53 protein-coding genes, 1 pseudogene and 1 riboswitch (2 of these 55 only partly in view) are annotated in these 57,671 nt (G+C 26.3%); of the genes and pseudogenes, 47 read left to right on the plus strand and 7 right to left on the minus strand.

All coding sequences use genetic code 4. From position 1 onward, the window contains the following. Together JXZ93_RS00690 and JXZ93_RS03595 are read left to right on the plus strand one after the other, a co-directional pair. Positions 1-1,772, plus strand: partial view of an MYPU_1760 family metalloprotease gene (locus tag JXZ93_RS00690; protein WP_205852443.1) — the 3' portion only. The gene continues 601 nt to the left of window position 1, outside the view; the window shows 1,772 of its 2,373 coding nt (coding positions 602-2,373); its start codon lies off the left edge, out of view; the stop codon is at positions 1,770-1,772. Beyond that, positions 1,772-2,422 (plus strand): DUF402 domain-containing protein, encoded by a 651-nt coding sequence (locus tag JXZ93_RS03595; RefSeq protein ID WP_205852288.1) that lies wholly within the window; start codon positions 1,772-1,774, stop codon positions 2,420-2,422. The genes JXZ93_RS00690 and JXZ93_RS03595 overlap by 1 nt, the downstream gene beginning before the upstream one ends. Before the next feature lie 26 nt (positions 2,423-2,448). Here JXZ93_RS03595 and recO read toward each other — a convergent pair whose 3' ends face one another. Continuing rightward, a complete protein-coding gene (recO, locus tag JXZ93_RS00700) occupies positions 2,449-3,120 on the minus strand; it encodes a DNA repair protein RecO (RefSeq protein WP_205852289.1) in 672 nt (223 codons plus the stop codon). 124 nt (positions 3,121-3,244) lie between these two features. Here recO and JXZ93_RS00705 point away from each other — a divergent pair, with 124 nt between their 5' ends. Genes JXZ93_RS00705 through JXZ93_RS00725 form a run of 5 tightly spaced genes read left to right on the plus strand, consistent with a single transcriptional unit; the run spans position 3,245 to position 9,958 of the window. Next, the gene (locus JXZ93_RS00705) at positions 3,245-3,559 is read left to right on the plus strand and encodes a hypothetical protein (protein WP_205852290.1); all 315 of its coding nucleotides are present in this window, start codon (positions 3,245-3,247) and stop codon (positions 3,557-3,559) included. Then, positions 3,559-5,208 carry a DAK2 domain-containing protein gene (locus JXZ93_RS00710; RefSeq protein ID WP_205852444.1) on the plus strand — a complete coding sequence of 550 codons (1,650 nt, stop codon included), beginning with the start codon at positions 3,559-3,561 and terminating at the stop codon, positions 5,206-5,208. Before JXZ93_RS00705 ends, JXZ93_RS00710 begins: the two co-directional genes overlap by 1 nt. Position 5,209: 1 nt before the next feature. Then, positions 5,210-6,181, plus strand: a complete 972-nt coding sequence (gene plsX, locus JXZ93_RS00715) for a phosphate acyltransferase PlsX (protein ID WP_205852292.1) — start codon at positions 5,210-5,212, stop codon at positions 6,179-6,181. A gap of 2 nt (positions 6,182-6,183) precedes the next feature. Beyond that, a complete protein-coding gene (rnc, locus tag JXZ93_RS00720; protein ID WP_205852445.1) occupies positions 6,184-7,014 on the plus strand; it encodes a ribonuclease III in 831 nt (276 codons plus the stop codon). Positions 7,015-7,021: 7 nt separating this feature from the next. Then, the gene (locus tag JXZ93_RS00725) at positions 7,022-9,958 is read left to right on the plus strand and encodes an AAA family ATPase (protein WP_205852446.1); all 2,937 of its coding nucleotides are present in this window, start codon (positions 7,022-7,024) and stop codon (positions 9,956-9,958) included. A 60-nt stretch (positions 9,959-10,018) separates the two neighbouring features. Here the strand turns inward: JXZ93_RS00725 and JXZ93_RS00730 are convergent, their stop codons facing one another. After that, positions 10,019-10,882: a hypothetical protein gene (locus tag JXZ93_RS00730; protein WP_205852295.1), complete on the minus strand. Its 864-nt coding sequence runs from the start codon at positions 10,880-10,882 to the stop codon at positions 10,019-10,021. Beyond that, a complete protein-coding gene (locus tag JXZ93_RS00735) occupies positions 10,882-11,808 on the minus strand; it encodes an RluA family pseudouridine synthase (RefSeq protein ID WP_205852296.1) in 927 nt (308 codons plus the stop codon). Before JXZ93_RS00735 ends, JXZ93_RS00730 begins: the two co-directional genes overlap by 1 nt. Before the next feature lie 292 nt (positions 11,809-12,100). Between JXZ93_RS00735 and ffh the strand changes: the two genes are divergently transcribed. From ffh to JXZ93_RS00925, 38 genes and pseudogenes are all read left to right on the plus strand, one after another. Further along, the gene (gene ffh / locus JXZ93_RS00740; protein ID WP_205852297.1) at positions 12,101-13,441 is read left to right on the plus strand and encodes a signal recognition particle protein; all 1,341 of its coding nucleotides are present in this window, start codon (positions 12,101-12,103) and stop codon (positions 13,439-13,441) included. 265 nt (positions 13,442-13,706) lie between these two features. After that, positions 13,707-13,873: riboswitch (Lysine riboswitch) on the plus strand. Between the two features lie 109 nt (positions 13,874-13,982). Next, positions 13,983-16,787: an OppA family ABC transporter substrate-binding lipoprotein gene (locus JXZ93_RS00745; protein WP_205852447.1), complete on the plus strand. Its 2,805-nt coding sequence runs from the start codon at positions 13,983-13,985 to the stop codon at positions 16,785-16,787. A 72-nt stretch (positions 16,788-16,859) separates the two neighbouring features. Then, the gene (locus JXZ93_RS00750; protein WP_205852448.1) at positions 16,860-18,026 is read left to right on the plus strand and encodes an ABC transporter permease; all 1,167 of its coding nucleotides are present in this window, start codon (positions 16,860-16,862) and stop codon (positions 18,024-18,026) included. Continuing rightward, a complete protein-coding gene (locus JXZ93_RS04080; RefSeq protein WP_205852449.1) occupies positions 18,016-19,326 on the plus strand; it encodes an ABC transporter permease in 1,311 nt (436 codons plus the stop codon). The genes JXZ93_RS00750 and JXZ93_RS04080 overlap by 11 nt, the downstream gene beginning before the upstream one ends. An 8-nt stretch (positions 19,327-19,334) precedes the next feature. Next, the gene (locus JXZ93_RS00760) at positions 19,335-20,390 is read left to right on the plus strand and encodes an ABC transporter ATP-binding protein (RefSeq protein ID WP_205852301.1); all 1,056 of its coding nucleotides are present in this window, start codon (positions 19,335-19,337) and stop codon (positions 20,388-20,390) included. Further along, on the plus strand, positions 20,377-22,815 hold the full coding sequence (locus JXZ93_RS04085) for an ATP-binding cassette domain-containing protein (protein ID WP_205852450.1): 2,439 nt from the start codon (positions 20,377-20,379) through the stop codon (positions 22,813-22,815). The genes JXZ93_RS00760 and JXZ93_RS04085 overlap by 14 nt, the downstream gene beginning before the upstream one ends. Positions 22,816-23,094: 279 nt before the next feature. Then, entirely contained in the window at positions 23,095-26,436 is a 3,342-nt protein-coding gene (locus JXZ93_RS00770; protein WP_205852451.1) for a hypothetical protein, read from the plus strand. Next, positions 26,405-27,145 (plus strand): GNAT family N-acetyltransferase, encoded by a 741-nt coding sequence (locus JXZ93_RS00775; protein ID WP_205852452.1) that lies wholly within the window; start codon positions 26,405-26,407, stop codon positions 27,143-27,145. Before JXZ93_RS00770 ends, JXZ93_RS00775 begins: the two co-directional genes overlap by 32 nt. Before the next feature lie 36 nt (positions 27,146-27,181). Next, positions 27,182-29,008 carry a M3 family metallopeptidase gene (locus JXZ93_RS04090; RefSeq protein ID WP_205852453.1) on the plus strand — a complete coding sequence of 609 codons (1,827 nt, stop codon included), beginning with the start codon at positions 27,182-27,184 and terminating at the stop codon, positions 29,006-29,008. 83 nt (positions 29,009-29,091) lie between these two features. After that, positions 29,092-29,472: a hypothetical protein gene (locus JXZ93_RS00785; RefSeq protein ID WP_205852454.1), complete on the plus strand. Its 381-nt coding sequence runs from the start codon at positions 29,092-29,094 to the stop codon at positions 29,470-29,472. A gap of 166 nt (positions 29,473-29,638) precedes the next feature. Continuing rightward, on the plus strand, positions 29,639-30,391 hold the full coding sequence (locus JXZ93_RS00790) for a GNAT family N-acetyltransferase (RefSeq protein WP_205852455.1): 753 nt from the start codon (positions 29,639-29,641) through the stop codon (positions 30,389-30,391). A gap of 98 nt (positions 30,392-30,489) precedes the next feature. Then, entirely contained in the window at positions 30,490-32,148 is a 1,659-nt protein-coding gene (locus tag JXZ93_RS00795; RefSeq protein ID WP_205852456.1) for a ribonuclease J, read from the plus strand. Between the two features lie 331 nt (positions 32,149-32,479). Continuing rightward, on the plus strand, positions 32,480-33,199 hold the full coding sequence (locus JXZ93_RS00800) for a hypothetical protein (protein WP_205852361.1): 720 nt from the start codon (positions 32,480-32,482) through the stop codon (positions 33,197-33,199). A 26-nt stretch (positions 33,200-33,225) separates the two neighbouring features. After that, positions 33,226-33,567 carry a co-chaperone YbbN gene (locus JXZ93_RS04095; protein WP_205852457.1) on the plus strand — a complete coding sequence of 114 codons (342 nt, stop codon included), beginning with the start codon at positions 33,226-33,228 and terminating at the stop codon, positions 33,565-33,567. 186 nt (positions 33,568-33,753) lie between these two features. Beyond that, on the plus strand, positions 33,754-34,059 hold the full coding sequence (gene rpsJ, locus JXZ93_RS00810; RefSeq protein ID WP_205852359.1) for a 30S ribosomal protein S10: 306 nt from the start codon (positions 33,754-33,756) through the stop codon (positions 34,057-34,059). Between the two features lie 28 nt (positions 34,060-34,087). Then, a pseudogene (rplC, locus tag JXZ93_RS00815) lies at positions 34,088-34,711 on the plus strand (50S ribosomal protein L3); the annotation flags it as partial. 182 nt (positions 34,712-34,893) lie between these two features. After that, positions 34,894-35,676 (plus strand): 50S ribosomal protein L4, encoded by a 783-nt coding sequence (gene rplD, locus JXZ93_RS00820; RefSeq protein ID WP_205852357.1) that lies wholly within the window; start codon positions 34,894-34,896, stop codon positions 35,674-35,676. 2 nt (positions 35,677-35,678) lie between these two features. Continuing rightward, entirely contained in the window at positions 35,679-36,146 is a 468-nt protein-coding gene (rplW, locus tag JXZ93_RS00825; protein WP_205852356.1) for a 50S ribosomal protein L23, read from the plus strand. 113 nt (positions 36,147-36,259) lie between these two features. Continuing rightward, entirely contained in the window at positions 36,260-37,105 is an 846-nt protein-coding gene (gene rplB / locus JXZ93_RS00830) for a 50S ribosomal protein L2 (protein WP_205852355.1), read from the plus strand. Next, a complete protein-coding gene (gene rpsS / locus JXZ93_RS00835) occupies positions 37,105-37,383 on the plus strand; it encodes a 30S ribosomal protein S19 (protein ID WP_205852354.1) in 279 nt (92 codons plus the stop codon). The genes rplB and rpsS overlap by 1 nt, the downstream gene beginning before the upstream one ends. After that, positions 37,383-37,724: a 50S ribosomal protein L22 gene (gene rplV, locus JXZ93_RS00840; RefSeq protein ID WP_241007012.1), complete on the plus strand. Its 342-nt coding sequence runs from the start codon at positions 37,383-37,385 to the stop codon at positions 37,722-37,724. Before rpsS ends, rplV begins: the two co-directional genes overlap by 1 nt. Further along, complete coding sequence (rpsC, locus tag JXZ93_RS00845) at positions 37,724-38,374, plus strand: 30S ribosomal protein S3 (RefSeq protein ID WP_205852353.1); 651 nt, start codon at positions 37,724-37,726, stop codon at positions 38,372-38,374. Before rplV ends, rpsC begins: the two co-directional genes overlap by 1 nt. Continuing rightward, on the plus strand, positions 38,374-38,793 hold the full coding sequence (gene rplP / locus JXZ93_RS00850; RefSeq protein WP_174893038.1) for a 50S ribosomal protein L16: 420 nt from the start codon (positions 38,374-38,376) through the stop codon (positions 38,791-38,793). Before rpsC ends, rplP begins: the two co-directional genes overlap by 1 nt. A gap of 2 nt (positions 38,794-38,795) precedes the next feature. Further along, the gene (gene rpmC / locus JXZ93_RS00855) at positions 38,796-38,990 is read left to right on the plus strand and encodes a 50S ribosomal protein L29 (RefSeq protein ID WP_174893037.1); all 195 of its coding nucleotides are present in this window, start codon (positions 38,796-38,798) and stop codon (positions 38,988-38,990) included. A gap of 2 nt (positions 38,991-38,992) precedes the next feature. Further along, positions 38,993-39,262, plus strand: coding sequence for a 30S ribosomal protein S17 (gene rpsQ / locus JXZ93_RS00860; RefSeq protein ID WP_241007011.1), 270 nt, complete (start codon positions 38,993-38,995; stop codon positions 39,260-39,262). Position 39,263: 1 nt separating this feature from the next. Next, the gene (gene rplN / locus JXZ93_RS00865) at positions 39,264-39,629 is read left to right on the plus strand and encodes a 50S ribosomal protein L14 (protein WP_205852352.1); all 366 of its coding nucleotides are present in this window, start codon (positions 39,264-39,266) and stop codon (positions 39,627-39,629) included. A gap of 29 nt (positions 39,630-39,658) precedes the next feature. Beyond that, entirely contained in the window at positions 39,659-39,982 is a 324-nt protein-coding gene (gene rplX, locus JXZ93_RS00870; protein ID WP_205852368.1) for a 50S ribosomal protein L24, read from the plus strand. A 3-nt stretch (positions 39,983-39,985) separates the two neighbouring features. Then, complete coding sequence (rplE, locus tag JXZ93_RS00875) at positions 39,986-40,531, plus strand: 50S ribosomal protein L5 (RefSeq protein ID WP_205852351.1); 546 nt, start codon at positions 39,986-39,988, stop codon at positions 40,529-40,531. Next, the gene (locus JXZ93_RS00880; RefSeq protein ID WP_174893033.1) at positions 40,531-40,716 is read left to right on the plus strand and encodes a type Z 30S ribosomal protein S14; all 186 of its coding nucleotides are present in this window, start codon (positions 40,531-40,533) and stop codon (positions 40,714-40,716) included. The genes rplE and JXZ93_RS00880 overlap by 1 nt, the downstream gene beginning before the upstream one ends. 2 nt (positions 40,717-40,718) lie before the next feature. Beyond that, positions 40,719-41,114 carry a 30S ribosomal protein S8 gene (rpsH, locus tag JXZ93_RS00885; protein ID WP_174893184.1) on the plus strand — a complete coding sequence of 132 codons (396 nt, stop codon included), beginning with the start codon at positions 40,719-40,721 and terminating at the stop codon, positions 41,112-41,114. 8 nt (positions 41,115-41,122) lie between these two features. After that, complete coding sequence (rplF, locus tag JXZ93_RS00890; protein ID WP_205852350.1) at positions 41,123-41,662, plus strand: 50S ribosomal protein L6; 540 nt, start codon at positions 41,123-41,125, stop codon at positions 41,660-41,662. A 24-nt stretch (positions 41,663-41,686) separates the two neighbouring features. After that, positions 41,687-42,037, plus strand: a complete 351-nt coding sequence (rplR, locus tag JXZ93_RS00895) for a 50S ribosomal protein L18 (protein ID WP_241007010.1) — start codon at positions 41,687-41,689, stop codon at positions 42,035-42,037. Between the two features lie 2 nt (positions 42,038-42,039). Beyond that, complete coding sequence (rpsE, locus tag JXZ93_RS00900; RefSeq protein ID WP_241007009.1) at positions 42,040-42,714, plus strand: 30S ribosomal protein S5; 675 nt, start codon at positions 42,040-42,042, stop codon at positions 42,712-42,714. Positions 42,715-42,722: 8 nt separating this feature from the next. Continuing rightward, positions 42,723-43,157 carry a 50S ribosomal protein L15 gene (gene rplO, locus JXZ93_RS00905; protein WP_205852365.1) on the plus strand — a complete coding sequence of 145 codons (435 nt, stop codon included), beginning with the start codon at positions 42,723-42,725 and terminating at the stop codon, positions 43,155-43,157. 46 nt (positions 43,158-43,203) lie between these two features. Next, a complete protein-coding gene (locus JXZ93_RS04100; protein WP_205852458.1) occupies positions 43,204-45,870 on the plus strand; it encodes an exonuclease domain-containing protein in 2,667 nt (888 codons plus the stop codon). 88 nt (positions 45,871-45,958) lie between these two features. Next, a complete protein-coding gene (locus JXZ93_RS00915) occupies positions 45,959-47,023 on the plus strand; it encodes an ABC transporter substrate-binding protein (RefSeq protein ID WP_205852459.1) in 1,065 nt (354 codons plus the stop codon). After that, positions 47,016-48,035, plus strand: coding sequence for an iron ABC transporter permease (locus JXZ93_RS00920; protein ID WP_205852347.1), 1,020 nt, complete (start codon positions 47,016-47,018; stop codon positions 48,033-48,035). Before JXZ93_RS00915 ends, JXZ93_RS00920 begins: the two co-directional genes overlap by 8 nt. After that, on the plus strand, positions 48,022-48,795 hold the full coding sequence (locus tag JXZ93_RS00925) for an ABC transporter ATP-binding protein (RefSeq protein ID WP_205852460.1): 774 nt from the start codon (positions 48,022-48,024) through the stop codon (positions 48,793-48,795). Before JXZ93_RS00920 ends, JXZ93_RS00925 begins: the two co-directional genes overlap by 14 nt. Positions 48,796-48,834: 39 nt before the next feature. Here JXZ93_RS00925 and JXZ93_RS03650 read toward each other — a convergent pair whose 3' ends face one another. Continuing rightward, complete coding sequence (locus JXZ93_RS03650) at positions 48,835-50,754, minus strand: M13-type metalloendopeptidase (RefSeq protein ID WP_205852461.1); 1,920 nt, start codon at positions 50,752-50,754, stop codon at positions 48,835-48,837. A gap of 11 nt (positions 50,755-50,765) precedes the next feature. Then, positions 50,766-52,574 carry a translation elongation factor 4 gene (gene lepA / locus JXZ93_RS00935; RefSeq protein WP_205852344.1) on the minus strand — a complete coding sequence of 603 codons (1,809 nt, stop codon included), beginning with the start codon at positions 52,572-52,574 and terminating at the stop codon, positions 50,766-50,768. A gap of 103 nt (positions 52,575-52,677) precedes the next feature. On the opposite strand from lepA, the gene JXZ93_RS00940 reads away from it, so the two are divergent. Continuing rightward, positions 52,678-53,523, plus strand: coding sequence for a Cof-type HAD-IIB family hydrolase (locus JXZ93_RS00940; protein WP_205852462.1), 846 nt, complete (start codon positions 52,678-52,680; stop codon positions 53,521-53,523). Positions 53,524-53,571: 48 nt separating this feature from the next. Next, the gene (locus JXZ93_RS00945; RefSeq protein ID WP_205852342.1) at positions 53,572-54,297 is read left to right on the plus strand and encodes an MAGa3780 family membrane protein; all 726 of its coding nucleotides are present in this window, start codon (positions 53,572-53,574) and stop codon (positions 54,295-54,297) included. Between the two features lie 131 nt (positions 54,298-54,428). On the opposite strand, the gene JXZ93_RS04105 is transcribed toward JXZ93_RS00945, so the two are convergent. Both JXZ93_RS04105 and JXZ93_RS00955 read right to left on the minus strand, forming a co-directional pair. Beyond that, positions 54,429-56,132, minus strand: coding sequence for a leucine-rich repeat domain-containing protein (locus JXZ93_RS04105; RefSeq protein ID WP_205852463.1), 1,704 nt, complete (start codon positions 56,130-56,132; stop codon positions 54,429-54,431). A gap of 68 nt (positions 56,133-56,200) precedes the next feature. After that, positions 56,201-57,671, minus strand: the 3' portion of a protein-coding gene (locus JXZ93_RS00955; protein ID WP_205852464.1) for an MAG5620 family putative phospho-sugar mutase. 128 nt of this gene lie beyond the right edge of the window; 1,471 of the gene's 1,599 nt are visible here — the last part of the coding sequence; its start codon lies off the right edge, out of view; its stop codon occupies positions 56,201-56,203.

The raw sequence follows: 57,671 nt of genomic DNA on the forward strand, positions 1-57,671 counted from the left end.
ATACAAAAATATTTTTTAGAGATTTTTCATATTATACAAATCAAAATGATCATAGATATTTACTAGGAAAAAGCGGAATAGTTAAATTAGCCCAAGAGTTTAAGAGAAAAATACCATTTGGTACAGAAGTTTTTGATCTTGATGGTATTAACATCAATGATTTTAAAATCATTGGTAAAAACGCAAACGGACTTTATATACCTTCTACAAAAACCATTTATATTAATGGATCTATTTTAAGTGAACAATCTTTTAACGAATATCAAAGAATAGGCGGAATTATGCCTACTGTTTTCCATGAGTATATTCATCATTGAGCTACATCATATGCTGAAACAGGTTTGCTTAGTGATCCTGAGATTGAAGTTACAAGCACAACCGATGATATCGATGATAAAAAAAGAATTGATATTTATTATGATCCTAATTCAAATTCTAAAGATAATCATACCCATGGTTCAAGACAATATTGAAATGCATTTTTTACAAATAAATTTTACAACTTATTAAACTATGATGTAGACAAAAAAGGTTTTATAGATTATGAAACTTTATCTCTATTTGGTGGTCCTGATTTAGCTCTTAGAACAGAATTAAGTTTTATGTATAGAAAACTTTCTGCAAACGATTTATGAAATATTTCTAATTCGAAAACAGGTCCACAATATCTTAAAAATCCAGAAAATTATGTTAATTTATCATACTCTCCAAGCGAATCTTTTAAATTAGATTATTCTAAAATTAAATATTATTATTCATTGACTGAACTTTTACCTAGAGAATATTTAAAATTTGCTTATGAAGCGTACTTTAATATGAATCATGTAAACGAAGCATATGAAAATAGATTTACAAATAAATCAAGTATTGGTTGATTTGGTCTTCATTCTTACAAAGAAGATAATAAGGATAAAACTTTAATTTTTTCACCTTCAGCAAATGCTGATGATTGAAGTAAAGTGTTTTTGAATAATTTTGATTCCTTTAGAAGACAATACATGTTTCAAGATGGTAAAATAGACCCTAATACTGGCGAGCCAAGATTAAGTGCTATAATGTATCCTACTTCGGTTTTTGATATTTCAACTTTTAAATATACCGAAAAAACAGGAGTTAATTATAACGGAAGATATCTTATTGGTCAATTACCTGAATATAAAACTAAAAGTAGGTCAGAAGATTTTTATAAATTATTTTTAAAAACAATGGGTTATGGTAAAACAATTTCTCAAATTTATTTCGATAATGATTTTGAATGAGTTGGTTCTAATGGAGTTTCAATTGATGAAGCAAAAGCAAAAACAATAAAATTTACTGGATTTTTAGATAACAAAAATGTTAGTGGTATAGTACTTAAAGATTCTAATAATCAAATTTACAAAACAATCGGTATTGAATATTATGATTTATTCAATTTCTTTGGTCATAAGGATTTTGATCAAGGAGCAACATTGATAGATCCAAATACTAACAAAAATACCAAAGATAGAGAAAATCAAATAGCAAATCGTTTATATCCAGAAAATAAAAATTATTTTCAATATATAACAAAAGAGTTTGTCAATATTAAAAATAATTCTCTAATTTATTTATGAACTGATTTAAATAAAAACGGTATCGTAGAAGAAGATGAATTGAATAGCGAACAAATAACATTACCAGAACAAAGATGAGTATCATCACAAAGATCTAGTACAACAAACACTACATTATCTAAATATAAAGTGATAAAAGATGAAAATAACAGAACAAAAATAGAGGAATACACTTAATGAAATGAGACTTTAGTAAAATCCAAATTGGACAAATGGTTAATATTCAAGCATATAAACATAACGGAAAATTATATCGTCAATGATCTAATGCTAAAATAATTTTTCATAATAAAAGGCATATAGTTCTTTCGTTAAAGGGAACTAGGGTTGTAGAGACTTCTAAAAATTATAAGGGTTGAAAATACAAGGAAGACGCCATTTGGTTCTTTCCTAAAGAAAGTTTATATAACACTATTGTATTAATCAAAAGAAAATTAGGCTATTCATATTATACAAATTTAGCTTCAAGACCCATTTTTGAAGATAATACAATTAAATTTATCGATTATGATTTAGATATTAAAAGTTATCCTAATAGAGATTTACAAATTGTGGATAAAGAAGAGTTTAAAGAAAATTCTAAGTTATATAATTATCCAGAACAATTAAAAAAAGATATTTATAATGAATTAACAGAAGTAATTAATTTATATAATAAGGATGAATATTTTTTTAACGAAGGGATTATTGCATATTATTTAGAATTAATGTTAAAAGATAAATTAATTGATTTAAAAACATATAATATATATACCAAAAAATATAAAAATAGTTATAGTGAAGAAACAGAAATGTTTAACAAGTTAAATAAATATTTAAAATATTAGTTAACACTTTTGGTGTTAACTTATTTTTATATAATGTGTCCTGATTCTTTGATTAAAACATAAAATTCTGATCTGATTTTTCTGTCTAAATTATAATCTGCAATTTGTAAGTATTTGTCAAAATTATGAAATAAAGATCAATAAGCATTAAGTTCCAAATTAGTTTTTATATAGATATGACCGTGTTTATTACAAATAAAACCGCCTTCTGATGCTTGAAAATCAATTAAATTTTTCCTTGAACCACAAATTCTACATTTATTAAAAATTGGAACAATACCAAAATAAACGGTACTTTGAACGTAGATAAAAGTAACGAATTTATTGGAGTTTTCAACGTTAAATTTGTCAAAATAATCCTTGTATGAATCAAATAAATGATTCGGAAAATTAAAGTTTAAAAATATATTTTTTATTCTTAAAAATGAACTATTTTTTTTCTTGTTTGTTATGTCAAAAAAATGAGTAATTGTCACTTTTTTTAGACGGCCAATTTTATCTTTTAATCGACTTGGAAAATATTCAATTTCTACAATTGAACCTGGTATTAAATTAGCTCTATTTTTTGAAGAAATTTTATTTAGGCCTTGAGCAAAAAGTCTTAACATACCTTTGCGTGTAAAAAATGAAACTATAAATCCATTTTCTTCTATTTGTTTCACTTCTAAAACTATTCCAAATTTAATGCTAATAGGCATAAAAACTCCTTTTTACATTAATATTTTACTAGAATTAAATTTTACTAAAAAACTAATAATGTTGTAAAATATAACTAATACTTAAATAAGTACTTATTTTTATATACTAGAATAGAGGTTTTAAGTGAAAATAAAACAAGCAAGCGAATTATTTTTTAAAATAATCACTTCAATTCCTGGTATTCATGCAATTCATGAATTATCAAATGATGAAAGAATTACAAAAGATATTGACGATGATAATGTAGAACTAATCGACCGTATTTTTGCTTATGAAAGTACTCCAAATGTTTTTAATTTTAAGTTAGCTATAACTATTTTAGAAGGTGTAAATGTTAACTCATTAAATACTGATTTGTATAAAAGAGTACAAAGGACTTTTAAAAAAAATAAAATCTCGTTAGATAAATTAATAATAATAGTTAAAGGAGTTAAATAATGAGTAAAAAAACAATTAATTTAACCGGATATGAATTTGCGCAGGCTATCATTTCAGGTGCAACTGCACTCCAAAATGCAAAAAATCAAATTGATGCTATGAATGTTTTTCCTGTTCCTGATGGAGATACCGGGACTAATATGTCTTCAACTGCTTACGGTGCAATCGAACTTTTAAATTCATATGATAAAAATATTGACATCGCAACTGTTACTAAGGAATTAGCTCATAGCATGTTATTTGCAGCAAGAGGTAATTCTGGTGTAATTTTAAGTCAAATTTTTAAAGGATTTGCAGAATCGTGTAAAAATAAAAAAACATTAAATTTAGACTCATTATTAAAAGCTTTTAGAGGTGCAACGGAAGCTGCATATAAATCGGTTTTTAAACCTGTTGAAGGTACAATGCTTACTGTTATCAGGGAAACAACAGAAGATTTAGAAAGAGAGTTTTATCGTTTTGATAGTAGTAGAGTTACAATTAATGAATTTTGATCAAAACTTTTAAAATTTATGCGCGAAAGTTGTGATGAAACTCCTAATAAACTTAAGACCTTACGTGAAGTTGGAGTAACTGATAGTGGTGGAGAAGGTTTGTTTAAAATATTCTGAGGGGTAAATGAATATTTTAATGGTAGACCAGTTAAATTAGAAGAAAATGAAAATGTAAATGTTTTTTTAAGTAGCGAAGAAGTTTACAACGGTGAATTTGGTTATTGCACAGAGGTTTTAGTTGATTTGGATAAACCAAAAGATTTTGATAAAGAGTCTTTTACAAAGAAACTTGAAATGATAGCTAATTCTTTAGTAGTTGTAAATGATGATAATATTTTGAAGGTTCATGGTCATACTGTTAAACCTGGAGATATGCTTAATTTTGTTCAAGAATTTGGTGAATTTATTAAAATAAAATCAGAAAATATGACACTTCAAGCGAATGGTTCTAGAGAAAATGCTAAGGTGATAAAAAGTAATTTAGAAAATTCTAAAAGAAATTTATGTGGAGTTGTCTCATGCAATTTAGGTTCAGGAATCATTCAGAGAATGAAAGATTTGGGTACTGATTTTGTTGTGGAATCAGGACAAACCCAAAATCCTTCTGCTCAAGATTTAATTAACGCTATTAATTCGGTTAATGCTGATACAGTGTTTATTTTGCCTAATAATTCAAATGTTATTTTAGTTGCTCAACAAGCCGCTCAAGTTGTTCGTGATAAAAACATTATAGTTATACCAACAAAAACACAAATTCAGGGTTTGAGTGCCATTTTAAATTTCAACCCAGAAACAAGCGCTGAAGATAATAAAGAATTAATGGAAGAATCGATTGAATTGGTTTCAACAGGGGAAATAACAAAAGCAGTTAGAAACACTAAGATAAATGGTATAAAAGTTAAAGTAGATGATTATTTAACAATATTAAATGGTAGAATTGTAAATTCTAGCAAAAACATAACAAATTCATTAAGAGATTTAGTGTCTAGAATGATTCAAGATGATAGTCAACTTGTAAGTATTTATTACGGAGAAGATGGTAATATTAATGAAGCTAATGAATTAAGTAATTATATTGAGTCTAATTATGAAGTTGAAGTTCAAGTTATTGATGGTAGCCAACCTAATTATTCTTATTTAATAGGAGTCGAATAGCATGGAATTTAAATACAAAATAGCTTTGGATGCAAATGGATTAGATTTTGGTTCTATTGAAGCTTTAGAAGGTTCAAAAATATTTGTTAAAGATAATCCAGATACTGAAATACACTTGGTCGGTGATTTTAAAAACATAGATATTAGTTTATTACCTAAAAACATCAAAATTTATCAAAATAACATAAAATCAGCTAACCCAAGAGATATACGTCAAGTGATGCGTGAAAATATTTCTATTAATGAAGCAATCGATTTAGTTAGAAATAATATTGCTCAAGGTATTATTTCAGGTGGTGATAGTGGTTCTTATTTAGCTTCCTTAACTTTCAAGTTGAAAAGACTTGAAAATATTTCTAGACCTGCTTTCATGGGTATGGCTTATTCTATAAGAAATGAAATATTATTAATGTTGGATATAGGTGCAAGTTTGGAAGCTAAACCAGAATATTACCTTGAATGAGCAAAATTAGCTAATAGGTTTTATAAAGTTATGTACAAAGTTGAAGAGCCTAAAATTACTTTATTAAATATAGGTGTTGAAGAATATAAGGGTACTCAAATTTTAAGAGATGCACATGAATTATTAAAAAACGAAAATTTTAATTATATTGGATTTTCAGAACCTAGAGAATTATTGCAAGGTAAATATCAAATTGCCTTGACGGACGGTTATGGCGGTAATTTAGTTACTAAAAGTTATGAAGGTGCATTGTTAACTTTTAAAGATGCGTTAAAAATTCATGTTCAACGTAGTTTTATTAGCAAAATTGGTGCTTTATTAATGAAAGGAGCATTTAAAAAAGTTGCTAAAACCTTCGACTATAGAAATATTGCGTCAGCATGAGTTATTGGAGTTAATGCTCCTGCAATTAAAATTCACGGTGCTAGCGATCGAAAAGCCGTTTTAGTGGCGCTAAACAATATGAAAAATGCATTAGAGTTTGATTTAATGTCTCATTTAAAAGGTTAAATATGGAAGTTAAAATAGATAAAGTAAAAAACGAGCAAATATTAGCTAAATTATTACCTTTTATAAAAGGATTAAAAAACGATTATAATTTAAAAATTTCAGAATCATATGCTAAAAAATTAATTAAATGATTTATCAAAAATTTTTATTATGTTCCTAATGAAATTCATCATTACATTTTAGCAACTACACATAAATCTTTCGATCCTAAAGATGAAACAAAAAAAACAAATTATGAGAGATTAGAATTTTTAGGAGATGCTTTTTTACAACTGTACACATCAGATTTAATTTTTAAAAATTTTAAAAATTTAAGTCAAGGAGAATTAACAAGATTGAGAGCTGACATAGTTAATACTAAAACTTTGGCTAAAGCTTCAGATAAAATGAAATTAATCAACATTTTAAGAACCGGTAATGGTAGAATGGAAGAAGAGGTTAAGAATTCATTAAAAGTTAAGGCGGATACTTTTGAAGCTATAGTAGGAGCTATTTATATTGATTTAGGAATAGAATTTGCAAGTAATTTTATTTTTGAACATTTAATTAAAGAAAATATGGAGCATAAAGTTGTAAATAGTAATGAAAAATTAGTCACAGATGAAAATTTAATGTTTACAACCGAAAAAGATCCTAAAACACAATTGCAAGAATATTTCCAAAACATAGATAAAAGAAATATTACTTATGAAACTAGGGAAGAAAATGATAAAATTTTTGTGGCAAAAGCTATAAAAGATGGTATTGTTTATGGCGTTGGTTCTGGAAGTTCTAAGAAAAGAGCTGAAACCGAAGCTGCTAGGGATGCTTTAAAAAAGCTATATAAATATTAGGAGAAAAATGAAATTAATTAAATTTGAAGCACATGGGTTCAAATCATTCGCAGACCCAATTGTTTTGCGTTTTGATGGTGGTGTTGCTGGGATTGTTGGTCCTAATGGTTCTGGTAAAAGTAATATTAATGATGCTATACGTTGAGTTTTAGGTGAACAAAGTTCAAAAGAATTGCGTGGAGATTCCATGCAAGATGTAATTTTTGCGGGTTCTAAAACAGTTCAACCTATGCAAAAAGCAACTGTATCTCTTACATTTGATAATAGAAAAGGTGAAAGTTCTATTCAAAGTGAGTATATTAAAATTACTCGTTCTCTTGAACGTGGAAAAGGTATTAACGAATATTTTATTAACGATCAAAAGGCTTTACATAAAGAAATTAAAGCTTTAGCTATGGAAACTGGTATTGGTAAAAGTTCGCTTGCTATTATTTCTCAAGGGACTGTCTCTGATATCGCAAATTCTTCAGAAGAAGAAAGAAGAAGAATTTTTGAAGAAGCCGCTGGTGTTTCTAAATATAAATTACGTAAGCACGAAGCTACTTTAAAATTGGATAGTTCTGAGCGTTCTCTCGATATTTTAGAAGCCAAAATTAAAGAAATGGATAGACAACTAAAACCTTTAAGAGAAGCGGCTGAAAAAGCTAAAAAGTACAAAGAAAAAGTTGATGAATTACGTTCGGTAGAAATTGGTTATTTAGCACATGAAATTGAACGAAATGAAAAGATATATTTAGACTTATCTGAAGAATTAGTTGGGGTTGAAGAAACTAAATTATCTTATAATAAAGAAATCCAAGAATCAGAAGAAAAAATATCAAGTAAAAGAGATGAAGTTGTTGAATTAGAAGAAGAGATTAATACTTTAACAAGTAAAAAAGAAGCTCTTTCTACAGAAATTCAAATTATTGATAAAACAATAACAGAAAATAATCTTATTAGAGAAATGAAAGTAAATGGTCAAGGTAACTTTAATGAAGAAGAAAGAATTCAAGCGGTTATTGAAGAAGCAACAATAGCTGAAAAGAAAATTAAATATCTTGAAGATAGTTATAATTCTGTTGTAAAAGAAAAAAAAGAAGCATTTGACCTTATTGATGAATACCGTAGAAAATTCAATGATTATGAACGTAAAATAAATAACACTACAAATCAAATTATTTCTATTGAAACAAGATTAAAATTACTTGTTGAAAAGAAAAATAAACAAACTAACCTACACCAAGGAACTAAAAATATTGTTCAAAACAAGCATGTTTTTAGGGGTTATATAGGGTTAGTTAGTGAATTATTTACAGTTGAACAAGAATTTATTCCGGCAATAGATGTTATTTTAAAAGCAGCGGCACAAAATATTGTTGTTGAAAATTCTGATGTTGCTGTTAAGGCTATTAATTATCTTAAAGCAAATGAAGGTGGAAGAGCTACTTTTATTCCTTTGGCGTCTATAAAAGGAAAAAGTGTAAGAGACGATTATTTATTAGTTCTACGTAATAATCCTGGATTTATTGGCTTAGCTAAAGATTTAGTTACTATTGATGATAAGTATAGAGTTTTAAATGAATTTTTATTAGGTAATATCATTGTTGTTTCAGATATTAAAGTTGCAACTCAAATTTCTAATTTAGTTGAGAAAAAATATATGGTTGTTACAAAAGAAGGTGATATCATCAGAGTGGGCGGTGTTATGCACGGTGGAACCAAGGATATCGCAAGTGATTTAATTGGTTTAGACGGGCAAATTAATCAGTTAAAAGAAATCATACCTGGACACAAACAAGTTGTTGAAAACTTAAGAAAAGAAAAAGATAATTTAATTCAATTAATCGAAAGTGAACAAACTAAACATAATTCTCTTGATACTCGTGAATCATTAATGAGAGTTGAAATTCAAAAAGAAGTTGAAAAGTTAAAAAAATACAAATCAACAATTGAATTTTCGGATTTAAACAAAACTCAAAAAGTTGTAGAAGGTAATGTTTCTGCAGAAACTAAACTTATAGAGCTTGAAAACGAGCTAAAAATAGTTAATTTTGATATTGAAACAAAATCAAAAATTAGAAATAAAATTAATGCTGATATAGTTTCGATAGAAGAAGTTAGAAAAAGAACCCAAAAAATGTTGAATACATTACTTAATTCTTTCTTAGAAAAGGAAAAAGCAAAAGCAAAAGCAGAAAACTTATTCAACATACACAAAGATAGATTAGGTTCATTTTACTCAATTACTTTAGAAAATGCTAAAAATAATTTTCCATTAACAATGTCTGTTGAAGCTGCAAAAGAATTGGTTTATGATTTAAGACATGAAATTGAAGAAATTGGTAATGTAAACTTAAATTCTATAGTTGAGTTAGAAGAACTTGAAAAAAGATTCGATGAATATACAAGCAACTATAACGAAGTTAAAGAAGCTAAAAATATTTTAATAGAAGCTATAAAGGACTTAGATAATAATATTATCAATCGTTTAACTAAAATTGTTGATGATGTTAATGTTGAAATGGATGCAGTTTTCCGTTCAATGTTAGGTGGTGGAAAAGCATATGTAGAATTTATTGATCCTAAAAATATTTTAGAAAGTGGAATTAGCATCTTTGCACAACCTCCTGGAAAAACAGTTAAAAATTTAAAACTATTTTCAGGTGGTGAAAAAGCTTTAATTGCTATTTCATTATTGTTTGCAATACTTAAAGCAAGACCACTTCCTCTTTGTATTTTAGATGAGGTTGAAGCAGCTTTAGATGAGTCTAATGTTGTTAGATATGCAGAATATTTACAAAAACTAAAAGAACAAACTCAATTCTTAGTTATTACTCATAGAACCGGAACAATGGCAAGAGTAGATAGCTTATTCGGTGCAACAATGCAAAGAAGAGGTGTTACAAGTTTCTTTAGTGTTAAATTAGAAGATGCTAAAAAATTAACAGAAGTAGACCAATAAGCTAATTGAAATTTATATTAAAAACATCATAATCAACTGTTATGATGTTTTTAATAATTTTTATTTTTTAGTTATATTATAAATTAGTTTGGCTAATTCTTCTTTTTCCATATCTTCATAGCCGAAAATATTTAATTTCTTAGCAATATCATTTAATTGTTCTCTTGGTAGTTCGATAATTTTCTTGTAATTTTCTGAATTTGTATAGTCATCTTTAGAATGTGAATTTCTATTATTGGAATTTTTTTCTTCCTCAGATGAATTAGTTGCATTAAACGAAGAAGGTCCAAAAGGATTGTTACTTCTTATGTTTTCCATAAATGCTTTTTGATATTCTTCCATTGTTTTTACATATTCAATATACTTGAATGCTCTTTGTATTTTATTTAATTTACCATGCAAGAAGAAGATAATTACCATAAATATCACTAAAGATAATATATTAAAAATTAATGAAATTATTGATAAATAATTATTACCTATAGTAGCAAAAGCATTTTGTGTTATCGAAACAATAAAACCAATTATTTTTCAAATTGCTAATCCATAATATATTAATTGTACTCATGAACTAATATGTTTAAAGTTTTTGTTTTTATAGCTCTTAAATACTGACATAATGTATGAAACATTCATAGCTATTAATGATATTGTATAAAAAGTTTGTTGAATTAGCTCGCTATTATAGTAAGCTATTGGTTCTCCAAGTTGTTTATTATTTTTAATTGACTCGCTTATTAATAATAAGTATTGTTCTTTTGAAACTAATAATATTATAAACCAACTAAATCATATTAAACTTAACAATGTTATTGCTAAAGTGTACAAAATAAAATAAATTCTAAAATCTTTTTTTTCGTGTTTTCATAATTCATCGGTTGTTTTGATGTTTTTATATTTCTCATTTCAATTTTGATTAAACATTATAGTGTCCTTTCGCTTTTTAAGAATTCATCAAAGTCGAATGATGATGCATTAAATTCTTTTGGGGTTTTTGAAAATAATTCAATTTTCTTTTGTGTAATAGGATGCATAAATTCTAGTTTATAAGCATGTAATCTTTGTCCGAAATCATCTACTTTTTTACCATAGACAGGGTCGCCGTAAATTGGATTTCCAATGTATTTTAAATGTACTCTAATTTGGTGTGTTCTACCTGTTTCTAATTCGCACTTAACTAGTGTTTTAGGCATTTTATCAATGTAGAAAGTTGATAATTTTTCAACTCAAGTAATTGCGTGTTTTGAATTAGTATTTGTTATTGCCATTTTTTGTCTATCATTAGCACTTCTACCAATTGGAAGGTCTAATTTTAATTTTTTATTTTCAATAATTCCATCACAAATTGCTATATATTTTCTATTTATTTCGTGATTAGCAAATTTTTCTGCCAATAATTGGTGTACTTGATTATTTTTAGCTATTATTAATAAACCACTAGTATCTTTATCGATTCTGTGGACGATACCAGGTCTCAAAACTCCACTTTCATTTGAAAGATTATTTTTAAAATGATACAATAATCCATTTACTAATGTTCCGTTTGGGTGTCCAGGAGATGGATGAACAACTAGTCCACTTGGTTTATCTATAACAGAAATATATTCATCGTCATATACTATATCAAGTTCCATTTGTTCCGGTTCAATATTAATTTCTTTATCAATAACCTTCATTATTTTAATTACTTGATCTTCTCTAACTACAAATTTAGGTTTATTGATGGCAACATCGTCTACTAAAATAGCATGTTCATCAATTAAAATTTTAATATCATTACGTGAAATGTTTGTATTATTTGAGATATATTTATCTATTCTTTCTTTATATTCTACTTTTAATTCAATCATATATTAAATTATACATTAAAAAGGCATATTTTTAAGTTCAATATCAAGGTATTAAAGTTTTCGTTTTTGTATAAAAATTTAAAGCAAATATTTTTTATTAATGTTCATTTATTGGGTTTAATGATAATTAATGCTAATTTACAAATAATAATTTAAACACATTATTATTCAAATCAAGGTATTATGTATTTTTGCTATTTATTGTTAGTTTATCTTAACAAGCAAAAAATATACATATCAACTAACTAAATTAATAACATAAAATATAACATCTAAATGGTATAATTAAAACATGGTAGGATTTTTAGAAAAAAGAATGCAAAAAGCACTTGAAAAAGTGTCTAAAAAAATAAAGTTAGATGAAGCCGATTTAGTAGCAGTTACAAGAGAAATAAAAATGGCGTTGTTAGAAGCCGATGTTAACTTGCAAGTTGTAAAAGAATTCATAAAGAACGTTAAACAAAAAGTTCTTGATCAAGAGTTGATTGGAAAATTAAATCCTTCTCAACAATTTATTAAAATTTTACATGAAGAATTGGTTTCTATTTTAGGTAATAAAGTTCAAGAGTTTAAAATAGAAAAAAAACCATATATTATAATGATGTGTGGTTTACAAGGTTCTGGTAAAACTACAGCAACTGCAAAATTAGCTTATTATTTTAGAAAGAAAAAACATATTCAAAAGCCATTAGTTGTTGCTGCGGATATTTATAGACCAGCAGCAGTGGAACAATTAGTCACTCTTGCTAAAAGTATACAAGCTGACTTTTATGAACAAGGGGTTAATAATCCTGTTTCAGAAATTGTTGCAAATGCTCTAAAACACGCTAAAGAAAATGATAACGATTTAATTATTCTAGATACAGCGGGTCGTCTTTCTATTGATGAGCCTTTAATGAATGAATTACAAGAAGTTAAGAAAATTGCACATCCAGATGAAATTTTCTTTGTTGCGGATTCATTAAGTGGCCAAGATATAATAAATGTAGCAAAAACATTCCATGAAAAATTAAAATTAACAGGTTCTATAATAACTAAATTAGATTCTGATGCTAGAGGTGGTGCAGCGTTTTCATTAAGATATATTCTTAATTTACCAATTCGTTTTACAGGTACCGGAGAAAAAATTGGTAATTTAGATTTATTTTATCCAGAACGTATGGCAGATAGAATTTTAGGAATGGGTGATGTTATGTCATTGATCGAACATGCTCAAGATAACATCGATCAAGATAAAATGACTAACATGGTTAAAAAGATTTTATCAGGAAGTTTTACTCTAGACGATCTAATGGAGCAAATTAAACAAGTAAAAAATTTAGGTAAATTTTCAAAAATACTTAAAATGCTTCCAGGAAATTTATCTTCGAGAGTAAATGAAGATCAAGTTGAAAAAGCTGAAGAAAAAATGAGAGTATTTCAAATTTTAATTTCATCAATGACTAAAAAAGAAAGAAATAATCCAAGGTTACTTAGACAAGCTTCTAGAAAAGAAAGAATATTGAAAGGTTCTGGTAGAACACCCCAAGAATTTAATAAACTTTTAAGTGACTTTGATTCTATGGTTAAGCAAATGAGTGAAATGGCTAAAAGTTTCAAAAAAACTGGTGGTTTCGGCGGTTTTGGTTTCTAAACTAAAAAGGGTGTAGGCCCTTTTTATTATTGAAAAAATAACTTTTTAGTTAAAAAATAATTTTTTCAAATTGTAAAAAAACTTTTAAAAAATTATTTTACGTGTATAATAATGGTATGAAAAAAGCGTTACAATGAGACTTTATGATTATTATTAACGAAATTATGAATATTAATATTATTCGCATTCGTTAGTTTTATCATTAAAATTTTGTTGTACTAATTATGTATGCATAACAGATTTTAATGTATAAATTGAAATCTGTTATGTCTATAGAGGAGCTACTAATATTAGTAATCAATTGAGCTGGCAAGCATTGATATTGATGAAAGGATATAGTGGCCGAAACTTGCTTAATGGCGATTAAGTTAGTTGGTAGAAAAGCATAAAAGATTTCTACTCTTTGGTTTAACCATTGGTGCTATAGACTTACATTTCTTTAAATTATTGAAAAATAATAAAAAAGTTTTGTATGGTTATATAGCCTATACAAAGCTTTTTTCATATTTAATAAAAATATATATCATATAAAGGAAATAAAATGAAAAGAAAATATTTATTAATGGGTTCTTTAGCTAGTTTATCTACCCTAGGACTAGCGGTTGCTTGTGGAACCTCGGAAAGCAATTCAAGTACAAGCAGTCAAGAAAATAAAGGAGGAGTATCATTTTCAAATAATTTCAATATTTTAGCAAGAAATGGAATTTATTCAACAAATATTAATTCACCTTTTTCATATAGTAGATCACGTTTTGATTTAAGTAGTTCTTATGGTGGGTATTCATTATCAAATGAAGATACAACATTTGGAAAATTGGTTGAAGTGAAAAATGAAGGAAAAGCTGAATATTCAGAAGAAGTAGAAAGAGATGCATTTGGAACAATAACAAAAACAACTAGAAAAATTACTAGACCATCAACATGATCATACGAATTGAACGTTGCTGATGCTGTTGTTTTAACAGTAGATGGTCACGAATATACTTTTGATAGTGATGAAGCAGAAATTATTCCAAAACCTGATTTAGAAAATAATTTATACTCTTCAATGTGAGTACAAAAAACAAGTGCAAACGAAAATTCAATTAACTCACAAAACTTCTTCGATAAGCTTAAAAAAGCTACAAAAGTTTCATTAAGAATTAGAGATAATGTTTATTGAGTAAATAATAAAGGTGAAGCTACACAGTATAAAATGAGTGCAGAAGATTATTATTTAGGATTTTTAAGAACATATATGTCAAATGATACTTCATATAGACGTTCACACGGTGGTTCATCTAATCTGGATGCTGCATCAAAAGCTTTATATACAAAAAATGGAGCTAAATTATTCGAAGAGAAAGATACTTATTCAAATTCATATTTATTCGATTTATACAAAATTAGTATAGAAAACTTATTAAACGAAGAAAAAACAGTAACAAACAAAGATAATAGAAGTTACTTTAATGTTACAACAAGTGGCGATGATGCTTTAGTTTATGAATGATTTACAAACAACTTTGTTGGTTCATACGAATATGCACCTGCGCCTAGTGCTTATATTAATGCTGTAAATCAAGGCGCAACTCTTCCTGATTTTGCTACAGATTCAACAGTTCAACAACCTGAAAAAGAGCAAAAAATGACTCAAATTAAAGCAGCTACAGATTTAGCTCAAAAATCAGGTATTTACTGATATGGTTTCAACGAAAATTCAACTTTATATTCAGGTAAATATTACTACGAAGGATATAATGGTGACAACTATACAGCCACATACAAAATTAACAATCACTATGCTTTGGAATCATATTATAATGATCCTACAACAGTTAAAGAATTTAGAAGTGTTTATGTTCAACAAACTAAAGAAGGTAAACAATTTGAAATTGATCAATTTAACGCTTATAAAGCTGGTTTAGTTTCTACTATTTCATATTCAAATTTACCAGAATCAAGTAAAAAAGAAGTTAATGAAAATCCAAAATTATTTGGTGTTAATAAACAACAATCATTAAACGCAGATCATAGTATTGGAAATATATTTTCAACTTTAGTGCCTCGTGCAAAAGATAGTGATGGCGCTAATTCTTATGTTAACGAAGTATATTCACAACTTGTATGGGGCCACTCACTTTCTGAAATTGAAGCAGGTACTGCTACAAATGTTTTAGAATATACAACAACTGGAATTGCCGAAGAATTTAGAAATATATTAACAGCAGCTGTTAACTGATCTCACATAACAACAGTTATGTCACCTACAGAAGAAGCTGTTCCATGGTTATCAACATTAGCGCCCGACTCAGCAATTAACAGTGATGCAAGTGATAAAAGTGCAACAAATAATAGTCCTAGATATAATTGAGAATTACTTTCTACACTTTTTGTTGTAGATAATCAAACAAATCAAAAAGTAGATTTAGGTGGCACAATTGGAAACGAATTAGAACCTAGTGAATCTACAATCATCGGTATTTCTGATAATGACAAATATAAATCAGGAGCATTTGCTGAATTACAAAAAAGAATGAAAGCGTTGCTTGATAAATTCTATGAAGAACACCCAACCCTCAAAGGTCAAAATGTTGAATTTAAATTATTAAAAAGATATAAAAATTATCCACAAACATATATCGAAATAGTTAAAGGTCAAATTGATACAATCAACCAATTAGATTCAAGATTAAAAGCAACATATGTCGAAGAACTTAGTGATAGCGACTTTTATTCATATTGATTAAAATCATCTTCACCAGTTCATACTGCAGGATGAGGATATGATTATAAATCAATTGGTTCAGGAATTGATGGATTATCATGAGGAATGGGTAAAGCTTTCCCGATCTTAATGAGTGTGTTAGGCGACAGTGCTTACAAAGCAAAATTAGAAGTATCATACCCAACAATTGTTAAAGCTGCAAAAAAATTAGGTGATTTTTTAGAACATAATAAAAATACAATTGAACTTTCAATTACCCCAAGTAAAGTTAAATTATTAACAAATGCACAAATGGACCAACTTTCTGATTTACTAGGAACTCAAAAATTTGATGAACAAGGTCAATTAGTTAATTTAACAGAGCAAGATTTAAGTTCTAAAAAATACAAAGATGGTTACACAATATCGGCTCAATTCTTCTCATGATTAAATAATGGTGACACATCATCTGATCACTTTACAAAGAAAGAATTATTAGAATTAGCAAGAGAATTTACTAACCAACAAGGAACAATTGTTAAATTAGCAACAACAGTAACTAAAAATTCATTTGTTACAACAATTTTAAATACTAACTATATTTCACCAGTTGATCAATTAAATTATGTTGATTTAACAAAAATTAGAATAGTTAAATAATAAATTACATATAAAAAACAATTAACCAATTTGTGGTTAATTGTTTGTGTTTTAAAATAAGCAAAGGAAAAAATGACAAATTATATATTAAAACGTATCGGATTTGCAATATTGACTCTGCTAATTATTTTAGTTGTAGTATTTCTATTAGTAGCTCAATTTAGTGAAAACCCATTTGCTCAAAAGGCAATTGGACAAGCTGATGGAGCAGGATCAAGTGGTTCGGTAGAAAAATTAATACAATTATATGAGCAATCGGTCAAATATCATTTCTTACCATCTGATTGAGCAGGTAAGTATAATCTACATGCAAATGAATGAATGACATATAAATTAAATCCAATAGCTCGTTTTGGTTATTGAATTAATGATTTATTTACCAATTCAGATCATCCGTTTGGATTGCCGTTTGAAGAAACAATCTTTACGAGATTTTCAGCTAACTCAATACCTCAAATATTTTTTAAATATTTAAGATATTCAGTAATAATAACAATACCAGCATTCGTAGTAAGTGCAATTATTGGTATAGCTCTTGGGATTATTTCTGGATACAAACGTGGAACAATTTTTGACACTGCTATTAATGCGTTTTCGTTGTTATTTATAGCACTACCATCATTTATTATTGCTCCAATTTTGATTAGTATTTTACTTAAATTTGGTGTAACACCAAAATTCTTATTACCAACAGATACTGAACATACAAGTGGCGAAATCTTTTTATCATGATTACCACCAATTGCGATTATTACTTTGGGTTCTTTATCAGTTTATATAACATATACAAGAAATCAAATTATTACTGTTTTAACTTCAAATCATGTATTGATTGCCAAATCAAAAGGTTTAAGTAAATCAGAAATATTCTTTAAACATGTTTTAAGAAATATTTCTATACCACTTGCTGCTTTATTGATACCATCATATATCGGACTTCTTAGTGGTGGTATTGTTATAGAGCTATATTGAGCAGTTCCAGGAACTTCACAAGTTCTTGCACAAGCATTCCCAACAGGTGAAATTAATATTATTATGTTTAATACATTATTTTTCACAGCATTAGGTATATTTACATCTATTTTAGTTGACGTATCATATACTGTATTAGATCCTAGAATTAAGTACAATTCAGGTTCAAACCAAAGTAATTTAGTTCTCCTTAAAAGAACTTTAACTAGAAATAAAGAATTTAAAAAGAATTTATTAGAAATGAAAGGAGTTAGAAATGACAGCTAAAGAGTTTGAATCAAAATATAAAGTTTCTTTAAACGGAATCGAAAATCCATTTGAATTTTCTAAAAATACAAATGTTTTCACAAACGTAGCTGGTAAACCTAAAAAAATCTTAATTGAAATTTTGAAAAGATTTTTTATGAGTTGACCTTCAGTTTTGTTTTTAATAGTATTCTTGGTTGTCTTTTTAATTTCAATTATAGTTACAGTAAATTCACAATATAGCGCGACAGAAAGTATTTCTAAAATACAATTAAATTTAATTGGTGATAAAGTTGGACAAGCAACAAATTCAGGTTCATCATTTGATAGTTCTATACCTCCTTTATACTCTAATCATTATGTTAAATTAGGGGATACAATTAGTCAAGATCTTTATAGAAATACTGTTAATGGTTATCGCGATTCTAAATTTTTTAACGGTTTCTTTGGGGATCTATTCTTAAAAGAAAATACTTTTAAAACAATTAATGGTGAAGGTTATATCGATGCATATAAATTATTTAAAATTGATAGTGCGTTTATTGTGTTTAACTATTCGAACATACCAAACAATCTAACTACAGAACAATATCAAGAATTATATAAACAAGCTTTAGATGCTAACCCACAAATATTTTTAAATACTATTTTAGGAACAAAAACTAGTGGGGTAGATATTTGGACCCAGTCATGAGTAGGTACTTGAAAAGCTGTTAGATTAGCAATTATTGTAGCAACAATTCAAACAATTATTGGCGTCGCTATAGGTTCTTACTTAGGTTTTCATGTGGGAAGTCAAATTGATACAATAATCATGCGTATTATTGACATTTTTTCAGCTCCGCCAACACTTATTTGATTACTATTATTTGTTTCTTTATTTGGTACAACAGATTTAACATTAGGTTTTGCATTAATTTTTATTGGTTGAGTTGGTTCTGTAGGTAGAACAAGATTATTTATTATAACTGTAAAAGATTCGGAATTTATTAAGGCTTCAAAATCTGTTGGAGCTTCAAAAGCAAGATTAATTTATAGACATGCATTACCAACAATTATAGGTAAAATTGCAACAGGATTTGTTGAGTCTATTCCATCAATTATATTATCAATATCATCATTAGCATTCTTAGGATTCTTTAAAGCAGAATCAGATATTAATTTAGGTCAAATTATTTCTCAAGCACCATCAGAAGCAGGATTAAATATTTGGGTATTATTGTTACCATCATTAATTCTATTATCAATATCAGTATCATTACACTTTATAGCATTAGGAGTGCACGATGCTCTTGATCCAAAAGTTATTAGAGCAAAATAGGTAAAATTATGAAAGAAAAATTATTAGATATAAAAGATTTAAGAGTAAGTTTTAAATTAAGAAGAAATAAATTCATAACAATAGTACGTGGTGTTGATATTGAACTAAATAAAGGTGAGATAATTGGTATTGTTGGTGAATCAGGCTCTGGAAAAACTGTTACATCAAAATCATTTTTGAACATTAATGAGAATGCAGTTATTTCAAGTGAAAAAATGGAAATCGAAGGAATTGATTTAACACAAAGCAAAAAAGAAAAATTCTGACAAACAATACGTGGGCATAAAATTGGTTATATTCCACAAGACCCGCTTACATCTTTAAATCCAACACGTAAAATTGGAAAACAATTAATAGATGCTTTAAACAAAAATGAAGATTGAAAGAATAAGCCTTATTCCGAGAAAAGAAAATACTTAGTAGACTTATTGGTTAAATTTGGTATAAACGGTGCTGAACAGGTCTTTGATATGTATCCACACACATTAAGCGGAGGAATGAAACAACGTGTAGTTATTACTATGGTTGTAGCACTTAAACCAAGTTTAATTATTGCTGATGAACCTACTACCGCTTTAGACCCAACGGTCCAAGCGTCAGTTTTAGCCTTATTTGAAGATATACGTAGCACAATGGATATTTCTATTATACTTATTAGCCATAATATTTCTGTTGTTGCGAAATTTTGTGATTATATTTATGTAATGTATGCTGGAAAAATAGTTGAAAGAGGAAGTAAAAAAGATATTTTTACTGACCCAAGACACCCTTATACATGAGCATTAATTTCTGCTATACCAGAAAATAAAGACGATAGACTTTATTCAATAAAAGGAACACCTCCTGATATGAATAATTTACCTTTAGGAGATTCTTTTGCTCCGAGAAACGACTATGCAGTTGAATTAGACTTTATAAAAGAACCACCATTATTTGAAGTTAGCCAAGGGCATTGAGCCGCAACATGACTTTTACATCCAGACGCGCCAAAAGTCAAACTAAGCGAAGAATTAGAAACTAGATTAAACCATTTTAGAAAGGTATTTTCAGATGAAAGAAAATAATAGATCGATTTTAGAAATTCATAACTTAAAAAAGTTTTTTAGAAATAAAAATATTGTTAATAAAGCTGTTGATGATGTTTCTTTTGACCTTAAAGAAGGTGAAATAGTAGGTTTAATTGGTGAATCAGGTTCTGGTAAAACAACTATTGGTCGTTCATTATTACGTTTATATGATGATTTTAACGGTTTCGTTCGTTTAGATGGTAAATTAATTTCGGGTAAGAAAATAACACGTAAAACAAATAAGTTTTTACATAAAAATATTCAAATGATTTTTCAGGACCCAATGGCTTCATTAAATGGACAAAATACAATTTTTTCTATTTTAAAAGAACCACTTGTTGTTAATGGAATTATCAAAAATAAAATCAAAGATATTAGAATTGATTGAAGCGAAATTAAAAATAATTTCCATTACACTTTTTTAGAATATTCTCTTAAATTAAAACTTGAGAATTTAAAAATAAATACTAACCTATCTAGTCCTTTCATGAAAAAATGATCTAAAAGACTAGATAAAATTGAATTTAAGGATCAAGCAAACGATTCTTATGATGATTTATATAATTCATATTTTTCATATTTAGATGAAAAAAATAAAATTAATTCAAAAATAATAAATAGTCTATATGCAAATACAGAAAAACTTTTAAATTTTTATAAAAGCAAACAATTAAATTTTAGAAATGAAGAAATAGATTTCGATGAAGAAAATCTTAAAAAAGCTAAAAATAGATTTATTTTAGCAAAACAATTAACAAAAAAAACAGAGTCCTATTATAAATATAAAAATTTAACTAAAGAGAATTGAGTTAAATTTAAGGAAAATTTAGCAACCGCAAGGGAAGTTTATGTTGATTCTAATAATTCTACTAAAAATCTTGCCAGCGAATTAAAAAATGAAGCTAAATTACTATTTAACGAAGCTTATTCAAGTCCTTACATAGATATTTTTGCATATAAAATTAAATTATATGAATTGAATAGACATGTATATAAATTATTTAAAAAAAATAGATCTAAATTAGCATTTTTAAACTACGAATCATTACAAGAGTTGATTTATCAAATTGAAGATGATTCTAGAGAATTTTTCGTGAATTATTTAAAATTTGAACCATACGACTTTGATTCTTTATCAAAATATAAAAATAAAATACGCACTTTTATTAATGATGAATTTAAACTAGATATTAAACAATATTTAGAAACTTCAGCAAAAATAAAACAAGATACTTTTAAAAGTGTTAAGGAATCGTTTAAAGAATTATATTCAAGTTTAAAAAGCACAATTAAAAATTTCTTTGTTTCTCCTAAAAAAGAATTTGAATTCAAAGAAAAAATTAATGAACTTGAAGAATCTAAAAAAGAATATTTAGAAGCTAAAAAAGTGGCTGATGATGAATTATCTAAATATGTTATTGAGTATAAAAATAGAATTTTAAAAATAAACGATGAAATTCAACAACAAGAATTACTTCTCAAAGAGATTAAAGATCAAGAGAAAATATATGATAGTAAATTTAATCAAATACATAAACAATTTGTTAAGTACTATCATGAAAATACAGTTAAAAAATTAAAAGATAATTTATCCAAAGTTGATAATAAAAATAAGTTACAAATCGAAAAAATTAAGGATAAAATTAAACAACATCAAGTTGAACTTAAAGTTTATCAAACAAATGTTGAAACGAAATGGAATAGTAATAATTCATTCTATATAGAGTCAAAATATTTAAATAAAGATTTAAATAATATATATATACTAATGGGGATTTCTAAATTTGAATTATTATCAAAAAATAAGTGATATTCATACGTTTTAGAAAAAGCAACATTACCTTATAAATTATTTAAATTAAATAAATTATTAACAAGGGTTGCTATTTATAAGAGTCTAGAAGATGTCGGATTATTAAAACAATTTGCTTATCGTTATCCACATGAATTTAGCGGAGGCCAAAGACAAAGAATTGTTATTGCTCGTGCTTTAATCACAGAACCAAAAGTTATTGTTGCCGATGAGCCAATAGCATCACTTGATATCTCAATTCAAGCTCAAGTTGTTAACTTATTAAAAGACCTATGTAGAGAGAAAAACATTGGTATGATCTTTATCGCTCACGATTTATCTATGATTGAATATATTGCTGATAGAGTTCAAATTATGCACTTAGGTAAAATTGTTGAATCAGGTAAAACTGAAGAAATTTACAAAAAACCATTACACCCATACACAATTAATTTATTTAAAGCTATTCCAAAAATTTCGAATGCAAATGAAAAATTCAAGGGAGTTAAATTCGAACTTTCATATATGAAAGATCAAATATTCCCAAATATTCCTTATGTACACCAAATAGAAGACAAAAATCATTTTGTTTTAGGAACAAACGAACAAATAGAAGACTGAACAAAATAATACAAATATGATACTTTGTAAATTAAAAAATAGATAAAAGTGACTTCTTTTATATGAAGGAGTCATTTTTAATATAAAACTAAAATTAGGGTCAAAATAATAAAGTTTTAATAGTAAGTTAAGCAACTTATAACAAAGTTATTAAAAGTTTTTTAAGTTTATTTGTACAATTTCTAATTTTAAATTAAATAAAAATAATTTTTTGCATTTTGTACCTTTTGTGAAAATAATATTCTTCATTAAACGCATTATTAGATATCAATATAGTATAATTATTTTATGAGCAAGGAAGTCGAAGTTATATCAAGAAGCGAAAAAACTCAAATGAAAGTTTTGGTAGGAAATTTTTGATTGGAACTAGTTTATTTATCACAAATGGCAGTTAATTTAAATGTTAGACATTTAAAAGAAATCTTTTTAGAATTGATAAATTTAAAAATAAATTATACGTATTCAAAATGAGAAAATCTATATAAATGATATATAAATTTTAAAAATATTAAGTGTTCATCGAAAAAACATGAATTATGCGAATATTGTAAAAGCGAAATTAAAAATAATTCAAATGTTTTAGAATCTATTATTTTAGATGAAAAGAATCAACAAAATGCTTTAGAGATAATTATTTATATAATTGAATTAATAGAGAAGTATATTATTTACGAAGAAAATAATGGGTTTCATAACAACAAAACAAAAACTTTTTTATTTTTTATTCAAAATCAATTTTTAAAAGAAAGCGAAGAAATTACTTTTAAAATAGAAGAATACTTTAAAAATTATTTTATACATAGCAATATTAAAACCTCTAAAGATAATAATAGTTTATGTTCTAATTTTATTAATACAAACAATAGAACTAATGAATTATTTATATATTATATTTTGAACAAATTACTAATAAATCTTGATTTAATGTTAAATACTCACTGAATTAATTTAGTAGTAGATTATAAAAATATTATTTTTCAAAAAGAAGATGTATTTGTTGAAAAATCTGCTAATAATATTGATGCAAAAATCAAAGATTACAGTAATTTTATATATGTTGATCCTAATTTAATTATAAAAGATGAAAAAACATTAGATGTTAAATCGTTTATTTTTCCGTTTGAATCTATTGATTTAGATGATTTAGATTGAACATTTGTAGAGTTAAAAAAATTTATGTTAGAAAAAGATTCTTTTGATGAAAAATTTACTTATAAATTAGATAAAAAAGAAGAATTTTCAAATGTAGAAAGTATAAATTATGACGAAATAGTTTATTTTTCAAAACATTTAGCATCTGAAGTAGAAAGAAAAAATATAAAAAATATTTTGATAACAGGCGAAGCTATGTCAGGAAAAAGTAGTGTATTAAATTTATTTTTAAAAAATAAAAATACCGACGAGTTTATAAAAATTAGTTTTAATAATATAAATTATCCGGATTTAAAAGTTAGCGATCAACAGACTAGTGAAAATTCAAATAAATATTTACTTGAAAAAAGTTTAGCAAGACAAATTATATATCAATTAGGTGAAAATAGTTTTATAGGAAATAAAATAGTTAATAAAAATAAAAAAAGAACTTTTTTTATTTCATTAGCATCATTTGTAATTTCTACTGTTTCAACTCCTTTTTTACTAAAGACTTTTTATAAATTTGATTATAATATAAATTCTTTTTTTGTGGAAATTAGTAAAAATTTATTATATAATAGTATATTTATTTTTCTTTTATGATTTTTACTATTTGGTATTATTTTTGTTTCTTTATTCATGGTTAACAAAAACTTATGAAGATTAAGATCAATAAAAATAAAGGGAAATGAAATAAATTTACATACTAACGCAACTTTTTTAGACGCAAATTTAGACGCTATTGTTGATATAATATTAAATTCAAATAAAAAAATAATAGTTTTTGAGGATATTAATAAAAAAAATAATTCTAATTTTTTACCAAAGTTGTTTGAAATAAATAATTTACTTAATTTAAAAGAAATTTCAAATAAATACACTTTTATTTATGTTATTGACTCTGAAATTGTGACCGAGAAATTTAAAACAAGATTTTTTGACTCGATAATTGATGTTAAAAATAATTTTAATTCCATAGATAAGAAAACAATATCGGCAAAAATAAAAGATAAAATAACAACAGAACAAAGTAAAAAAATTTCCAATACTATTTATCCACAATTTGAATCAATTCAAAAGAGTGAAATTGATAAAATAGTAAACGATTATATTTATTTCTTCATAAATTGAAAAGAAATAAATTTAATTTTAAAAGAAATAAGTAGTTTCGAAAGAATTACAAAGAATTTATTTATTAAGAATATATTAGAAGATAAAAATCTATTTAAAAATAATATTTTAAATTTATACAATCATATTCAAAAAAGAGAAAATTTGTTTAAACTAAATAAATATTTGGAAGATTTTGTTTTTTTATGAATAAAAATAAAAGATAAAATAGTTATAAATCCAAAGAAAAAAGAAAAATATGTTAAATTACAAGATTTTATGGATAAGTCACTTTATATTCCTAAAAATATTTTTGATGGGATAGCTTCAGAAAAAGCGGTAGACGAATTATCAGATGATTTAGTAGCAGGGTTTTCGCAGTATATTTCTTTCTATAAAAGAGACGAAATAGTTAAAAAGTCATTAATAAGATTTACTTTTTTTAAGTTTTACTTAGTATATTTAATTTCAAGTAAATTTTTAGAACATTACCTTGAAAATAATAGGATGTTAGAATTTTCTACTTATAACGACTTCATTGATGTTTGCGTTGGCATATCTAAAGATATAAAAAATAAAAATAATCAAATTAATGACTGACTAAAAAAACAAGATAAAATTTTCGCAAGATTAATAATAAAAGAATTGTTATATATAAGTAAAGATATAAAAAAAGAAAATTTATTAAGTAATTTTAATTCACCAGAATTTAGAAAAAAGATAAAATTTATACTTTATTTTGTTTTTGATTTTCCTGAACTTAAAAAATCTAAATATAAAGAAAAATTTAAAAACAAAATGAAAGAAGCTATTGAATTAGCGATTAAATCTTTTATTAATAAGCATTCTATAAAATATTTAACAACAAAATGTGTAAGCGAAGAATCCAAAACTAAAATTAAACAAGAATGTAACAAAGATATTGATACACATTTCAAAAGTTTTCCGAAAGAAATTTTAAAACTACTTAGACAATTAATATACGACGGTTATATTAGCGAAAATTATAATGCTTATATGGTGGCTTCAAAAATAGATTATACACTCGAAGAAAATAGTGATATTTGTTTTGAAATAGATCATATTTTTGATAGAAAAGTCAATTTATCCTTTTTACTTAGGGACACCAAAAAATGTTTTCACATTGATTTAAATGGTATTTATGATATTTTTGATGATTCTCCTTTGGAACAAGATAAGTTTATAGAATACTTTGAGAGAATAGAAGAATTTTTGGATTCATGATTGGAAGTAAACGAGAGAACTAGACCATCTTTTGAAATGATAGAATTGGATAAAGTAATTTCTAAGAAATTTGAAAATTTATTTTCCACACAAAAAGAGAGGGGTCGTTTTGGAAATAAAAAAAATACTAGCAGAAGATAAAATATGTAATAATTTTTTGATTTATTTATGTGAGAAGTATAGTTATAATTTATTAAGAAAAGTTGATAATAATATTTTGTATATTGATAAAAAAAATAATAAAGTATGAGTAGCAAACACAAAAAAATTTTTAGTTATAAATGATAGATGTTTTAAATACTTTTTTTCTAAAAATATAAACTACATTTCAATTGGAGAAAATACTTTTTTTGATTATAAAATTGAAAATAAACTTAAGGCGTTAAAATTTAAAAAAACAATTCAGGGAATATCTGTTTTTGAAAAAAATTTTTACATACCTGATATTAAAATAGAAGATAAATATATTGTCGAATCAGTAACCAAAGATAATTTTAATGAAGTAATTAGTTTTTTATATAATGAAAATTTTTATCCTGACTCTATTGAAACTTGAAAAGAAGTTTATTATGATAATATGGTCGGTTTTATTATCCGAATAAATGGAGAAATAGTATCTCACGCTTGCAGTGTTTATCAAACTAGTGATTTAGGTGTTGTGTGAGGTGTTGCAACTAACATACAATATAGAAGACAAGGTTTAGCTACTTATTTAGTTTTTTTAGTTATAAAAGAGTTACTAATTTTAAATAAAGCGGCAATATTGTATTGAACTGATGAATATTTAAAAAAATTCTATGAAAAAATGGGATTTAAATCAAACCATTATGTAAAAATATATAAAAAATAATTTTATAGTGAGTAAACATTTAATAAAAGGAGAGTAGTGAAAGCTAAGCAATTTAAAAAATATAGTGATATACCTGAAAAATACAAATGAGATTTAGATGATATTCTTAAAGGAGAAAAAATAGAAGACCTGATAGTTGAATATGAAGCCATTTTTCGCGAAAGAATAAAACAAAAGGAGTCTAAATATAGTACATTAGAAAAGTATATTGAAGATTTAAAGAATTCGGAAGAACAAACTAAATTGCAATTTAAAATAGAAAATTATATTTCTAATAAATTGAATCAAAATTTAAATGATTCTAAAATTTTAAAGTTAGAGTCTGAATTTAAAATTATTTTAGATAAATTAAATATTGAATTTGGTTCAGAAACTAATAGATTTTATAAAAATATTGAAAAAATAAAAAAATGAAAAAATGATTCTAGATTATTTGAATATAAACGATTTTTAGAAGATCAATTAGATGATTATAAGTATAAATTAGATGATAAAATTGAAGATTACTTAATTAGAAATTCTTATGGTCAATCTGAGCCATATAATATATTTAATATACTAACAAATAGTGAGTTAGATTACGGCTATGTTTGAATAGGTAAAAGAAAAATAAAACAAAATTCTATAAACTATTATAAATTTCTTAGAAATAAAGATGAAAAAGTAAGGAAGCAAACGTATTACAATCATATAAAAGCGTACGAAAAACACAAAGATACTTTAGCTGAAATTTTGTTTCAACATTTTAAGAGAATTGTTGTCGATGCAAAAATAAGAAAATTTAATTCAGCGATCGATATGTTAATTAAAGATGATAAAATGAGCGAACAGTTATTAAATAAATTATTTGAACAAGTTTCAAAAAGTAAATATTTGAAAAACAAATATCATAAATGATATAAAAAATTTTACGAAATTAAATTCGGCTCAAAAATGAAAAAGTGGGATTCTTTACGTACTTTGGTAAATATTAAAACCGAATATACAATAGAAGAAATTATTGAAATAACAAAAGAAGTTCTTAAACCTTTTGGTTATGAATATAATGAACAAGTTAAAAAAGCTTTAAATGAAAAATGAATTGATTATATGTCAACGAAAACCAAAAGTCAAGGGGCTTATAGTATTGGCGGAACATACGGAATTGATAAAAAATATATATTAATGAATTTCGATGGAACAATAGCTAGTCTAGAAACATTAGTTCACGAGTTGGGTCATTCGATTCATTCATATTTTTCTGACGCGAGAAATAGTTTAATTAATTCTCAATATCCTATTTTTTTAGCAGAGATAGCATCAATTTATAATGAATTAATGCTATCTGATTATCTTTTAAAAAATACAAAAAATGATAAGTTTAAATTTCAAGTTTTAGCTTCTTTAATAAGTAATTTTTTTAGTTCTGTTAACGAACAAGTCATGTTATCTAATTATGAATATGATTTATATAATGCAATTTGAGACGGAAAAGCTTTTGGAAGTTACGAATCTATTAGTAAAATATATTTTAAGAATGCTAAAAAATATAACTATGGTAATATAAAGTATTCAATTTCGAACACAATTAAATCTATATATGTGCCGCATTATTATTATGAGTTTTACGTTTACAAGTATGCGATAGGCGAATTAGTTGCTATTCACTTTTTCAAACAATATAAAAAACATGGTGAAGAAGCTCTTAAAAATTATGTTGATAATTTTTTGAGCGTGGGTGGTAGAGATTATCCAATTAATATTTTAAAAAAGGCTGGTGTAGACTTATCTAACGACAACTTCTATGAAGAAGGTTTTAGTTTTATCGACGAGATAATTGAAGAATGAATAAAAATAGGCAAAAAAATATTTGGGGTAAAATAATTATGATTAGTAAATTAAAAGTTTTATGATTTTATTTTAAGCGAGAAAGCGTGCTTAATTTAACTTCTTTGCGTTTTTATATATTGAGTTTAATATATTTAATTATATATATATCTATTTTTACTTATTCTGCTATTGAAGGTAATGATGAGATAACAAAATGAAATAATGCAGTTACCGCTTCTGGTATAGTTACTTTTGCATTAGTCTTACTAATTTTACTTTTTAAGTGAGGATTTCTTGAAAGGACAATTGAGAAAGTTAAGGCGAGTATAAATTCAAGTAATAAAAGTAGGGTTGAATATCGTGCAAAAAAGATGACAGAAACAGAAAGAATAATATTTTTAGAAAACAAAAGAAAAAAAGAAATAGAAAAAGAAAATAAAGTTCCAAAATCTAATTATCCGTTTTATTTTAATTTAATACTTTATGCTTTTAGTTTAATATTAATTGCTATAGTTTAGTGTAAAACGTAAGATATATATAACTATTTTGGCTTTTGAATATTTTTATCTCCAAAAATAAACATATTTAGATGTAAAATTAAAATGATTTAATATTTTTAATATGTCTAAATATAAATTATGATAAGAATTATGTTAATTTATTTATAAAATATTAAGGAGAAGAATGAAAATAAAAGACCTTTTATTAGAAGACCCAACATGCAATAATTTTTTGTCATATATTAACAACAAAAAAGGTAATTTGGGTTTCGGGTTTATAAATAATGTTCCTGTTTATTTTAACGAAATTAAGAAACAAATTTGAATTATTAATCAATCAAAGAAAATACAATTAGATAATGATTTTTTAAATGAAATTATATTTCATAAATTTAATGAAATAAATTTAGGTGAAAATACTAGTTTTGATATTGAAGATGAATTAAAATTAAAATATCTAAATTTTTCGAAATATATTCAAGGAATTTCTACATACGATACAAAAAGATTGCCTACAATTAAACCATTAAGTAGCGAATTTATTTTAGAATCAGTTAATAAAAAAAATTTTGAAGAATCCATAAATTTTTTATATGAAGAAAATTTTTACCCGCAATCAATAAAGGCGTGAAAAGAAATATATTATGAAAATATATTAGGATTTATTATAAGAAACAAAAACAACAAAATAGTTGCAAATATAAGTTGTGTTTATCAAACTGATGATTTTGGTGTTATATGAGGAGTTGCCACAAACAAAAAATATAGAAAAAGAGGTTTGGCAACACATTTAGTAATGCAAATAATCGATAGTTTAATCTCTTTAAACAAACGACCTCTTTTATATTTTACCGATGAAAAAATTGGTAATTTTTATAAGAAAATGGGATTTGAAACTAACCACTATTTAACAACATATTTAAAGAATTCTAAATAATTAAAATTAAATTGAATATTTTTAATTTGAAAAAATAAGCAATAGTTTGTTATAATTAAGAAATATATTCCGTTATTAAAAATAAGGAGATGACAAAAATGGAAAATGTTAAAATTTTTGCATTAGGTGGTCAGGACGAGAACGGAAAAAACAGTTACGTTTTTAGTTATAATGATGATTTATACATAATTAATTCAGGTGTAAAAATTCCTATTAATTCAAAAAATGGTGTTGATACATTAATACCTGACTTTACTTTTTTAGAAAAAAATAAAGATAAAATTAAAGGAATTTTCATTACGGATATTAGAAATGAAAGTTTTTCCGCTCTTCCTTGATTACTAATGAAAGTGCCAAATGCTAGAATTTATACTTCTTTCTTAAATAAACATTTTATTCAAGAAAGACTTCAAAAATACAATATAAAATTAGATAAATTTCAAATAAAAACAATTACAGAAAGAACTAAAATAGGTTCAATTGTTGTTCAACCTATATCTCTTCCTGGTTCAACCCCAGGAAATTTAGGTTTTGATTTTATAACTAAGTCAGGTGATTATTTGTTTATGTTTAACTATGTTGAAGGTGATTTAGGAATTTTTGGTAAAACTTGATTTTACCATCTATCTAAAGCATTTGGAAAGCGTAAATTAAATGCAATAATTAGTGATGCTGGAAGATCAAAAACAAACGGTAAAGCCATTGATAAAATAAAATTGCCAAAATATATTGAAGAATCATTTAAAAAATCTAATTCAAAAAGCAGGATTGTTATTGGTGCATATTCCGAAGATGTTGCTACATTACAACAAGTAATTGAACTTGCTAAAAAGTATAATAGACCAATTATTCCTTATGGTAAGAATTATGCAGACATACTATTTTTAACTAAGCAATTCTTAGAAAAAGGCTACCCAGAATATCAATTCCCTGAAATATTAGATTATAAATTGATAAACAAAACAGATAATGCTGTTGTTTTAGTTACAGGTTCTATTGAGAGATTATATTCTCGTTTTGTTAGGATAGTTTCTAATGATGATGTTTATATGAAAATTAATAAACAAGATACTGTAATTATGATAGCGCCCCCAGTGAACGGTTTAGAATCCGAAGCGGCTCAAACATTAGATGAAATTGCTAAAGTCACTTCTAATTTAATTGATGTTCCAGAAAATGAGTATTTTTATTGTAGACCATCAAGAGAGGATATTTTTAGTTTAATTAAAAATTTAAAGCCAAATTATTTTATACCTGCTCAAGGTTTATATAGGTATTTAGTTGACATTTGTGATTATTTACAAACAGAAAACAAAAATACAAATTCAATTGTGCTTTTAAATGGGAAAATTGCACATTTTGAAAACGGAAAATTAATTTCTCATAACGGTAGAATAAAGGAAATTGGTGATACTATTATAGATGGTTTTGGGGTTGGAGATATTTCTTCAGAAGTTCTCGCTGAGAGAGAAGTTTTAGGTCGTGATGGTGTTGTTATTATTAATTCTTTATATTCACCTAAGACAAAGAAAATAATTGGTAAATTGCATATTAATTATGTTGGTGTAATAAATAGTGATGAATACTCTAAATTTGATAGATTAATAAAAGATATAATTATTGATTTGATTTCTAGCAAAGAATACGCTAATATGAGAGAGTTAAACGAAAGAGTTAGAAAAACTATAAGAAAAAAAATATTCAAATTAACAGATAAAGATCCGATGGTAGCCTTCACTCTTACACAGGTAAATTAAAATGTTAAAAAATAAATTATTAAATTTACTTAAAATGCCTTATTTAGAGGTGTTAAATAGTAACAATAATAGGGAAGTATTTTACAAAAAAATTAGCAAAATAAAACTTACTATAGGGATAGTATTGTTTATTTTGCTTTTTGCTTTTTTTCTTCTGTTTAACACAAATGTTTTACCCGAAATTTTAAATTGATTTTATATTTATAGTTTTGGACTTTTATTCGGCAATACTATTATATTTCTATTCGTTGGTTTTACAATAGTTTTTTGTTTTGAAATTTATTTTAATTTTAATGAAAATAAAATAATTTTCTATTTTAGTAGAATTAATATGATTCGAATCGGAGAATTAAGATATAAAATTTACTCTTCAATAATATACTTTTTTGTAGCAGCTACACTTTTAGATCATTTAGTTATACATTTTTTGACTATTGAAAATTTTTCTTTTCAACCTAAAAATTTATCTTTAATTTTTACCGAAGGGTGATGAAAAAAGTTTGGGTTAAGCAAAAAAGATTATTTTACAATTGATAATGTTTCAGTTTGAAATAATATAGGAGTTTTTTTTGATACCTTAATAAATATTTTGTATATACCTTTTTTATCTCCGATTTTACCTATTTTCGCTTTAGCTTTAATTATATTTTCTATTTTTTCTCATTTGACAAACATTAAATTTCGCCAATTATTTAGTAATAAAAAAATAACATTAAGCGAAAAAGTAAGGTTTTTAAAAAACGAAAATAATGATTTTATATACACTAAAAGGGTAAAAGATTATTATGATTTTTTATTTTATGCAGCTAGACATTTTGTTTTAGATTTTAAAAATTTAAGTTATTCAAAATTAGAAAAAATAATTTTAAAAAAAACTGATTCAAAGGTAGTTGAAGATTTTTATTTTTGATATAATGACTTAAAATCAAAGACTGAAGAGTTTGATTATAATATCGAAAATAGACATACACCGATAACAATAAAATTATCTGAAGAGAAAGAATATAATCACGAAAAAGATTGGCTAGATGAATTTGATTTTCAAGATTAATTTAATAATTAATAAAAGGAGAAAAAATGATTAAAAAAATGAATTGAGCAGAAGCTCAAGAATTAATTAAAAATAAAGATACAGATAAATTAACTTTTTTAACTTTTACAACTGAATGATGTACAGATTGTAAAATGATGAAACCCGTTTTCAACGAAGTTGCAAATAAATTTGAAGGAAATAATCAAGTTGAATTTATAAATGTTGACGCTGAAGAAGCAAAACTTTTTAGAGACCCTAATACTAAATGAAGAGTTTTAAAGGTTCCTACAACTATATTATTAAAAGGAGACGAAATAGTTGAAAAAGGTTTTGAATACGTCCCAGAAGAAGTTCTAGAGGATTGAATAGACAAAAGAATTGCATAATGATACACCGAGAACAGTTGTTAAAATTAAAAACCGAAAAAAATGATTTCTATTTTTCGGTTTTTATTATATAATTATAAAGCAACTATAACGTAGATCTATAAGGTTGCTAGTAATACAAAGTTGTTGAGGTATTATCTAGGTTTTTATAGTGAGTTATTGTTCAAAAGAACAAAAGGAGACAACATGAGCAAACTAAACATTAAAATTAAAGGGTTTGATCATACATTAGTTGATGAAGGAGCTAAAAAAGTTTATTTATTGTTAAAAGAACTTAAAGCTAAAGTTAGTGGACCAATTCCATTACCAACTAAAAGAGATGAAATCACAATTTTAAGATCAGTTCACGTTAACAAACCAAGTCGTGAACAATTTGAAAGTAGAACTCATCAAAGATTAGTAGTTGTTGAAAACGCTAATAGTGAAGTTACTGACAAATTAAACAGATTAGAATTACCTGCTGGTGTAGGAATTCAAATTAAAGTTAAATAATTTAAATTAAAATTTTTAAGGAGAAAAAATGAAAGGAATCTTAGGACGTAAAGTTGGTATGACTCAAATTTACACCGAAACAGGTTTAAGAATACCTGTTACTGTAATAGAAGTACAACCAAATGTTGTTACTAAAGTTTTAACAAACGACAAAAACGGTTATGTTGCCACACAACTTGCCGTATTTGAACAAAAAGCTAACCGTGTTAATAAGCCAGATAGCGGTCAGTTTGCTAAAGCTAAAACAACACCTAAGCGCTTCGTAAAAGAAGTTCGTGAAATGTCAGGTTTCGAACTTGGAGACACAATTAAAGCTGACATATTTAAAGTTGGTGAACTTGTTGATGTTACAGGTACATCTAAAGGAAAAGGTTTTGCTGGTACAATTAAAAGACACAACCAACACATTGGACCTAAATCACACGGTGGTGGTGGTGGATCACAACCAGTAAGACAAACAGGATCACTTGGAGATATCGCAGGAAACAGAGTTTTCAAAGGTATGACAATGCCAGGTCATTTAGGTAATGTAAAAACCACTGTGCAAAACTTAGAAGTTGTAAAAGTTGATTTAGAAAATAATTTAATTTTAGTTAAAGGATCAATTCCTGGACCTAAAAAGTCATATATAGTTGTTAAAGAAGCTGTTAAAGGTCTTCCAGCTCACGAAGGTGTTAAACTTGTTGATGTTCAAGAAGTTCAATTATTAAATGAATTAATTGAACAAGCTAAAAAACACAATATTGAAGTTACAGTTGGAATGCATTCATCAGAATTAAAAGCATTAATAGAAGAAGCAGAAGCTAAAGAAGCTCAAGAAGGGGATAAATAGTTATGGCAGAAACAAAAAAAGCTAAAGTAGAAAAAGAAACTACAACAAAAACAACTAAAAAACCTGCTGCTAAAAAAACAACTACAACAACTAAAAAACCTGCTGCTAAAAAAACAGAAACAAAAAAAGTAGTAGCAAAAAAAGAAAAAGAAGTAAAAACAACTACAACAACTAAAAAAGTAGTTAAAAAAGTATTAAAATCAGAAGTTAAATTACCTAAAGCGTTATTCCAAAGTGAAAAAATCTATGAACAAGCTATTTTTGACACAATTTTATCAGAAAGAGCATCAAGAAGACAAGGTACACACCAAGTTAAAAATCGTGCCGAAGTTAGTGGAAGTGGTAAAAAACCATGAAGACAAAAAGGTACAGGTAGAGCACGTCACAGTTCTATGCGTTCACCAATTTGAGTAGGTGGTGGTAGAGCTTTTGGGCCTCAATCAAATAAAAATTATTCACTTAAAGTAAATAAAAAAGTTAAATACAACGCTTTTGTATCAGCACTTACATTATTATCACAAGACAATGCAGTTATTGTTGATGACTTAACATTAAACTCAATCAAAACAAAAGATTTAGTTAATAAATTAGTTGAACTTAATGTAAATGATTTAAGACACGTATTAGTAGTAAATGAAGATTACAACGTATTTAAATCAGCTAAAAATTTACCAAATGTTGCTACAACTAAAGCTAATTCATTAACTGTTGAAGAAATAGTTGGTGCAGATGTAATGATCATTTCAAAACAAAGCTTAGAGCTTTTGGAAAGAAAGGCTAAATAATCATGGAATTAACTCAAGTAATTAAATCACCAATTTTAACAGAGAAAACTGATGTTTTAAGAACAACACAATCAACATTTGTTTTTAAAGTTGACTACGCTGCTAATAAATATCAAATCAAAGAAGCTATTGAAACAATTTTTGGTGTAAAAGTAGCATCTGTTAGAACAATTAAAGTCGAAAAACAACCGAAAAGTGTTGGTCGTTTCCACGGATTTACAAATCGTTACAAAAAAGCTATGGTTAAATTAGTAGAAGGTCAATCAATTAACTATATTCCAAGTGATGATGAAGAAAAAGCGCAAATAGTTTCTGAAGAAGCAAAAGAAGCTAAAAAAGCAAAAGAAGCAAAAGCAAAAGACGTTGAAAATAAAGTAGCTAAAAAATTAGCATCTAAAAAACAAGTTGCAACAAAAAAAGCAACTGTTAAAGCAAAAACAACAACAAAACGTAAAGTTGGTGGAGAATAGTTCTCCGATGAACTTTAGTTATTTAATTTAAACAAAAATATAAATAAAAGCGGATTAAAATATTGCTTAAAAGAAATTCCGCACTATTTTTAAGCAAAGGAGAAAAGACAATTATGGCAATTAAACATTATAAGCCAACTACAAATGGTCGTAGAAATATGTCTTCTCTTGATTTCAGACAAAACTTATCTGGTCATGCACCTGAAAAATCACTTTTAGTTAATCTAAAATATCATGCAGGGCGTAATAACCAAGGTAAAATAACTGTTAGACATCACGGAGGACGTGTAAAAAGATTTTACAGACTTGTAGATTTTAAACGTAATAAAGATAATATCCCAGCTATTGTTAAAACTATTGAATATGATCCAAACCGTTCAGCTAACATTAGTTTATTAGCATATGCTGATGGAGAAAAAAGATATATATTAACACCTAAAGGAATAGTTTTAGGTCAAAAAGTTATTTCAGGAGAAAATGTTGATATCGTTGTTGGGAACGCACTTCCATTATCTAACATTCCTGAAGGTACATTTGTACACAACATCGAAATGCAACCAGGAGGTGGTGGTATTATAGCACGTAGTGCTGGAACATCAGCTCAATTACTTGGTAAAGATGACGATGGAAAATACGTTGTTCTTAGACTTAAATCAGGAGAAACACGTCGTGTATTAGCTCGTTGTCGTGCAACAATTGGTGTTGTTGGTAACGAAGAACATTCACTTGTTAACGTAGGTAAAGCTGGAATCAATAGACATAAAGGAATCAGACCTACAGTTCGTGGTTCAGTTATGAACCCTGTAGATCACCCACATGGTGGAGGGGAAGGTAAACAACCTGTTGGACGTAAAGCCCCACTTACACCTTGAGGTAAAAAAGCTCTTGGAGTTAAAACAAGAAAAACTAAAAAATCTTCAAATAAACTTATTTTAAGAAGAAGAAAGGATGCTAAATAATGGCACGTAGTCTTAAAAAAGGTCCATTCGCAGATGATCATTTACTTAAAAAAGTAGATGCTATTGTCGAAGGGAACGCACCTAAAAAACCAATTAAAACTTGATCAAGACGTTCAACAATCTTCCCAAGTTTCGTTGGTTTAACATTCGCAGTTCATAACGGAAATAAATTTATCGAAGTTTACGTAACAGATGATATGGTTGGACATAAATTAGGGGAATTTGCACCTACAAGAACATTTTCAGGTCATGGTGCAGATAAAGGTAAGAAGAAATAATGGCACAACAAGCAAAAGCACATGTAAAATTACAAAGAGTAAGTTCATCTAAAGCAAAATTGGTTGCTAACTTATTCAGAGGAAAAGATGTTAATGTTGCTTTAGGTCTTTTAGAAAATACATCTAAAAAATCAGCACCAATTTTCCTTAAATTACTTAATTCAGCAGTTGCTAACGCAACAAACAACCACGGAATGAACGCATCAAAATTATTCGTAAAAGAAGTTTATGTAAATGAAGGTCCAACACTTAAAAGATTCCAACCAAGAAGTCAAGGTAGAGCTTATTCAATTTTAAAACGTACATCAAATTTATCAATAGTATTAGAGGAGAGAAACTAATGGGACAAAAAGTTAATCCAAATGGATTCCGTTACGGAGTTTCAAAAAACCATAATTCAACATGATTTGCAGATAAAGATAATTTCGGATCATATTTAGTTGAAGATGCTAAAATTTATAAATTCTTTGATAAATTAGTACGTGAATACCAAATCGGAAAAGTTGAAATAAAAAGAACTAAAGATAACAAAGTGACAGTTAACTTACACACAGTTAAACCTGCAGCAATGTTAGGTCAAGAAGGTAAGAACATTCAAGAATTAACAGTTAAGGTTCAAAAATTTGTTAAAAATAAAAATCTTAATTTAAAATTACAAGTTATAGAATTAAAAAATTATGACTTAAACGCAAGATTACTTGCAGAAATGATTGCAACAAAATTAGAAAACCGTGAAAGCTTCCGTCAAGCACAAAAAATTGCTATTAGAGCTGCTTTAAAAGCAGGTGCTAAAGGTATTAAAACTATGGTTAGCGGTCGTTTAAACGGAGTTGATATGGCTCGTTCAGAAGGTTATTCTGAAGGAGAAATGAGACTTCATACATTAAGACAAAATGTAGAATACGCAACAGCAACAGCTAGAACAACATATGGAGCTATTGGTGTTAAAGTTTGAGTTTCACTTGGAGAAATTTTAGGAGGTAAAAAATAATGTTACAACCTAAAAGAACTAAATATAGAAAACCTTTTGTTGTTAGACACGACAAAAGAAAAGCTACAAAAGGAAACACTGTTGCATTCGGTGAATTCGGATTGCAAGCAGTTACATCAGCATGAGTTACAGCTCGTCAAATAGAATCAGCACGTATTGCAGCAACACGTAGAATGGGTCGTGAAGGTCAAGTTATTATTAGAATCTTCCCACACTTTTCTAAAACATCTAAACCTATCGGTGTTCGTATGGGTTCAGGAAAAGGTGCTCCAGAATTATGATATACAGCAGTAAAAGTTAACACAATGATGTTTGAAGTTGGTGGTGTTAGTGAAGAAATTGCGCGTGACGCTCTTCGTTTAGCTGGTCACAAATTACCTGTTAAATGAAAAATAGTTCAAAGAAAAGGAGATGAATAATTATGAGTTACAAAGATTTATTAGAAAAATCAACAAAAGAGCTTGAAGAATTAACTTTAAAATTAAAAGCAGAATTATTCACACTTAGATATAGAAACGTTACTGGTGATTTAAGAGATACACACAAAATTAAACTTTTAAGAACAGATATTGCTAAAACTCTTACAGCATTAAATGCCAAAAAGGAGAATAAATAATTATGGAAAGAAATACAAGAAAAACTTTAACAGGTAAAGTTGTTTCAGCAGGTAAAAGTGCTAAGACAATTATTGTTGCTGTTGACACATACAAAAAACACCCACTTTATTCAAAACGTTACAAATCAACTAAAAGATTTGCAGTACATGACGAAAATGAAGTTGCTAAATTAAACGATATTGTTGTTATTATGGAAACAAGACCACTTTCAAGAACAAAACACTTTAGATTAGTATCAGTAAAAGAATCTGCTATCGAAGGAAACAACTAATATGATTTTAGAATTATCAAGAGCAAATGTAGCTGATAACTCAGGTGCAAAAACAATAGGTGTAATTCGTGTATTAGGTGGATCAAAGAAAAAAGTTGCTAAAATTGGTGATATTATAGTTTGTTCAGTAAAAAAAGCTTTACCTAACGGTATGGTAAAAGAAGGTCAAGTTGTTAAAGCGGTAGTTGTGCGTTCAAAATATGGTATTCACCGTACAAACGGTTCATATATTAAATTTGATGATAACGCAGTTGTTATTCTTAAAGAAGATTTAACACCACGTGGAACTCGTGTTTTTGGACCAGTTGCTCGTGAAATTAGAGAAAAATTCCCTAAAATTGTTTCTTTAGCACCAGAAGTATTATAGTAGTAAAGGAAAATTAAATTATGACAAAAATTAAATTTAAAAAAGACGACCAAGTTATTGTAATTGCTGGTAAAGAAAAAGGGAAAATTGGAGTTATTGAAAAAATATTCCACAAAACAAATAGAGTTATCGTTAAAGATGTAAATATCGTTACAAAACACAACAAACCAACACAACAAAATCAAGACGGTTCTATAACAGAAATGGCTGCTCCAATTCATGCATCAAACGTAGCTTATTTAGTAAAAAAATCAAGTAAAACAAGTAAACAACAAACTTCAAAACTAGGATATAAAATTAATAAAAACGGTAAAAAAGTAAGAGTTGCTAGAAAAACTCAAAAGGAAGTGTAGTATATGTTAAAACAAATTTATTTAGAAAAAGCAGTTCCGGCTCTTAAAGAAAAATACAACTACTCTTCATCAATGCAAGTACCTAGAATTGAAAAAGTTGTATTAAACATGACAGCTGGTAAAGAAGTTTCAAATTCAAAAGCAATCGAAGAAGTTTTAAATGAATTAACATTAATTTCAGGACAAAAACCATTCGAAACAAAAGCTAAAAAATCTAACGCTTCATGAAAACTTCGTGAAGGAATGGCTATGGGTGGAAAAGTTACACTACGTAGAGATAGAATGTGAGAATTTTTAGATAAATTAATAAATGTTGCAATGCCACGTATTCGTGATTTTCGTGGAGCAAACCCTAAAGCATTTGATGGTAGAGGGAATTTTGCTTTAGGTATTAAAGAAGAAATTATTTTCCCAGAAATCGAATTTGATAAAATTCGTCGTATTAAAGGGTTAGATGTTCTTGTAGTAACTACAGCTAAAACAAACGAAGAAGCAAGAACATTATTAGAATCATTAGGTGTACCATTTGAAAAAAAAGGAGCTAAATAATGGCGAGAAAAGCATTAATAGTTAAGGCGAAACGCGAACCAAAATTTTCATCACGTGCATATACACGTTGTGAATTATGTGGACGTCCACATGCAGTATTAAGAAAATATAAAATATGTCGTATCTGTTTTAGAAACCTTGCGCATGAAGGTAAAATTCCAGGTGTGAAGAAAGCGAGTTGATAATTATGTTTATTACAGATCCAATTTCAGATTTAGTAGTTCGTATTAAAAACGCGAATATTAGAAAACACAAAACAGTTTCAATGCCTTATTCAACAAAAAAAGAAGAAATTTTAAAAGTGGTTCACTCAGAAGGTTATATTTCATCTTATGAAGTTAAAGGTGAAGGTACATCAAAAGAATTAGTAGTTACATTAAAATACAAGAAAAATCAACCTGCTATTGTTGGGATTAAAAGAATCTCAAAACCAGGTCTTAGAGTTTATGTAAAAACTCTTGAAATTCCAACAATTATGTCAGGATATGGAACAGTTATCATTTCTACATCAAAAGGATTAATGACAGGAACACAAGCTAGAGAGGCAAAAGTGGGTGGTGAAATTATCGCTCACATTTGATAGGTAGTTGTATGTCTCGTGTAGGAAATCGTATTTTAACAATACCTGCTGGAGCAACAGTTACAGTAGATAATTCAACAGTTACAGTTAAAGGACCATTAGGTACTTTAACAAGAACATTTAGTCATTTAATCACAGTAAAAGTAGAAGATAATAAAGTTTCAACAATTCGTGCAAACGAAGAAAAAACAACTAAACAATTACATGGAACAACAAATTCTCATATTTCAAATATGATTGAAGGTGTTACAAAAGGTTTCAAAATTGATTTAGAAATTAAAGGAGTTGGGTATAAAGCTGTTTTATCAGGTTCAAAACTAGATGTATCAGCTGGATATAGCCACATCCATTCATTAGAAATTCCAAGTGACATTAAAGTTACAGTTGCAAAACCAACAGAAGTTTCAGTATTTGGTATCGATAAACAAAACGTAGGGCACTTTGCTTCAATTGTTAGAGCAGTTAGAAAACCAAGTGTTTACTCAGGTAAAGGTATTTCATATAAAGGTGAAAAAATTAGACGTAAAGAAGGGAAAACAGCTTCTAAATAGTATTAAGAAGTTAATTAAAACATTATGGCAAAATTATCAAGAAATCAAGCTAGAAAAGTTAAACACCAACGTGCACGTTACTGAATTAACGGTACAGCTACAAAACCACGTTTAAACGTTTTTAAATCTCACCAAAACTTTTATGCACAATTAATCGATGACCAAAAAAGAGTTACATTAGCATCAGTTTCAACACTTAAAGATGAAACATATGGTGGTAACATTAAAGCTGCTGAAAAATTAGGTGAATTAATGGGAGAAAAAATTAATTCATTAGGAATTAAAGAAGTAGTATTTGATCGTGGTGGATATTTATATCATGGTCGTGTAAAAGCATTTGCTGAATCAGTAAGAGCGAAAGGAGTTAAATTCTAATTATGGAAAAAGATAATAAAAAAGTTTTAACTCAAAACGAAACAACAGGTACAAAAGAAGTTACTGCTAAAAAAACTTTTAGACCAAGAAAAAATGTTGCTAATGATCAAAACGAAAATTCAGATAAAGTTAGAACACAAAATCGTCGTGGACCAAGAAGAAACAACACAAGAAATAACCGTCAAAGAGTAGAATCAGAATATACTGAAAAAGTTATCGATATTGCTCGTGTTACAAAGGTTGTTAAAGGTGGAAGAAGATTTAGTTTCTCAGCCTTTGTTGTTATTGGAAATAAAAAAGGTGTAGTTGGATACGGTCACGGGAAAGCAAACGAAGTTCCAGACTCAATTAAGAAAGCTATCAAAGATGCTAAAAATAATTTAGTAACAGTTCCACTTGATAGTAAAACAGGTACAATTCCACACGAAATTCCAATGACAAAATACTTAGCATCAAAAGTTATGTTAAAACCTGCTCCAAAAGGAAAAGGTCTTATCGCTTCTGGTGCAGTACGTGCAGTTGTTGAACTTGCTGGTTACACAGATATTGTTACAAAAACATATGGTTCACGTAAAAAAGCAAACATTGTTAAAGCAACAGTTAAAGCCCTTAAACAATTAAGAACACCTGAACAAATTGCAGAACTTAGAGATAAAGATGTAAAGGATTTTAAATAATTATGGCAATTAAATTACATACATTAAAATCAACAGAAGGTTCAAGACCAGAAAAACACCGTAAAGGGCGTGGGCATGCTGCCGGAAAAGGTAAACAAGCTGGTAAAGGTCAATCAGGACAAAATAAACGTAAAGGGCACAGATTAGGATTTGAAGGGGGACAAACTCCTTGATTCCGTCGTATTGGAAAACGTGGATTTACAAACGTAAATCATGTTGAATACCAAGTAATTAATTTATCTGATTTAGAGTTAAAATTTAAAGATGGTGAAAAAGTAACAGTAGAAAGATTATTCGAAGAAGGTTTAGTAAAAAGATCATTACCAATAAAATTATTAGGAAATGGTACATTAACTAAAAAATTACATGTTGTAGTAAATAAAGCTTCTGCTTCTGCAAAAGCAGCATTTGAAGAACTTAATGGAACAATTGAGGAATTTTAATTATTTAAAATAGAGGGTAACCTCTATTTTTCTAATTAACTAAAAAATGAAAAAAGAAAATAAAAATAATGAATTATCTTTAGAACAAAGAAAGATAATTAATTCTTTTTATGGTGATAATTTAATAGTAAATGCGGCTGCTGGCAGTGGAAAAACTAGAGTTATAGTAGAAATTATTTATGAGTCAAATAAATATAATTTAAACTCAAAAATATTAGTTTTATCATATAATACAAAATTAGTAAATGATACAAAAATAAGGATTTTAAAAAAAGATATTACAATAAAAAATTGTGACATTCATACATTTCACTCTTTCGCAACTAAAAAGAGCAAAAAAATAGTTATGGATGATCTTGGCTTAAAAGAGTTTAATGAATCTAAAATATTAACTGTTGATGAATACGATACAATCATTATAGATGAAGCACAGGATATAACTCCACTTTATTGAGTTTTAATACTTAAAATATTAAAATATAACGCAAAAGCGAGAGTCATGTTTATAGGCGATTCAAATCAAGAAATATATAACTTCAAAAAAGCTAGTTCAATGTTTCTTGAAAATATTGATAAATTAATACCTTCTAAAACTTGAAAAAAATTAGAAATAAATGGTTCGTTTAGGGTGCCTAATGCTACCTGGCGTATGTTAAAAGAAAGTAAACAATATAAAAGCGAGTCTTTTAATGCTTTGAACAAAGAAGGTATATTAAAAATTAATGCTTTTGAATATAAAGATAAATTGTTTGAAGAAACTATAGTTGAAAAAATTCACCAATACGGACAAGAAAATATATTTGTTCTATCGAATACTACTAATATTAATATAATACGAGATACCGCTAATAAACTTACATTAAAGGGTTTTAAAGTATATGTTTCTAGATCTGATAACGAAGAAAAAGTAGATTTTAAAGAAATGCATGGGAAAATTGTTTTTAGTTCTGTACATCAAGTAAAAGGTTTGGAACGTAAAATAGTTATAATAATTAATCTTGATGGTGATGTTCAAAAGAAATATACTATAGATGAATTTAATAAATTGTTTTATGTAGCAGCAACTAGAAATATTGAAGAATTACATATATTTTTTAATAAAAATAGATCATTGCCTACTTTAATGGAAGGTATGAAAGATCAAATTGATGGTTGAATAGACTATGAAAATGACTCAAGTGACGAAGCTTATAATATCAAAAAAGCAACTGAAATTATAAAGTTTATACCTATTGAAATAGAAGAAGAACTAAAGAGTTTAATAGATATTAGTGAAATAAATAAAAAAGATGAAATTATTAAAATTTCAAACATAATTACTTATGATGGTTTCTTTTATGATATTTCAGATATTAATGGAATTTATGCCGAACAAATATTAGGAAATGATAATTTAGATGAAATTAAGAAAATTAATAGAATAATATTAAATTTTTTTACTATGTTTAATTCAATATCGAAAGAAACACACCAGTATATAGAGAAAATTATCAACAAGGAATTTAATTCTTTTTTAGAGTTATGTTTTATTAAGCATTCTATTGAAACAAATGATATAACTAGACTAAAACATTTTGAGGATAATATAAACAATTTTCCAACTTGAATTGATAAAGAAAATCATAATAAAATATATTCAAGAATGCAAAAATATTTATCAAAAAGTAATTTTGAGCAGCAAATTGGCGTTAATTGAGATAATAAAATTTTGGGTATAATTGATTTTTATCAAAAATATACAAACGAAGTGCACGAGATTAAGTTTGTGTCAAATTTATCTCTTACACATTTTTTTCAAGTTGCAGTTTACTTGCTTATTTTATATAAAACATCTAAAAATAAGAATATTCCTGTTGGTTATTTACTAAACATTAAAGATAATATGCGTTATAAGATTACTATTAATGATTTTCAAAAATTTGAGATAATTTTATTAAAAATTTTAGATGGTTTCAATAATGAAATTAGTGTTGAAGAATTTATTAACCTTTATAACGAAAATCAACTAAATATTCTTTGTCAAAAAACTTTAATGATTAAAGAATATAAGGAAAATGTTCCGACAAAAATTGTAAATAAAATAAAAAGTAATAAAAAAAGCGAAATAAAACAGAAGTACAATAAAATTGTATTTTTCGATACAGAAACAACATCTTTGCAAGGTGAAATTATACAACTATCGTTAGTTGTATATGAAAATGAAATTAAAGTTGATGAGATTAACTTTTACTTTAAAAATGACCTTCGAATACATCGCCAAGCTTACTTAGTTCACAAAATAAGCGATGAATTTTTGATAAATAAACCTAAATTTTACGAAGAATTTAACAAAATATATAAATATTTAACTGGTGATTATTTATGAATAGCACATAACGCCGCTTTTGATATTTACAGATTATTTTTTAATTTCAAATATTATAGTGAAAATATTGGTGATAAATTGGAAAATGTAAAATTTAATTATCTATGTAGTTTTAATACGATGAAAAAAAATGTGCCGGGCCTTAAGAGTTATAAGCTAGAAAACCTAGCAAAAGAATTTGGTTTAGAAATGGGTAAATTTCATGATTCGCTATTTGATGCTCAGACAATTGTAAAGTTATTAAAGAAAGTTGATGACAGTATTGAAGGTTATATTAATAGTTCTTTAAAGAATGGATATAAAATAAAAACATTTAATTATGTAGAATGATCAAGAGATAAAAAATAATTTTTATAAAAAATTATCAATTTGTCAAATATTTTTTATGTTAAACTATTTTTGTATAATATTTCTAAAATTTTATGAAAGGTAAAAAATGAAATTTAAAAAATTTTTATTAACTATTCCTGTTGGTATATTAACTTTACCAATAATTTCAATTTCATGTAGTAAAGAAATTAAAAGTAAAAATAGCGTTGATGTTATTGATACTTCTTCTATAGAAAGAAAAGTTAGAATTAATGCTAAAAATATTGCGATTCCAGGAAGATCAGGGATTGGTATGCTAATCGCTTTTGGTTTAGGAGATAGAATTAGTGGGGTTTACAAGTCGACACTCGACAATCAATGAATAAATAAAATATATCCTAATTCTAAAAAGTATACTAAATTACAATATAGCCCAAATAAAGAAGAATATTTAGCACAAGGCTATGATTTAGTAATTGCTCCAGATCCTATTGTGGCAAATTCCGTTATTGAGGCGGGAATGTCGTCTATGGTTATTAGCCAATATCATCAACCCACATATGACGATTTTATAACATTATATCCAGAAATATTAACTAAAATTTTTACTGACACTCAAGTGAAAAATAAAGTTAATACGTGAATTAATGAATTGAATCAAATTATATTAGAAATAAAAGAAAAATTATCAAATAAAGAAATAATTAAAAAAGTTTGATACGTACGCGGTGACAAAAACAAAGGAGTAACTTACACAGAGTCTGGACAAGATACTTTATTATCATCTATAATGCGTATTTTAAAAGTTTATTATGTTCCAGGTGAATTTACTATTGAAAATAATGTAGCAACAAAGGAACAGTTATTAAAAGACAATGCTGATTACTATCTTTTTGGAGGTAAATTCCAAAACGAAAACATTAATGCTTTAAAATCTGATGAAACATTTTCGTCACTAAAAGCGGTAAGGCAAAATAATTTAATAAATATACCTTTAGGTGTGATACCTTTTGAACAAATTGGAGTCGAGTTAAAAATATTTATCGCTTATCTTGCTAATGAATTTTGGCCCGAAATCTTCAATTTCGATATACGATCAATGTTAAAAAATACATACAAAACATATTATAACTATGATTTAGCCGATGATGAAATTACTAAAATTTTAAGCGGTATACAACCAAATGCTTAAAACTAAAAAATATATATTATTTGGAATTACTATATTATTATCATTATTAATTATTTTTATATCTTTATGTTTTGGTAGATATAATATTAATTTTAATAAATTTTTACAAATAATATTTGGTAAATTAAATACAGAAAATACTATTGAATATAATGTTATTTTAAATTTAAGATTACCTAGAACTTTATTAGCTTTTATGGTAGGTGGAGCATTAACTTTATCTGGTTTAATTTATCAAGAAACATTTCAAAATAATTTAGTTTCACCAAGTATACTTGGTGTATCTTCGGGATCTAGTGTTGGTGCTGGGTTTGCAATAGTTTTAGGTTTATCTAATGTAATGTGAGGTATGGGAGTTTCATTTTTTGCGTTTATTTTTGGTATTTTAACAATTTTGATAACAATATTTGTCTCAAAAATGTTTAAAAACACTAAGACTTTATCTTTAATATTAGCAGGAATAATAATAACTGGTTTTATGTCAAGTGTTATTAGTGTAATAAAAACAGTTGCTAACGAACAAACTCAATTACCTTCAATAATTTTTTGACTCATGGGTAGTTTTTCGGAAGTTAAAATGTACCAAGTTTGAATTTTTATGCCTATTTATATAGTTTCAATAATAATTTTATTTTCTATTAGATGAAGAATAAATATCATAAGTAGAGGCGAAGAAATTGCGCAAAGTAGAGGGTTAAATTACAAATATTATAGATGAATAATAATAATTATTTCGACACTTTTGACAGCTAGTTCGATTGCTGTTGCAGGGAATATAACTTGAATTGGGTTAGTAATTCCTAATATTATTAGAATTTGATTAGGTAAAAATACAAAAACAACTATTCCTTTTAGTATAACTATAGGCGGTTCTTTTATGGTTATTATAGATATTATTTCACGAACCTTAACTTCAGGCGAAATTCCAATAAGTGCTATTTCTGGAATTATAGGAGCTATATTATTCGCCTATATTTTAATTGTTAAAAAAGGCAAAAATGAAAAAAGTTAATACTATCATTAAAATTCAAAATTTAAGTTTTAAATATAATAAAATGAGCAATATTTTAACAAATATTAATTTATCTTTTTTAAAAGGAAAAATATATACAGTTTTAGGTCTTAATGGTTCTGGTAAAACTACATTAATTAAGCTTTTAGCAGGCATAAATAAACCAAATAGCGGAAAAATTTTTATTAATAATATCGATTTATCAAAAATTAAAATAAAAGAAAGATCAAAAATTTTTAGCTACGTACCTCAGGTTATTTCAATCGAAAATGAGTATACTGTTTTGGAATATTTAAGATTTAGTTTTGTTAATAAATATAAATTTTATCAAGAACCTTCGTTAGAAGACGATTCTAAAATAAGAGCTATTTTAAACGAAGTAAATATGAGTTCTTTTATAAATACTAAAATAAATAATTTATCAGGGGGTCAACGACAAATAATTGAATTATGCGCTGCTTTTTTACAGGATACCGAAATTATTTTTTTAGACGAACCAACGAGCGCTTTAGATTTAAAAAATCAACAAAAAGTATTATCTATATTAAAAGCAAAAAAAGACTTGGGGAAGACTATTATTTTATCAACACATGATCCTAATCATGTATTATTTCTTGAATCTGAAGTTATTATTGTTGAAAACGGTATTGTAAATCAAAATAATGTAGGTTCTTATAAAGAAATAATAAAAGTGGATAAACTCAAAAAAATATATGGCGATAATATTAAGTCCGCGACTAAAGATAATATTGTTTTTTAACGCGAAATTAATAATAAAAAAGAGGTTTATGCCTCTTTTTTATCAAATTTTAACTTTATTTTCTGGCGATACATACATTTTATCATCAGGTTCTATATTATAAGTTTTTTCAAATAATTCATTATTTCCTAAAATAACATTTGCACGTATTTTAGCAGGAGAATGAACGTCTGAATCTAATAAACGTTTTGCAGTTCCTTCCTTATAAATTGAACGTCATGTTGTAGCTCAACTTTCAAAGAATTCTTCTGCTTTAAAATCATTTTCACGTTGTGCAGATTCTAAAGCACAATCAAATCCACCTAAATCTGCTATGTTTTCTGAAACTGTTAATTTACCATTAACTTTTCCAAATTCAGTTTCTCTACCGTCGAATAGTTTAATCGCAGCTTCTGTTCTTTTTTGAAATTCTTTTCTATCGTTATCTGTTCATCAATTGTTTAATTTACCATTTTCATCAAATTGAGCTCCATTATTATCGAAACCATGAGATATTTCGTGAGCTATAACAGCACCAATCGCACCAAAGTTAGCTGTTTTAGATCTATTAACATCATAAAATGGGTATGACAAAATTGCAGCCGGGAAAACAATGTGATTTTTCATTGGGTGGTAGTAAGCGTTGATTGTCGATGGCGACATTGATCAATATCTTTTATCTTCTTGTTTGTGATATAAACTTAATCTATATTTTGCAATTATTTTTGAAAATGAATGAACAGCTTCGAAAATACTTCCGTTTTCTTCGTATGTTTTTACCTTAAATTTTGAGAAGTAAGGACGTATTATTTCTGGATATCCGACCATATATTCAAATTTAGATAATTTAATAAGTGCTTTTTCAATTGTGTTTTTAGAAAGTCAGGTGTTTTTTTGAAGTCTTTCTCTATATACTTCAATCATACTTTGCACCATTTCTTCAACATCTTTTTTAGCTTTTTCTCCAAAGTATGTTTTAGCATAATACATACCTAACGGCATACCAAAATATTTTTTAACTAAATCAAATGCATAGTCTTCTGTTGATCTATTTTTGTTTATTGAGTATACGGTATTTCTGTATACTGACGCTTTAGTTCTAATTCTTTCATTTAAATAAGGTGTAACTCCTAAGAAATTAACTATAAACATTAAATCTTTATATTTTTCTAAGTTATTATCATCAAAAATTTCATCAAAAGCATCAAAAATTTTAAGGTTTTGAATTGATACTTCAGTGACTTTTTCTCCAATTAATTCATCAAGTTTAGTTCAAAAATCAAAACGTTTAGATAAATTAACTTCACCTCTTTGTCTTAAATTATATGCGGACACATAATCAGCATTTTCAACTGAACTTTTAACATATTCTTTATAAATATCATCAAATTCAATCGCATTGTTAACCATTTTTAAAGCAGTGTTATTATCTAATCCGTAGTCAAGAAGCAAATCAATAACCATATCTTTTCAAACTTTTAGAAGTTTGTTTTTTTCTTTTTCATTTTGGTATGTTTCTTTTGAGGGTAGAATTGTTGGTAATTCACCAATTCAAGCAATTTTTTTAGTGTTATCTAGAAAATCATCATCAACTGAAAAATCAAATGGTAGATATGTATATTCTAGGAATTTATCTTTTTCTCAATTAAAAAAGTCTTTAAAAGTAGTCATACTTTTTAATTCTTTTCTAAGTGGTTCTAAAAACATTTCTTTAGCAGGCGATCAATTTAATTCATCTCTTTTGTTTGTATCAATAATTAAATTATAAAATTTAATCATTTCAATTAATTTAGGATCACTAGGTAATTCGGTGTTATTTTTTGATCAATTAACAATTGTCTCTTTTAATATTTTTTCCAAGTTAATATCTAATTCTACAAATGAACCAATACTAGAACGGTCATCAGGAATTTTAGCTGTTTTTAGTCATTGTGCATTAATATATGCGAAAAAATCATCTTTAAGTAATTTCTTATCCATTTTCATCTCCTTTATTTTTTTGGATCAATATTTGTTTTAAGAATTGATAAGAACGCCTCTTGTGGTACCTCAATTGAACCAAGTTTTTTCATACGCTTCTTACCTTCTTTTTGTTTTTTTAGTAATTTTTGTCTACGTGTAACGTCACCACCATATAATTTTGCAGTGACATCTTTACGATATGCTTTAATAGTTTCACGAGCTATTATTTTACCACCAATAGTAGCTTGAACCGGAACTTCAAAGTTTTGGCGAGGTATAGCATCTTTTAATTTTTGACATAATTCTCTAGCATTTTCGTAAGCTCTATCTTTATGCGTAATTATTGAAAAAGCATCAACTTTATCTCCGTTTAATAAAATATCAACTTTAACTAAATCGCTTTCTCGGTACCCAATTCATTCATATTCGAATGATGCATAACCTTTGGTGCTTGATTTTAATCTATCAAAAAAGTCAAAAATTGTTTCTGCTAATGGTAGTTCGTAAATAACTAATGAACGTTTTTCATCTATCATTTCTAAATTTTTATAAATACCGCGTTTATTTTGACATAATTCCATAACGTTACCAATATATTCATTTGGTATAAATATTTTAGCTTCTACATACGGTTCTTTTATTTTGTCAATAAATGTACGATCAGGTAATAGTGTTGGGTTGGCTATCATTTCTACTTCACCATTTGTCATATGTACTTCATATTCAACACTAGGACTAGTTGCTATTATTCCGACTTTATATTCTCTATCGAGTCTTTCTTGTAGAATTTCCATGTGTAATAATCCTAAAAATCCTACTCTAAATCCAAAACCAAGTGCTTTTGAAGTTTCTTGATCTCATGTTATAGAAGAATCACTAAGTGAAATTTTTTCTAAACTTTCTTTTAGTAAAGAATAATCACGAGTATCTATTGGGTAAAATCCCGTAAAAACAACAGGTTTCATTTTTTTATACCCTGGAAGTGCTTTGCTTGTAGGGTTAGAAATTAATGTTATTGTATCACCGACATTAACTTCTTTTGCATCTCTAATTGCGGCTGATACTCATCCTACTTCCCCAGCTTCTAAAAACTCTTTTTTAGTTTCATGTGGATTTCTAATCCCGAGTTCAATAACATGATAATTATTTTCTTCATCGTTTCTTGACATAAATTTAAATTTATCACCGACTTTAAGTTTACCTTCAAAAATTCTTACAAGCATAACAACTCCTCTATATGGATCAAAATAACTGTCAAAAATTAATCCTTTAAGAGGTTTGTTATCATCAGCATTTCTTGGTGATGGTATATATTTAACTATACTGTCTAGCAATTTATCTACACCTAGTCCTGTTTTAGCAGAAACTAAAACGGCATTTTCTGTTGAAATACCAATCACTTCTTCTATTTCTTTTTTTACAGCTTCTACGTCAGCTGAAGGTAAATCAATCTTGTTAATAACAGGGATTATCTCAAGATTATTTTCTAATGCTAAATATACATTGGCTAAAGTTTGAGCTTCTATACCTTGAGTAGCATCAACAAGTAATAAGGCACCTTCTGATGCTGCCAATGAACGTGAAACTTCATAAGTAAAATCAACATGTCCGGGAGTATCAATTAAATGAAAAATGTAATCTTTGTGCTTAATTTGTACAGCATTTAATTTAATTGTAATTCCACGTTCTTTTTCTAAATCCATAGAGTCTAAAAATTGACTTGTTAAGTCTCTAGTTGCAACTGTATTTGTCATTTCTAAAATACGGTCAGCAAGTGTACTTTTACCATGATCTATGTGTGCTATAATTGAAAAATTCTTTATCTTTTCTTTATTCATAAGTATTTTAATTATACTATATTAAAGTTATATAATAACTATTATATTAATAAAAAAGAGTCTTTTGAGTTATGTTTTTTCAAAGTTTAGTATAATTTAAATTATGAAAAAATGAGTAATTTTTAGTGACGTTGACGGAACAATTTATCCGTTCCCAGGTAAAGTTTTATCGCAAGTAAATATTGATAAAGCTGCAGAAATTAAAGAAAAAGGAGTTGAATTTGTTATAAATACAGGAAATGCTCCTTACGAAAAAATACAAAGATTAGCTAACCAAATGAGTTCTCGTTATATTGTTTGTTCTAACGGTGCTTTAATTTTTGATAATTTAGAGAAAAAAGTGCTCAATATTGAATATATTGACACAAAGGAAGCTAGAAAAATATGAGATTTAGCTGAACAAGTAGGAGTTTATTTATATTATTTTGGTGATAACAGATATTTTTTAAAAGATCCTACACTAGAATTTCGTAAATTTATAACTGAATTTTGTGAATATGATAATTGAATTTTAACCGGCGAAATACCTGATGATTTACATAAAATTGAATTATATGGTGATAAAGATAAATTAAAAGAATTTTATGATAAAGCTATAGAAATGAATATTGATTTAAATATAGTTTACTTAGTTTCCCACATCGAAATTACTAAACCTGGAATTTCTAAAGGTACAGGTATGAAGTGATTATGTGATAATGTTTTTGGCGTAGATGTTAAAACAACAATGGCTATCGGTGATAGTCAAAATGATATTTCAATGTTTGAAATGACAGATTATTCTTATGCCATGGCTAATATTGATGATTATTCAATACAATTTGCAAAATTACATACTTCAAGCGTTGAACAAAATGGTTTAGCTGAAGCTATTGATGATTATTTATACCGTACTGATTTCGAATTAAAAAGACAGTTATCGCAACAAGGGCCAAAGCGTAAAAAATAAAGCAAAAAATGCTTTATTTTTTTATATTCAATAATATAATTCTCTATTATGAAAACATTATTTAAATTAGATACTCAAAAACGTAAAATTATAACTTTAATATCAGTTTTACTTTTATTAGTTATTACCAACGGTTTAATAATCACTTGAATGACTTTATTTAAAAACTCATCTGTTAATCATGAAGCAACTACTAAGAGTTTAGAATCATATTTTTTTAGATATTCGCAATTCTTTTATTTTACAAATTTAACCAATTATTTTAGTCTAATAACATTGCTATTAATGTGTTTTAGTAGAAAAAACATAATAAGAAGATTGTTTTTCCACTCTTTAATTTTAATTTCAATTACATTTCTTGTTTATTGAGGGTTAATCTCATGAACAAGTAATTGAAAAAATATTTTTCAGTCATACAAATCATTGCACACACACTTAATTAATCCTATGATCATATTTATTTTTGCATTTATTTGAAAAGATAAGCTTAAAATACTACAAAAAGATAAATTTATTTGTTTAATTTATGTTTTTTCTTACCTTATCTTTGCGTTTTTATTATTTATAAGTACTTATTATTTAGAATATAATAAAGAATATGGTGTTGTTATTTATCCTTTCTTAGATTTTTTTCATCCTTTCTTTTATAAAGGAAATAATTTAGATCTTAAATTAATCTTGAATTTAGTTATTATTTTAATAGGAATAGGTTTACCGATTTTAATTTTTAAATTTTGATATAGAGTTTTATCAATAAATAAAAAAACTAGTTAAGCTAGTTTTTTTATTTATTATATTTAAAGAATATTTCTTACTTTTTTACTACAAAAAGAAAAAGTATCATTATGAGTTTTTAAAATAATCTTAAATTTAATATTTTTATTATTTAGCATAATTTCTACTATTTAATTTATCTTAGTAATGATTTTTTCTCAATTTGAACCTTCAATTAATGTTTTAAAATCATCATTTGTCATATTTTCGGGTAATTGAGATTTTTCGAAACTTAATGAATGGTTGTTTTTAAATGCTCTGTTACCAATTGTAGTAACATTTGGCATTTGTACACTTTTAAGACGATTGTTATCTTGAAAAGATGAAATACCAATTTTTGTAACTTTCGGCATATTTACACTAGCAAGAAATCTATTCCCTTCAAAAGCTCTATTACCAATTTCTTTTACTTCTGGCATATTTACACTAGCAAGAGAATTATTTCTTTCAAAAGCTCCGTCACCAATCTCTTTAACTTTTTTGATATTTACAGTTTCTAACAATTCATTGTTAGCAAAAGCAAAACTACCGATTGTATAAACATTAGGTATACGTACATTTGTAAGTGATGTATTGTCTTTAAAAGCACACGGCAAAATAGTAGTAACTTTCGGCATATTTACACTAACAAGAGATTTGTTTTCACGAAAAGCTCAATTACCAATTCATTTAACTTCGGGAGCATTTATGCTTTTGAGTAATATATTGCCTAGAAAAGCACTATCGCCAATTTTAATAACTTTAGGCATATTTACCCTTCTAAGATAAGTGTTGTATCTAAAGGCGCTTTTTTGAATTTCAATAACTTTTGGAATATTTAGAATTGTAAGAGAATTATTGCATTCAAAAGCAAAATCTCCAATTTTTGTCACGTTAGGCATATTTATATTTTTAAGGTTAATATTATTTATAAAGGTATTTTCCTCAATCGTAGTGACTTTCGGAATATTTACACTTTTAAGTGATTCGTTATTAGCAAAAGCGAAACCTCCAATTTTTATAACACTTGGAATGATTATATTTCTAAGGTTGATACTATTTTTAAAGACACCATCTCCAATATGCGTAACGTTAGGCATACTTACATTTGTTAGAGAAGTATTGCCTTCAAAAGCACTGTTATTAACTCGGATAACTTCCGGAGCATTTACGCTTATAAGAGAAGTATTGTCTTCAAAAGCGTACGAACCAATTGTGATAACTTTTGGTATACTTATGCTTTTAAGGGATGTGTTGCTTCTAAAAGCGTGTTTTTCGATTATTTTAATTTCTGGCATATTTACACTTTTAAGCGATGAATTATGTTCAAAGGCTTTAGGAGCTATTTTTGTTACGTTTTCAGGTATTATAATTTCGCCTTTAGCATACTTTCCATCTATCAAAATATCATTTATTATTGCAAGTTTTTGTTTATCTGAATTTATTATTTGATCTAAAAATTTTGTATTAGAAAAAGCTTCATATCCAAAATTAATTACTTTTGGAACGCTTACACTTTTAAGGTTAATGTTATTTTTGAAAGCACATTTACCAATTAATTTCACTCTTGGCATAATTACATTTGTAAGAGACTTGTTGTTTGCAAAAGCATATTTTTCGATTTCTAAAACTTTTGTCATAACTAAATTACTAATATTTATTTCGTCATTATTTTTAAAAGACAAACTATTTGGTAACTTTCATTTTAAAGACTTTATATTTAAATCTCTTTGTACTCGATAGCAAATTTTGTTGTTATTAATATATTTTTCAATACTTCCGTTTTTTATAAACTTATATATATTGTTTTTATCAATTATAAATCAGTCTATTTTTAAAATATCGTTTTTTAACATTTTTATTTACTCCTTTTTAGGTTTACTTTTCATTATTCTTTTACGATAAGGATGGAACCTCTTAATATTTATCTATGTCATTTTTTTATCAATTTATTTAATTGGATTTGTAGTTTTTTACTATAAAGTAAATCGCTTATTCATGATGTTTTTTTATTTTTACTTTCGACCTCTATTTTGAAATTCATTTTTTGTTTTGATTTATCATATGTTAGGGAAAAATTATTTGTTCTATTTTTACTTTTTATTTCTCCTTTTAATAAATAATAAAAATCAGGAACTTCAACATTGATTTTTGTCAAGTTATCCAATTTATATTTTTTTGATATTTTGGATTGATCAATAATTTTATCACTAATTAAAATAGATTTTTCTAACGTCATTTTATAAGAGTAATTTTTTATCAAAATGTTCGAATTATCATCAATCATTTTTTTATATTTATACGCAAATAAATTGTTATTTATTTTATAATCGTATAACATTAAGCAATAGTTAAGAATAAAGTCAAAATTTTCTAAATTTAGATTATAGTTATTTGAATTAGAAAACTTATTTTTGTTATATGCTAGCAAAACATCGTTAGATTTAAGTTCATTTTCAAATCTATATGATATTGAATACATGTTCATTAAATTCAAAATATTAGAAGAAACATCGTGAGGTAAAAAAATATTTTTATATATAGTTTCGCCACTTTTCTTTCATTTTAAGAAGCTATAACTAATATATAAGTATATTAATTCATCTTCAGATAATTTAATATAACTATTTTTAACGCGAACTATCATGCTTAAATTGCTATTTTGATCTAACTTTATTATTAAGTCTGCTTTGTATGTTGTAGTGTTAAATAATTTATATAGATTATAAAAATTAATATCATTAATAATATTTTTAGATAAACTACTTTGTAATTTAGAAACTTTAAAACCTGAATTAGAAAGCATTTTTGTAACTATATAATTATCTTGTTTATTACTTATAAGTGTTTGAATATGAAATTGAGGTTTTTTATATATTTTTTTAAATTTTTTTATTTGTGGTTCAATTATTTTTTTATCAATGACTTTAAATAATTTTTCTATATTTAGCACCGTTGTATCATAATTATTATTAGGAATAATAAATTTATTAAAACCATTTAATGCTTCGATTATTATGTTTTGATCATCAATTGAAATCATTTCGTTTGAATTGTAGATTTTAATATAGTACTTATTATTTGTTGGATTATAATCAAGTAAAATTGAATGTTTAATATCCATACCTCTTAGCGTATTTAAAATGATAAATTCATTAATTTCTTCTGTATTATAAGTGAATATGTCAGAACCATTTTTGTTAGCGATGCTAATCATACTATTGAAAATTTTATTGTCAATATTTTTGTTTTTACCCATTAAAATTTTTCTATTATTTTTTCTTAAATTACTACAAAAGATTTCTGTTATTGAGAGGACAGTGAAAAGATTAAAATTATTTAAACCTAGTATTCAATTTGAATCAAATTCAATACCATAAATTGTACTTTTGGGT

The sequence above is a fragment of the Mycoplasma sp. CSL10166 genome (assembly GCF_017116885.1).
Classification (GTDB): domain Bacteria; phylum Bacillota_I; class Bacilli_A; order Mycoplasmatales; family Metamycoplasmataceae; genus Mycoplasmopsis.